Annotated in this window: 41 protein-coding genes (2 of these 41 cut by a window edge); 19 read left to right on the top strand and 22 right to left on the bottom strand. The window is 72.0% G+C overall.

Going from position 1 to position 57,671, the window contains the following annotated elements; genetic code table 11:
* Positions 1-997, top strand: partial view of a galactose/methyl galactoside ABC transporter permease MglC gene (mglC, locus tag WME89_RS35230; RefSeq protein WP_438004027.1) — the 3' portion only. Its footprint begins 47 nt before the window's first position; only the last 997 of its 1,044 coding nucleotides appear in the window; its start codon lies beyond the left edge, outside the window; the stop codon is at positions 995-997.
* 84 nt (positions 998-1,081) lie between these two features.
* Here mglC and WME89_RS35225 read toward each other — a convergent pair whose 3' ends face one another.
* Both WME89_RS35225 and WME89_RS35220 read right to left on the bottom strand, forming a co-directional pair.
* On the bottom strand, positions 1,082-1,579 hold the full coding sequence (locus WME89_RS35225; RefSeq protein WP_438004026.1) for a response regulator: 498 nt from the start codon (positions 1,577-1,579) through the stop codon (positions 1,082-1,084).
* Positions 1,580-1,593: 14 nt separating this feature from the next.
* Positions 1,594-7,005: a trifunctional serine/threonine-protein kinase/ATP-binding protein/sensor histidine kinase gene (locus WME89_RS35220; protein WP_438004025.1), complete on the bottom strand. Its 5,412-nt coding sequence runs from the start codon at positions 7,003-7,005 to the stop codon at positions 1,594-1,596.
* Positions 7,006-7,467: 462 nt separating this feature from the next.
* On the opposite strand from WME89_RS35220, the gene WME89_RS35215 reads away from it, so the two are divergent.
* Complete coding sequence (locus WME89_RS35215; protein WP_438004024.1) at positions 7,468-9,921, top strand: substrate-binding domain-containing protein; 2,454 nt, start codon at positions 7,468-7,470, stop codon at positions 9,919-9,921.
* 192 nt (positions 9,922-10,113) lie between these two features.
* Here WME89_RS35215 and WME89_RS35210 read toward each other — a convergent pair whose 3' ends face one another.
* The 3 genes from WME89_RS35210 to WME89_RS35200 form a co-directional block, all read right to left on the bottom strand.
* Positions 10,114-10,815 carry an STAS domain-containing protein gene (locus WME89_RS35210; RefSeq protein ID WP_438004023.1) on the bottom strand — a complete coding sequence of 234 codons (702 nt, stop codon included), beginning with the start codon at positions 10,813-10,815 and terminating at the stop codon, positions 10,114-10,116.
* A 2-nt stretch (positions 10,816-10,817) separates the two neighbouring features.
* Positions 10,818-11,987: an FIST signal transduction protein gene (locus WME89_RS35205; RefSeq protein WP_438004022.1), complete on the bottom strand. Its 1,170-nt coding sequence runs from the start codon at positions 11,985-11,987 to the stop codon at positions 10,818-10,820.
* Between the two features lie 280 nt (positions 11,988-12,267).
* On the bottom strand, positions 12,268-12,723 hold the full coding sequence (locus WME89_RS35200; RefSeq protein WP_438004021.1) for a DoxX family protein: 456 nt from the start codon (positions 12,721-12,723) through the stop codon (positions 12,268-12,270).
* 192 nt (positions 12,724-12,915) lie between these two features.
* Here WME89_RS35200 and WME89_RS35195 point away from each other — a divergent pair, with 192 nt between their 5' ends.
* From WME89_RS35195 to WME89_RS35165, 7 genes are all read left to right on the top strand, one after another.
* Positions 12,916-13,851: a LysR family transcriptional regulator gene (locus WME89_RS35195; protein WP_438004020.1), complete on the top strand. Its 936-nt coding sequence runs from the start codon at positions 12,916-12,918 to the stop codon at positions 13,849-13,851.
* Between the two features lie 1,307 nt (positions 13,852-15,158).
* Positions 15,159-16,274 carry a fatty acid desaturase gene (locus tag WME89_RS35190; RefSeq protein ID WP_438004019.1) on the top strand — a complete coding sequence of 372 codons (1,116 nt, stop codon included), beginning with the start codon at positions 15,159-15,161 and terminating at the stop codon, positions 16,272-16,274.
* Positions 16,271-16,957, top strand: a complete 687-nt coding sequence (locus WME89_RS35185; RefSeq protein ID WP_438004018.1) for a GNAT family N-acetyltransferase — start codon at positions 16,271-16,273, stop codon at positions 16,955-16,957. Before WME89_RS35190 ends, WME89_RS35185 begins: the two co-directional genes overlap by 4 nt.
* A 62-nt stretch (positions 16,958-17,019) precedes the next feature.
* Positions 17,020-18,867 carry an aspartate aminotransferase family protein gene (locus WME89_RS35180; RefSeq protein WP_438004017.1) on the top strand — a complete coding sequence of 616 codons (1,848 nt, stop codon included), beginning with the start codon at positions 17,020-17,022 and terminating at the stop codon, positions 18,865-18,867.
* Between the two features lie 363 nt (positions 18,868-19,230).
* Positions 19,231-20,283, top strand: a complete 1,053-nt coding sequence (locus WME89_RS35175) for a fatty acid desaturase family protein (RefSeq protein WP_438004016.1) — start codon at positions 19,231-19,233, stop codon at positions 20,281-20,283.
* Between the two features lie 94 nt (positions 20,284-20,377).
* On the top strand, positions 20,378-20,833 hold the full coding sequence (locus tag WME89_RS35170) for a hypothetical protein (protein ID WP_438004015.1): 456 nt from the start codon (positions 20,378-20,380) through the stop codon (positions 20,831-20,833).
* A 105-nt stretch (positions 20,834-20,938) separates the two neighbouring features.
* Positions 20,939-21,436 (top strand): hypothetical protein, encoded by a 498-nt coding sequence (locus WME89_RS35165; RefSeq protein WP_438004014.1) that lies wholly within the window; start codon positions 20,939-20,941, stop codon positions 21,434-21,436.
* Between the two features lie 27 nt (positions 21,437-21,463).
* Here WME89_RS35165 and WME89_RS35160 read toward each other — a convergent pair whose 3' ends face one another.
* The 5 genes from WME89_RS35160 to WME89_RS35140 form a co-directional block, all read right to left on the bottom strand.
* The gene (locus WME89_RS35160) at positions 21,464-23,101 is read right to left on the bottom strand and encodes a M20 family peptidase (RefSeq protein WP_438004013.1); all 1,638 of its coding nucleotides are present in this window, start codon (positions 23,099-23,101) and stop codon (positions 21,464-21,466) included.
* Positions 23,102-23,427: 326 nt separating this feature from the next.
* Positions 23,428-23,937 carry an SRPBCC family protein gene (locus tag WME89_RS35155; protein WP_438004012.1) on the bottom strand — a complete coding sequence of 170 codons (510 nt, stop codon included), beginning with the start codon at positions 23,935-23,937 and terminating at the stop codon, positions 23,428-23,430.
* Positions 23,937-24,281 (bottom strand): ArsR/SmtB family transcription factor, encoded by a 345-nt coding sequence (locus WME89_RS35150; protein ID WP_438004011.1) that lies wholly within the window; start codon positions 24,279-24,281, stop codon positions 23,937-23,939. Before WME89_RS35150 ends, WME89_RS35155 begins: the two co-directional genes overlap by 1 nt.
* Positions 24,282-24,595: 314 nt before the next feature.
* Positions 24,596-25,219: a glutathione S-transferase family protein gene (locus WME89_RS35145; RefSeq protein ID WP_438004010.1), complete on the bottom strand. Its 624-nt coding sequence runs from the start codon at positions 25,217-25,219 to the stop codon at positions 24,596-24,598.
* Positions 25,220-25,424: 205 nt separating this feature from the next.
* Positions 25,425-26,717, bottom strand: a complete 1,293-nt coding sequence (locus WME89_RS35140) for a Gfo/Idh/MocA family protein (RefSeq protein WP_438004009.1) — start codon at positions 26,715-26,717, stop codon at positions 25,425-25,427.
* Positions 26,718-27,086: 369 nt separating this feature from the next.
* Between WME89_RS35140 and WME89_RS35135 the strand changes: the two genes are divergently transcribed.
* Complete coding sequence (locus WME89_RS35135; RefSeq protein WP_438004008.1) at positions 27,087-28,097, top strand: hypothetical protein; 1,011 nt, start codon at positions 27,087-27,089, stop codon at positions 28,095-28,097.
* Between the two features lie 13 nt (positions 28,098-28,110).
* Here the strand turns inward: WME89_RS35135 and WME89_RS35130 are convergent, their stop codons facing one another.
* The 9 genes from WME89_RS35130 to WME89_RS35090 form a co-directional block, all read right to left on the bottom strand.
* Complete coding sequence (locus WME89_RS35130) at positions 28,111-28,485, bottom strand: DUF4406 domain-containing protein (RefSeq protein WP_438004007.1); 375 nt, start codon at positions 28,483-28,485, stop codon at positions 28,111-28,113.
* Between the two features lie 132 nt (positions 28,486-28,617).
* A complete protein-coding gene (locus tag WME89_RS35125; RefSeq protein WP_438004006.1) occupies positions 28,618-29,652 on the bottom strand; it encodes an aspartate-semialdehyde dehydrogenase in 1,035 nt (344 codons plus the stop codon).
* Positions 29,653-29,802: 150 nt separating this feature from the next.
* Entirely contained in the window at positions 29,803-31,065 is a 1,263-nt protein-coding gene (locus WME89_RS35120) for a glucose-1-phosphate adenylyltransferase (RefSeq protein ID WP_438004005.1), read from the bottom strand.
* A gap of 583 nt (positions 31,066-31,648) precedes the next feature.
* Positions 31,649-32,311, bottom strand: a complete 663-nt coding sequence (locus tag WME89_RS35115) for a hypothetical protein (protein WP_438004004.1) — start codon at positions 32,309-32,311, stop codon at positions 31,649-31,651.
* A 248-nt stretch (positions 32,312-32,559) separates the two neighbouring features.
* On the bottom strand, positions 32,560-34,218 hold the full coding sequence (locus WME89_RS35110; protein ID WP_438004003.1) for a serine hydrolase domain-containing protein: 1,659 nt from the start codon (positions 34,216-34,218) through the stop codon (positions 32,560-32,562).
* Positions 34,219-34,584: 366 nt separating this feature from the next.
* Positions 34,585-35,412, bottom strand: a complete 828-nt coding sequence (locus WME89_RS35105) for a TIGR02452 family protein (RefSeq protein ID WP_438004002.1) — start codon at positions 35,410-35,412, stop codon at positions 34,585-34,587.
* 324 nt (positions 35,413-35,736) lie between these two features.
* Positions 35,737-37,050 carry a hypothetical protein gene (locus WME89_RS35100; RefSeq protein ID WP_438004001.1) on the bottom strand — a complete coding sequence of 438 codons (1,314 nt, stop codon included), beginning with the start codon at positions 37,048-37,050 and terminating at the stop codon, positions 35,737-35,739.
* A gap of 19 nt (positions 37,051-37,069) precedes the next feature.
* Entirely contained in the window at positions 37,070-38,083 is a 1,014-nt protein-coding gene (locus WME89_RS35095; RefSeq protein ID WP_438004000.1) for a hypothetical protein, read from the bottom strand.
* A 67-nt stretch (positions 38,084-38,150) separates the two neighbouring features.
* Positions 38,151-39,770, bottom strand: coding sequence for a protein kinase domain-containing protein (locus tag WME89_RS35090; protein WP_438003999.1), 1,620 nt, complete (start codon positions 39,768-39,770; stop codon positions 38,151-38,153).
* Positions 39,771-40,332: 562 nt separating this feature from the next.
* Here WME89_RS35090 and WME89_RS35085 point away from each other — a divergent pair.
* The 5 genes from WME89_RS35085 to WME89_RS35065 all read left to right on the top strand — a co-directional run bounded on the left by WME89_RS35085 (position 40,333) and on the right by WME89_RS35065 (position 44,250).
* Positions 40,333-41,187, top strand: a complete 855-nt coding sequence (locus tag WME89_RS35085) for a hypothetical protein (protein ID WP_438003998.1) — start codon at positions 40,333-40,335, stop codon at positions 41,185-41,187.
* 67 nt (positions 41,188-41,254) lie between these two features.
* Positions 41,255-42,061, top strand: a complete 807-nt coding sequence (locus tag WME89_RS35080; RefSeq protein WP_438003997.1) for a helix-turn-helix domain-containing protein — start codon at positions 41,255-41,257, stop codon at positions 42,059-42,061.
* Positions 42,062-42,165: 104 nt separating this feature from the next.
* A complete protein-coding gene (gene yddG / locus WME89_RS35075; RefSeq protein WP_438003996.1) occupies positions 42,166-43,140 on the top strand; it encodes an aromatic amino acid exporter YddG in 975 nt (324 codons plus the stop codon).
* 26 nt (positions 43,141-43,166) lie between these two features.
* Positions 43,167-43,631 carry a MarR family winged helix-turn-helix transcriptional regulator gene (locus WME89_RS35070; RefSeq protein WP_438003995.1) on the top strand — a complete coding sequence of 155 codons (465 nt, stop codon included), beginning with the start codon at positions 43,167-43,169 and terminating at the stop codon, positions 43,629-43,631.
* Positions 43,632-43,710: 79 nt separating this feature from the next.
* Positions 43,711-44,250 carry a carboxymuconolactone decarboxylase family protein gene (locus tag WME89_RS35065; protein ID WP_438003994.1) on the top strand — a complete coding sequence of 180 codons (540 nt, stop codon included), beginning with the start codon at positions 43,711-43,713 and terminating at the stop codon, positions 44,248-44,250.
* Positions 44,251-44,308: 58 nt separating this feature from the next.
* Here the strand turns inward: WME89_RS35065 and WME89_RS35060 are convergent, their stop codons facing one another.
* Positions 44,309-45,688, bottom strand: coding sequence for a serine/threonine-protein kinase (locus WME89_RS35060; RefSeq protein ID WP_438003993.1), 1,380 nt, complete (start codon positions 45,686-45,688; stop codon positions 44,309-44,311).
* A 167-nt stretch (positions 45,689-45,855) separates the two neighbouring features.
* Between WME89_RS35060 and WME89_RS35055 the strand changes: the two genes are divergently transcribed.
* Positions 45,856-46,737 (top strand): hypothetical protein, encoded by an 882-nt coding sequence (locus WME89_RS35055; protein ID WP_438003992.1) that lies wholly within the window; start codon positions 45,856-45,858, stop codon positions 46,735-46,737.
* An 8-nt stretch (positions 46,738-46,745) separates the two neighbouring features.
* Positions 46,746-50,762, top strand: coding sequence for a serine/threonine-protein kinase (locus WME89_RS35050; RefSeq protein WP_438003991.1), 4,017 nt, complete (start codon positions 46,746-46,748; stop codon positions 50,760-50,762).
* Between the two features lie 249 nt (positions 50,763-51,011).
* Here the strand turns inward: WME89_RS35050 and WME89_RS35045 are convergent, their stop codons facing one another.
* A complete protein-coding gene (locus WME89_RS35045) occupies positions 51,012-53,060 on the bottom strand; it encodes a thrombospondin type 3 repeat-containing protein (RefSeq protein WP_438003990.1) in 2,049 nt (682 codons plus the stop codon).
* A 237-nt stretch (positions 53,061-53,297) separates the two neighbouring features.
* A complete protein-coding gene (locus WME89_RS35040) occupies positions 53,298-55,415 on the bottom strand; it encodes a hypothetical protein (protein ID WP_438003989.1) in 2,118 nt (705 codons plus the stop codon).
* A gap of 457 nt (positions 55,416-55,872) precedes the next feature.
* Between WME89_RS35040 and WME89_RS35035 the strand changes: the two genes are divergently transcribed.
* Positions 55,873-56,571 carry an alpha/beta fold hydrolase gene (locus WME89_RS35035; RefSeq protein ID WP_438003988.1) on the top strand — a complete coding sequence of 233 codons (699 nt, stop codon included), beginning with the start codon at positions 55,873-55,875 and terminating at the stop codon, positions 56,569-56,571.
* A gap of 184 nt (positions 56,572-56,755) precedes the next feature.
* Positions 56,756-57,671 carry the 5' portion of an NfeD family protein gene (locus tag WME89_RS35030; RefSeq protein ID WP_438003987.1) on the top strand. It continues 626 nt past the right edge of the window, so 916 of the gene's 1,542 nt are visible here — the first part of the coding sequence; its start codon is at positions 56,756-56,758; the stop codon falls past the right edge of the window.

Raw genomic sequence — 57,671 nt, 5'->3', positions numbered from 1 at the left:
CATCAAGGAGTTCGCCAGCAGGCAGGCGATCTCCCTGGTCCTCCTCGCGCTGGTCATCGTGATCGGCGTCATGCGGCCGAGCTTCCTCAGCGTGGCCAACCTCATCAACATCCTCATGATTTCGTCGGTCCGCGCGCTCATCGCGCTCGGCGAGGGGGGGATCTTGATCACGCGCGGCACCGACCTCTCGGCCGGCCGCACCGTGGGGCTCGCCGCGGTCATCGCGGCCTCGCTGCTCCAGCGGCCCGACTACGCGAGCCGGATGTACCCGCACCTCGCCAGCCAGCCGGTGCTCCTGTGCGTCGTCGCGGCCGTCAGCGTCGGCGCCGCGGTCGGGCTCATCAACGGGGCGGTCGTGGCGTTCCTCAACGTGCCGCCGTTCATCGCCACCCTGGGCACGATGATCATGGTCTACGGCGCCGCGTCGCTGTACGTCGACCGGCCGCCGCTCGGCGCGCAGCCGATCGGCGGGCTGCGGGACGACTTCACCAGCATCGGCACGGGCGCGATCCGCTTCGGCGGCGACTGGGCGCTGCCCTACCTCGTCATCATCGCGGCGGTGATCACGCTCATCGTCTGGGTGCTCCTCAACCAGACCCGCCTCGGCAAGAACATCTACGCCATCGGGTCGAACCGCGACGCGGCGGTCGTCTCGGGCGTCGACGTGCCGAAGACGCTCCTGCTCGTCTACCTCATGGCCGGCGCCCTCTACGGCCTCGCCGGCGCGCTCCTCGCCGCGCGCACGGGCGGCGCCACCAACAACTACGGCCTGATGTACGAGCTCGACGCCATCGCGGCCTGCGTCATCGGCGGCGTCTCGACCTCGGGCGGCATCGGGACCGTCGGCGGCGTCCTCACCGGGGTGCTCATCTTCGAGGTCCTCAACAACGGCCTCGTCGTCCTCGGGGTGTCGGCTTACTGGCAGCAGATCATCAAGGGCATCATCATCGTGGCGGCCGTCTCCGTCGACATCCGCAAGTACCTGCGCAAGCGCTGAGGCGCAGCGCTCGGTCATCGTGGTGGCGTGGTGGTGGCGCGGTGGTGGGCCGCCGGGAGACGCCGCGCAGGCTGTCCGAGGTGGTCAGTGCTCGTCCGGCGTCCTGATCGCGCGCACGAGCTTCTGCGCGCTCGCCATGCTGGAGACGACGCTGTGGTGCTGGACGGCCTTCTCGACCGCCGCCATGAGCCCCGACACGTCGCCGTTCTTGTCGAAATAGCCGAACGCCTTGTGGGTCGAGAGCAGGTCTTGCTTCTCGAGGATGTCCTGGAACGCGGTATAGAAGATGATCGGCACCTTCGGGTACAGCGCCTTGATCTTCAGGTAGGCCGTGAGCCCGTCGATGCCCGGCATGCGGATGTCCAGGATGACCAGGCTGGTCATCTCCGTCACGCCGGCGATGCCCTCCTGAGCGCTCTCGTACAGGCGCACGTCGTAGTCGCGCCGCAGCGTGAACGCGAGCGCAGACCGCATGCGCGGGTCGTCGTCGATCACGACCACGATCGGCCGCTCCTTCGGGGTCTCCTCCGGCGCCTCGTCCGAGGTCGCGCGAAAGCGCCTGGTGAATTTCGCTGACGTCATCTTGGCGCCTCCTCTCAATTCTCCGCGAGGTTGAGCTCGATGCGGCTGTGGGGGGTGCCGGCCGGCTGCGGCTGTCCGCGCGGCACGGCGCGGGGGAGCCGGACGATGAACGTCGTGCCGCGCTCCGCGTCGCTCTCGACGGCGATCGTCCCGCCGTACATCGCGACGATGCGGGAGACGAAGCTGAGCCCCAGGCCAACGCCGGTCGTCGGCTTCGTCGAGAAGAACGGCTGGAAGACCTTCGAGAGGTTGTCGGGGGAGATCCCGTCCGCATTGTCGCTGACGGTGAGGACCTGGACCTCCCCCTCGTCGACCGTCGCGATCCGCACCCGCCGGCCGCGGGCAGCGTCGACAAGGAGCAGCGCGTCGCGCGCGTTCAGGACGATGTTGTTCACGATGGAGTCGAAGTGCGACTCGTACCCGACGACCGCCGAGCCGCCCCGGAGATCGAGCTCGACCGATACGCCCTGGCGCGCGAACTCGTCGCGGTGCCGCGCCGCGACCGACTCGACGACGCGGCGGAGGCTCACGGCCTCGTTGCCGGCGAGCGCGACGCCGAGCTTCGAGTACTCCAGGATGCTGTTCGTCACGCTCAGCGCGCGCGCCGTGCAGTCGCCCACCATGCAGAGCACGTTGTCCAGCGTCTCCTCGGCCCCCTCGAGGTCGCCCAGCCGGACGAGGACCGCCTCGAGCTTGCCGTCGGGGATGTCGTCCTTGAGCAGGTCGAAGAGCTCACCCAGCCGGGCTGCGTTCTTCGCGCACAGCGTCTCGCCGCCCTGGGCCACGGTCCCGAGCACCATCGCGGCCCCGGAGAGGGCGTTGCGCATCTCGTGCGCGAAGCCGCCCGCCATCTGGTTCTCGACCGCCTCCCGCTCCAGCCGGACGATCGTCGCGTGCGCCGCCTCGAGCTCCGCCGTGCGCTCGCGGACCTTCTGCTCCACGCCCGTGTAGAGCCTCGCGTTCTCGATGGATATCGCCATCTGCGAGGACAGCACCGTGAGCAGCTCGAGCCGCTCCCGGGTGAACGTCCCGGTGGCCGTGTTGTTCTCGAGGTAGATGGCCCCGTAAAGGTCGTTGTGGTGGACGATGGGCGTGCACAGCACCGACCTCGGGCGGCGCTGGGCGACGTAGTCGTCGCGCTGGAACTGCCGGTCCGTCGAGGCGTCGGCGAGGACGACGCTCTGGCCCGTCCGCGCGACATACTGCACGATCCCGGCCGACACGAGCGGGCGCGCCCGCGCCGCGACCTCGTCCAGGGACAGCCCCGGGAACCTCGCGTCGTCGCGGCCGTCCGTCCAGTCGACCTCGACCTCGACCCGCAGGCCGTCGCTGTCGCGGAGCACGAGGCAGCCGCGCTGGGCGCCGGCGTTTTCCATGGCGACCGACATGAGCTTGGTGAGGAGCCGGTCGAGCACGATCTCCCCGGAGATCGCCTGCGCCGCCTTCAAGACGGTCCTCAGGTCCAGGCGGGATGTGCCGAGCGAGGCCGTCGTGACGAACGTCCGCGAGGACGGGACCTCCGGTGATCGCTGCGAGAGCGCCTCGCGCGCCGCGAGCTGCGGATACCGCTCCTCCAGGTCCTGCGCCTTGCGCACGGCGCCCCAGAGGTTGTAATGATAGCACGCGTCCGAGAGGTACACGCGCGCGAGCTTCTCCTTCCCCTGCGCGAGCCAGAACCGCCCCGCCAGCTCGCAGGCCACCGCGGCCTCGTTCACGTAGTCGTGCTCCGACGCGGAGGCGATGGCGCGGTCGTACAGGTCGAGGGCCTCGGCCGACCGTCCGTCGAGCCGCGCGAGCTCGGCCTCCACCAGCAGGTACCTGTGCAGGAAGTTGCTGGCGCACGTCTCGGAGAGCGCCCTGAGCTTCGCCTGGTTCTCCGCCAGCTTGGCGCGATAGCGCTCCTTCTCTTCCGGCGAGGCCGCCGGGTAGAGCGCGGTCATGGCGAGCGAGTAATAGAAGGTGTGCATCGGCGTGAACACCTTGCCCGTGCTGGCGCCGAGGGTCGGCTCCGTCTCGGCAGCGTGCTTGTAGGCGAGCTCGTATTCGCCGAAGACGAAGTAGAGCATGGCCTGCGCCGTATGGATGTAGTTGACGGTGTTGAAGTTCTTCGTCGCGTACAGGCCGGGGAGCACGCGCTCGGCGTCGAAGAACTCCCCCTCGATCTTCGCCGCGTGCTGGGACCTGCCGGTGAGGTTCCGGATGGCCTGCCGCCACACGCTGAGCTGGTTGATGACCTGCTCTTGCTTGAACCGGAAGACCTCCTCGATGTGCCGCTCGAACATCGACTCGAGCTCCAGGAGGTTCTGCCCGGAGACGGCGCCGCAGACGAAGCCGTTGATCAGGCAGTACGCGGCGCTCTCGGCGTCGCCGTTCTCGGCGTAGCTCAGGTACCCCTCGAGGAGCGGCGCCTGGCTCTCGCGCGCCGGACGGTAGAAATGCCGCGAGAGCCCGTAATAGAAGTTGTAGACGCTCGCCTTGTAGAGCGGCTCGTCCCGGCGCCGGTGCGCCTCGATCGCCAGCTCGCCGAACTGGGTCCCCGCCTTGATGTCGCCGACGCCGGCGTTGACGAGGACGCTGAACGCCGCGAACGCGTAGGACGAGAGCGGCGACTCGCCGTGATCCATCGTCAGGCCGAGCGCGCGGCAGATGAAGAGCCCGAGCATCTCCGGCGCGGCGAAGTAGGACGCGTGGATCGCGCGCCGCAGGATCACGAGCGCCGCCTGCTTCGCGGCGTCCGTCATCGGAGGGAGCCGGCCGAGGCGCCCCTGGCCGAGCTCGGCGACCTGCTTCGTCGTCCGCGTGTAAGCGTCGAGGAACTCCTGCGTCCCGGGGCTCGCGGGGAACGTCTCTCCGAGCTGAGCGAGCGCCTCCACGGCGATGTCCACGGCCTTCCGGAACTCCGCCTGGGTGTGGTGATAGAGGATCAGGAGCTCGTAGAGCTTGCTCCTGCTGATGACGTCGTGGATCTCGCACAGGGCCGCGTCCACGAGCTCCTTCATGGCGCCCCAGTCGGCGTTCATGCACGCCGCCTCGGCGGCGCCGACGTGGAGCGCGCTCGTCAGCGCGTGATCGCCCTGCCACGCGCCCTCGGGCAGGAGCGAGAGGCCGCTGGCGAAGTAGCCGCGCGCGGCGTCGAAGGCGGCGGAGAGCAGCGCGCGCCGGCCCGCGAGCAGGTTCAGCTCCGCGAGGCCCCTGCGCTCGGCGGCGTCGCGCAGCAGGTCGGCGCCGCGGTTCAGGTGGTAGACGATGTCGAAGACCTTCTCCTCGGGGTCGCGGCCGCCGAGGCTCCGCAGGAGCAGCCGACCTATATCGGCGTGGAGGCCGCTGCGCTCGTCCTCCTCGATCATGGCGTATGCGGCCTGCTGGACGCGATCGTGCAGGAACCTGTAGTCCGGGAACACGAGCGGCGCGGCGAGATCGTCGGGCGCCGCGGGCTCCATCGGGGACAGCGGGACGATGAGGCCCTCGTGCAGCGCGGGCAGGAGGTGCCGGTAGGTCTCGCCGCGCGTCTCCTCGCGGATGACGGCGAGCCTGCCCAGGTCGAAGCGGTTGCCGAGGCACGACGCCGACATGAGCGCCCGCTGCGTGTCGCCGGGGAGGCCTCGGAGCTTGCCGATCATCAGGTCGACGACGTTGTCGGTGATGTTCCTGGACTCGATGTACGCGACATCCCACGTCCACGCCGCGCTGCCGGCGTCGTACCGCAGGCACCCGGTCTGGTGCAGCGTGCGGAGGAACTCGTTGACGAAGAACGGGTTGCCGCCGGTCTTGCGCGCGACGAGCGCGGCGAGCGGCGTGACCGCCGCGGCCTCGGCGCGCAGGGCGTCCGCGAGCATCCGACAGACCATCTCGGTGCTGAGCGGCCCCGGAGCGATCTCGCGCACGACCGCCCCCTCCCGTCGCAGCGCGGCGAGCGCGGCCGACAGCGGGTGAGCGGCCCCGACCTCGTTGTCTCGGTAGGCGCCGATCACGAGCAGGCCGCGCAGCTCGGCGTCCGTCATCAGGAGCTCGATGACCCGGAGCGACGCCGCGTCGGCCCACTGCAGGTCGTCGAGGAAGACGGCCAGCGGGCGCTCGGCGTCGGCGAACACGCGGACGAAGTTCCGCAGGACGCGCACGAAGCGGTTCTGGGACTCGGCGGGCCCGAGCGCCTGGACGGGCGGCTGCGGGCCCACGACGAGCTCGATCTCCGGGATCACGTCGACGAGGACCTGCCCGTTCACCCCGAGCGCCGCCTCGATCTTCGAGCGCCACAGCGCGAACTGCGGCTCGGGCTCGGCGACGATCTGCCGGACGAGGTCGCGGAAGGCGCTGGTGAGCGCGCTGTACGGCGTGCTCCGCTGGAGCTGGTCGTACTTGCCGGCGACGAAGTACCCGCGCACCTCGGTGATGGGCTTGTACAGCTCGTGCGCCAGCGCCGACTTGCCGACCCCCGAGTACCCGGCGATGAGCATCAGCTCGGTGCCGCCCCGCGCGACGCGGTCGAACGCCTCGAGCAGCGCCTGCACCTCGCGCTGGCGTCCGTAGAGCTGCTGCGGGATCCGGAGCTCGCCGGAGGCGTCGGCGCGCCCCAGCGGGAAGGAGGAGACCTCGCCCGCGGTCCCGAGGCGCCTCTGGCACGCCTCGAGATCGTGGAGGAGGCCGGCCGTGCTCTGGTAACGGTCCTCGGCCGTCTTCGCCATGAGCCTCATCACGAGGTCCGACAGGGCCTCCGGCACGCTCGGGCATTGCGCGCGCGGCGGGGTGGGATCGCGCGCGATATGGCAGTGCACGAGCTCCATGGCGTCCTTCGCGCCGAACGGCGGCACGCCCGTGAGGAGCTCGTAGAAGGTGGCCCCGAGCGAGTAGAGGTCGGTGCGATGGTCGAGAGACCGGTTCATCCGACCGGTCTGCTCGGGAGAGATGTAGGCGAGCGTCCCCTCGATCACCGCGGGGCTCTTGATCGACAGCTCTTCCCGCGAGAGCCGCGTCGAGATGCCGAAGTCGATGATCTTGATCGTTCCCGTCTCGCGGTTGAAAACGATGTTGGACGGATTGATGTCCTTGTGTATAATTCTGCCCTCATGCACATCGTGGAGGGCGCGCGTGGTGCCGATCGCAAGCCGGAGGAAGTCGGCGGCGTCGAACCGGCCGCTTTGCGCGAGGTGGTGCGCCAGCGAGTGGCCGCCGAAGTCCTCGAGGACGAGGAGGAGCCCTCTCTCGTGTCTGCACAGGTCGAGCGCCCGGACGACGCCCGGCGCATCCAGGCCGCGGAGCACCGCGTGCTCATGCCTGTAGCGCGTGAGCTCCGCCTGGCTGGGATAGTCTGAGCGCAATAGCTTGAGGACGACGGAGCGCCCGTCGCCGGCGCTCCGGCCTCGGTAGACGAGCGAGTTGCCGCTCTCGTAGATCTTGGCGGTCGCTTCGTATCCGGAGATCGTCAGCATCACTCCCCTTGACTGACGTGGCCGTGCTCCGGTGCTGCTCGATGCGGTCGAGCCCCGGAGCACGGCGGTGGCCGGCGGTGTGTCCGGGATGATACCACGAAGACACTTCGCCGCTTGATGAGTCTCGCTGCCGGGGGGCGTGATGTGCGCTGGAGACAACCACACCCCGCAGGGGAGGGGCGAAGTGGGTGAACCTGCGCGCCTGGCGCCTTCTGCGACGCCGCTCGAGCGAGGGCCCAGATACAGTCGTTGTGTCACGGCGCTCCGGCGGAGCATCGCCTCCCATGCCTCCCCGGACGCGAGCGCGAAGGGGGATGTGATCGAGCATTCATGCTCATCATGGAACGCTTGCGTTGCAAAGCGTCCGGGAAGTAGCTTGATGCCATGTCGACACGAGCGTGCGAGTCGCACGTTCGGCGTCGTCTCGTCGCGCGTCGTGACGGCCGCTCTGGCAAGCTCTGTATGCACCACGCACCGGATCTCTTCGCGGCATTGCAGCAGATCGTGCGGCGGGCCATGGCGATCGCTCCTCGGTCGCCGCGCGGTAGCCTGCTGCTCTGCGAGGGGCCCCGCCTCGTCTACAGGGCGCTCGAGGGCTTCGACTCGCCCTCTCGACGCACGCTGAGCCTTCCTGTCGATGCGGGGCTCGCCAGCGAGCGAGACCCGTGCGCTCCGAGCGCGGCGCCCGAGGCGGCGCGCGGAATGTGCGTCGTCAGTGCACATGCGTGGTATGGAGAGCACCTGCCTCCCGCGGTCGCGCCCGGGAGCGCCGCGCCCGCCGGCGCTGGTGTGCTTGTCGCGCCCATCCAGCTACGCGGGGCGCCGGTCGGCTACCTCGCCCTGGAGCAGGCCACCCTGGAGCCGCCGAGCGACGAGCGCCGCGCGATGATCGAGGTGTTCCTGGAGACCGCCGGCGCGGCGCTCGAGCGGAACAGGCTCTATGACGAGAAGGCGAGATCCGCGCAGGAGATCCGCCTGCTCGAGCAGGTGCTGAGCGTGGTGGGCACGACGGTCAGGCCGCACAACCTCATCGAGACGCTCGCCCAGGGCATCAAGAGCGTGCAGATCGACCCGCAGTGGTCCTCGGTGGAGCTGTGGCTGCTCGAGGAGGCGAGCCGCGAGGGCGACGCGGCCCCCGCCGCCCTCGCCGCCACGGCCCGAGACGCGCTGGAGGCGCGCATGTACCGGGCGCCGGCGGCGACCCCCACGACGTACTTCCACAGCCTGCGCGACGGCGCCGTCGACGCCGCGAGCAGCCTGGGGATCATCATCGACTTCCGGGTCGGCCCCGGTCACGGCGAGGGCTGCCAGCGGGAGATCCTCGACGACGGCATCCGTCGGGGCGTCGACGGCATCATCATCGCTCCCGGCGCGCCCGAGGCCGCCGAGGACGCGTTCCGGCGGGCGGCGGCGGCGGGGATCCCCGTGATCGTGGTCGACACGCCGCCGGTCCCGGGCAGCCGCGCGCCGCTCTACATCGGCACGGACAACGTGGCGGCGGGCAGGCTGGCGGGCGAGATGATGAGGCGGCTGCTCCCCGGCGGCGGGCTCGTCGCGCCGCAGCGGCCCACGCAGGACGCGATCAACACCCGCGAGCGCGTCGAGGGCTTCTGCGCGGCGCTCTCGGGGTCGAACATCGCCGTGCTGCCGCCCGACGAGGGCTGCGGCTACGATCAGGCGCGCGCGACGGAGTACGCCCGGCGGGCGCTCGGGGAGCGGCCGGACCTCGCCGGCGCCTTCGGGGTCGCGGGCGTGAACGGGCCGGCCTGGGGCCGCGCCGCGCGGGAGCTCGGCAGGGCGGGAGATCTCAAGATCGTCGGGTTCGATCTCGCCGACGCCACGGTCGCCCTGCTCCGGCGGGGCGTGATCCACGCGACGGTCGTCCAGCGCGAGTACGACATGGGCCGTCGCGCCACCGAGATCATCCACGGGATGATCACCCGGGGCGTCGAGCCCACGCTCGCGGAGCTGCCGGCCTCGCGGATCCTCCACACGGGCGTCGACTGCGTCACCCTCGAGCACACGCCGTGGTCCACGACGCTGAGCGATCATCTGGCGCTCGACACGGCCCGCCGGGTCGCGAGCCGGCGGGTCGACCGGGCCCCGGCCGGCGCCCGGCCGGTCGAGGTGCTGCTGATCGGCGTCTCGGCGCGCGAGGAGGCCGTCGTCGAGGAGCGCGCCTCGCTGTCGCCGCGCTCGCTGCTCGCCCGGGTGATCGCCGCGGACCGCCCGCTGGTGATCGACCCGGCCGAGCACGGCGGGCCCGAGGACGCCGCCCTGTCCCGCGGCCACGCCGGCGCGCGCACGCTGGTCGGCGTGCCCTTGCGAGCCCGGGGCAGCGTCGTCGGCGCCATCGTCCTGAGCAGCCAGCGCAGCGGCGCCTGCGTGGGCGAGGACCTGTGCTTCCTCGAGCGCGTCGCCGGCACCGCGGCGGTCGCCATCGAGAACGCCCGTCTGTTCGGCCGGATCTCGGAGCGGACCGACGCGCTGGAGCGGGCCAACCGGCAGCAGGAGTCGATGCTCCGCACGATCAACGAGCTGTCGAGCCCCGTGGTGCCGATCGCCGACGGCATCCTCGTGATGCCCGTGGTGGGCACCATGGACGCCCAGCGCTCCAGCCGCTTCATCGAGTCGCTGCTGAGGGAGATCGACGAGCACGACGCGCGGGTCGTGCTGATCGACGTCACCGGGATGGCGGTGATGGACGCCGAGGCGGCGAACCAGCTCGTCCGCGCGGCGCAGGCGGCGGCGCTGCTCGGCGCCGAGGCGGTGCTCGTCGGCGTGACCGGGAGCGCGGCGCGGATGATGGTCGCGGAGGGCGTGGACGTCGGCGCGATGACCACGCACGTCGACCTGGCGCGCGGCGTCCGCTACGCGCTGGCGAAGACCGGGGGCCGCATCGTGTACCAGGGCTGAGCGCGCCGGCGGCGTGCGGGCGCGGGGCGGGCGCGCCGGCGGCGCACCCGCGGCGGGACGCGCCGATCGCGCGAGCGGCGGTCCGCCCGGCGCCGCTCTCCCTCGCTCGACGCGGCCGATCCCGGCTCATCGGCTCGGCGTTCCTGCCTCGTCGCGCGCCGGGCCCGGCGCGACGCGTGAGCCGGGCCGCCGTCACACGATCCGGCGGAGCGCTTCCTTCACGGTGCCCAGCGTCGTCACCGCGGTGAGCTCGCCCGACGTCGCCAGGGCGTGGGCTACCCCGCGCTGGATCCCGGTGAAGATCACCCGGGCGCCGAGGAGCCGCACCGCGCTGCTCATCCGGACGAGGTGGTTCACCGTCGCCGCGTCGGCGGTGGCGAGCCCGGTGAGATCGACGATGGCATAGGCCGGCCCCGACGAGGCGACCTCCTCGAGGAGGCGCTCCATCATGCTGGCCGCGCGCGCGCTGTCGACCGAGCCGATGATCGGGAGCACCAGCACCCCCTCCCAGACCCGGATGATCGGCGTGGACATGGCCTGCATCTCCGCGCCTTGCTGCCGCACGAGCTCGAGCTGCGCGCGCAGCTCCTCCTCGACCTCCTGCGAGCTCCGCTTCTGGAAGTGCTCCAGCGTCGCGAGCCGCCCCTCGTACTCCTCGGCCGCGGACGCCGCCTCCTTGAGCTCCCGCTTCAGCTTGCGGACCTCGTTCTCGAGCCCGCGGATGGCGCGCGCCGCCTCCCTGTGCCTGTCGGCGAGCAGGCGCACGAGCGGCGTCGCCTCCTCCGCGGCGAGCCGGGGGCAGCCGTCGCACGTCGTGAGCCTGTCCAGGAAGGTGGCGAGCGGTACCGGCGGCGCGCCCTCGGCGCGCTCGAGCGGGCAGTGTTCACAGGGCATGATCAGGCTCGCAGCAGCGCGACGGTGAACGTCACCTCGTGGTAAAGCGACAGCCCGTCGACGGGGCAGATCTCGCCGTAGGTGAAGAAGCCTATCTTGGGCACGGCCGGCCCGAGCCGGCGGAAGAGCGCCTGGACGTCTTGCCGGTACCGCCAGCCGAGCACCTGCTTCCTCGCCGCGCAGTTGAAGAAGAGCGCGAGGGAGGGGTCGGGCATCGCGTCGCACGCGAGCCCGCCCGCGGCGCTGCTCGCGTTGATGACGTCCTCCTTGGTGGCCCGCATCATGCGCACCTGGGCTCCTTCGGCGACCTCCGCCCCGAGGAACAGCGCCCCGCGCTCCCGGTCCACTCCCCGGATGGTGCGGCAGACGACGATCTGGTCCTCCCGCATCGCGTCGGCGCCGCGCGCCGACCCGCTGATGACGCCGAGGGGGAACTCGATGCTCACGCCGGGCATCTCCCTGGCGCGCTCGCCGAGGTACTCCTCGTACAGGCCGAGCGCGGGCCGCCCGTCGAGCTCCAGGACGGTGGTGCCGTTCTCGACCCGGGTGCAGGTGCGCGGCGTGCCCGCCGGCGTCCAGCCGCTGCGGGCGCGGGTCACGAGCTCGACCCGGCCTCTCAGCCCGATCCCGACCGCGGCGCCCGAGAGCGCCTCCCGGTCGTGGAACTGGATCGTGCTTGTCGTGTCATCGCTCGCGGCGGCCAGCCCGCCGATGACCGGGAAGCCCTGGCCCAGGATCGACAGGACCCCCTGGAGGAGCTGCGTCGCGTTGGTCTGGAGCCCGTCCGGGAAGAGGAGCAGCAGCGCCGGGTCGAACGCCCGCACCTGCGCCCCGAGCGCCCTGCCGGCCTCGAGGCTGTCCGCGCCGACGCCCTCGACCTTGAAGGTCCTGAACTCCACGTCTTGCGAGCAGAGCCCCATCGCGGTGATCGAGCCGCTCAGCACCTCTTCGCTGTTGATCTCGCCGGCGGCCGAGCACCCGGCGAGCTGGGTGCCCGCCGGGAGCCGGCTCCACAGCCCCTCGAGCACCTGCTTGCCGTCGAGGCCGGCGGGGACGAAGAGGATGACCAGATCGGGAGAGCGCCGCAGCCGATCGAGGAGCTCCAGGGCGGCCAGCCTGCCTGCCTCCCGGGCGTCATCGTGTACGATGGATACGGTGGTCGCTTCGATCATGCCTGTTCCGCCTCGGAGCCGACCACGGTAGCGCTCCTCGCGAATCCGACGCAAGCGACATCGCATGACGCAAGAGGTGTATCGTGGGTAGCAGGCGAGCCCACGATCGCCGCTGATCACGCAAAGCGAGATGGGCTGTGGGGAACGCGGCCACGGGCGCGTCGCCTCGTCTCGTATCGTCTGCTCTGCGTGCTCTGCGTGCTCTGCGTGCTCTGCGTGCGCGCGCTCCGGTGCGGCGCGCGCGCCGCCCTGGCGCGCGCCGCCGCGCCGCGGAGGCGGCTCAGGCGGCGCCCTCGGCCGGCCTGAGCTTGCCCTGCGCGTCGCTGGCGCCCTGCGCGGCGCCCGCATCGACGCGGGCGCGGAGCATCGGGCGGAACGCCGCGCGGTAGACGAAGGCGAGGTAGATCTCGAGGGCGAGGATGAGCCACGCGACCGGGTTGCCCGGCGCGAGGAAGGTGTGGAAGGCAACGATGTTCACGATGATGGGCGCGAGGAGCGCCAGCGCGAGCGGGACATAGCGGTTCGAGAGCAGGAGCGCGCCGGCGACGACCTCGGTCCCCTTGATCAGCGGGAACATGTACCCGGTCGCGGCGAGCGCGCCCGCGAAGCTGGCGGCGGCCTCCGGCGCCGGCGGGTGCGGCAGGAAGTTCAGGAACCCGTTGAGCCCGAAGACGAAGAACACGAGCCCTTGAAGCGTGCGGGCGGCGGCGGGGGCAATACGTTTGACGTTGATCATGACAGCCTCGCTGGGTGAGGCGGGCTCGCGCGGCCCTCTTCGCCGCCGCGCCCGCCACCTCTGTATGGGCGCGGGCGAGCGTCGGTGCTATTGTGCAACGGTTCAACGCAGCGTTGCGCGCTGGCAACCTGACCGGCGCAGCCTGGCGCGATCGACCGACCCCAGCCACCCCCAGCCCCGTCGAGGTCCCGCATGCCCGTCCCCCGCGCGGCAGCCCGAGCGCAATCCCCCCGGGCGCCCCAGCTCGACGAGATCGCCGCGTTCGCCAAGGTGGCGGAGCTCGGCTCGTTCACGGCCGCGGCCGCGCAGCTCGGGGTCCCGAAGTCGACGGTGAGCCGCGCGGTGACGCGCCTGGAGGAGGGCCTCAAGGTGCGGCTGCTCCAGCGTTCCCCGCGCGCCGTCGCGCTGACCGACGCGGGACGTCGGTTCTTCGGCGACGTGGCGCCGCACATCGCGGGGCTCCGGGACGCCGCGCAGGCGCTCGACGCCTACCAGGGCCAGCCTCAGGGGATGATCCGGCTCAGCGCGCCGCCGGACGGCGGCGAGTCGTTCCTGGGGGAGATGCTGGTCGAGTTCGCGGCGCGGTATCCGCTGCTGACCCTCGAGGTGGACCTCTCCTCTCGCCATGTGGATCTGCTGCGCGAGGGCTTCGACATGGCGATCCGGGCGACGCGCGGGCCCCTGGACTCGTCGCTCGTCGCGCGCAAGCTGTTCGACTCCGACGTGCAGCTCTTCGCCGCGCCCTCGTACCTCGCGCGCCGCGGCACGCCCCGCGCGCTGGAGGAGCTGGCCGACCACGAGCGCGTCGTGTTCCTCCCCAGCACCCGTCGCGGCCAGTGGCCTGTCGACGACGCGCGATCGGTGCGCGACGCGATGGCGACGGGGCGCATCGCGACGGACAACTTCCAGCTCATCCGCGCGACGCTCCGCGCGGGGGGAGGCATCGGCCCGCTCCCGCGCGTCCTCGCCGCGCCCGACCTCGCGAGCGGGCGCCTCGTCCACGTGCTTCCCGAATGGTCGCAGCGCGCCGGGACGGCGTACCTCGTCTACCCGAGCGCGCGGCACGTGCCGCGGAACGTGGCCGTGTTTCGCGACTTCATCATCGCCTGGGTCAAGCGACTGGCGTGATCGGGGCGCTGGTAGGCCAGCCGCGGGGCCCATGCGAGTCGGATAGCTCAACTGGCGCTCACGGCGGTCCGCCGTAACTCACACGATACGAGCTCGAAACGATGTCGCAACATTGCGATGCCGCCGCAATGATCTCGTGATTCGCCTGTCTGCCTGATCGATCACCCGCCGGCGCCCCACGCTCCGACAATGCGCGACAGCGGAGCGCTCGAAAGCGCCCTGCTCACCTGCCGCGGTCGCTCCGGGATAGGGCCCCGGCACGCACCTTTACACGCACCTTTACGCGCACCTTTACACGCACCTTTAGCCAAAGCCGTGCCTCCGGCGCGACGGCGTACCTGTTCACACACCCCGACCGAGCCATTCAGGGGCTGATCTCCTGGAAACCCCGGCGGCCGAGGCGCCGCGCGGCGCTGTGGAGCACGGCGGGCCGAAGCGAGCAGATTCATCGATTTACACGAGCCGGGTAGCTCCAGATGAGCACCGGATCAGCACCGGATCAGCACCGGATCAGCACCGGATCAGCACCGGAACAGTAATCAGTAGTAGAGGAGAGGTCCCCGCCTTTGGCACGACCTCGCCACTCTTCAGCCACGCAGCACGCCCATCCGAGCAAATCAGGCTCAGCCGCGCAACACACGGTACGATTCGAGCCAGACTGCACTCACACCGCCCCTCAAACGCACACGGCGTCGGCGCAGGGGTAGAACATTCGCATCCCGCTGAAAACGAACAGAACTTAACACTGCTTAACATCGCTGGATCGGTTCACCACATACTATGCTCTGGTGGGCCGATATTCCAATACGCGTCGACGATTCCTCGATTCGCCCATCGACACGCGCGGCGACGATTTGATCCTTGTTATTATCTCAAAGTGATCTAGATTGCGGCCCTCGTGAGCGCTGCGGCGCGGCATGTCGTTCGAAGCTGGGGCTATGTCCCTCGTCAGTCTTCGCAACAGACGCCTTGAGACTGGGATCCGGGGGAGCGGCGGGGTAACTGGCACATGCGTTGCTGACGTGACGCGCGACGCGCGACGGTACAGCCAGCAGGACATCGGAAGAGAGAGGGCCGTGGCGTCGTTCCTGGCCGAGCTCGACGACCGATGTGGGGCTCCGTGAGAGAGGGCCACACGAGCGAGGACCGCCGTGATGCCGGCTCGCCGCGGCGGTCGCCCGGGTGCGGTTCAACCAAACGACGTAAAGGCGGTTTTACGAGATGAAACTTGCGAAGTCGCATGAGCGATTCATTGCTCGCAGGGGATGGCTGCCCGGGCGCGCCCTCCTGGCGGTGGGCCAGGGCCTATGAGCGCGACGGAGCTCGTGGCATCGGCGCGGCTGGCGTCCGTCGAGCGTCCGTCGGACGCGCCGGCGGAGGTCCAGGCGGCCTCGGTTCCTGGCGCGGCGAGCACGGCGTCGAGGTCCTACAAGGCTCTGATCCCCGCGCGGCTGAACCTGCTGCTCGCGGCGATCTTCGGCGTCTCCCAGGCGTACTTCCTGGTGCTCTATCCCCTGGGCCTCATCCGCGAGCCCTCGGCGGCGATCGCCGCGCTGGTCGTCTCGGTGGCCCTCGCCTACCCCTCCTGGGTGCTCATTCACGAGGGGATCCACAACATGCTCTACCCCGCCCGCGACGCCAACGACCGGGTGTCGCGGCTGCTCAGCATCCTGCACGGGTCGCCGTTCGCGGTCCTCAAGCTCGTCCACCTCCTGCACCACAAGTACAATCGCGTGGAGGACTACGCAGAGGCCTACGACCCGGCGCGTACAACGTGGTCGAGGGCGGCGATCCACCACTACTACACCGTGCTGGCAGGGCGGTACTGGAGCGAGGTCCTCGCGTGCATCATCGTCTGGCTGCCGCAGGGCCGGCGCGACCGGGTCATCAAGGACCTGATCGGCGACGGCGAGATGGGCAAGCGGATCAAGTCCAATCTCTCGAAGCAGGGCACCCTCGGGGAAGCGCGCACCGACGCCGCGCTGTGCCTCGCCCTGCTCGGCGCGTCGTTCTATCTTTACCGGCACGACGTGTGGGTGCTGCTCGCGGCGCTGTCGGGTCGAGCGCTCCTCGTGTCCTTCTTCGACGACGCCTACCACTACGGCACGGCGCGCAACCTCCCGGAGGCGCCGCAGCCCGCCCGCAACCACGAGCTCGGCCCGTCCTGGATCGTGCTCCACTTCAACCACCACGGGCTGCACCATCGCTATCCCAGCCTGCCCTGGAGCGCCTTGCCGGCGAAGGCCCGCGAAGAGGGGCTCGTCTATGATGGCGGCTTCGTGGCGTCGGCGCTTCGCCAGCTGCGCGGGCCCATCGCCATCTCTGACCTGCCAGCGCCGGCTCTCACGGGAGGGAACCGGGCTCGCAACGGGAGCAGCTCGAAGGTCTTGAACGGTTCAGCGGTAACAGAGGAGAGATCATGAATTCTGCGCGTCTCACGGGCAAAGAAATCACAGTGCGCGAGATCAACACCGAAGCGGGCATGCGCGACGTGATCACGCTGCGCGACCGCGTGTACGTCGACGATCAGGGGCGCCTGAACTCGGTCGACGACACGAAGGACACGTTCGACAAGTACGACCAGTACGGCACCTACTTCGTCGCCTACAACGACGCCGACCCCATCGGGGCGGTGAAGATCATCCGCGACTCGGAGATCGGGCTGCCGTGCGAGTCGACCGCGAAGCTGACCGTGAACCTGAACGATTACCGCGCCAAGGGGGCTCGCCTGGTCGAATTCGGCCACCTCGTGAGCGCGCCGGAGGTCCGCTCGCAAGGGGTGGGCATGCAGCTCATGCGCCACGGGCTCATCTTCAGCATCACCACGCTCAAGGCGACACACATCCTGGGCGACTTCTTCGCCGACGCGAACGGGAACTTCCAGCACTTCTATACCCAGGCGGGCTTCGAGCCGATCTGCGAGCCCTACCAGGACGTGCGGTTCGCGGGCAGCCCGCTGAGCGTCGTGGGGATGGTGGCGATCGAGACCGCGTTCAAGCTCTGGCGCGAGGGCTCGGAGAGCCAGCGGAAGCTGCTGCAGTTCTTCTTCGCCGAGCTCGATACGCGCCGGGCGCCGCCTTCGACGCTCAGCGCCGACGCGCGGTGACCCGCCTGTCGCTTCGAGGGGGCACGCTGGTTGGGTAGCATCATCGGGAAGGTCCAATGAACATGAACGACTCCAGTGACTCCTTGGCGTACAGGCAGCTCGTCAAACCGCGGCTGGCGGAGAGCCTCGCGACGATGGGCCTGGACGTGATCTACCACCGGGCGAAGGGGGATCACGTCTACATGCGCGATCAGTCCGGCAAGGAGGTCGAGGTCCTGGACATGGTCGGAGGCAACGGCTCGTTGCTCTTCGGGCACAACCATCCGCGGGTGATCGCCGATCTGCGGGAGGCCCTCGCGGACGGGATGGTCGTGCATGCGCAGCTCTCGATCCGGCGAGAGGCGGGGCTCCTCGCCGAGACGCTGGTGAAGGTCGCTCGTCGAGACTCCGGGATCGACGAGGGCTTCGTCGTGCACTTCGCCAACAGCGGGGCCGAGGCCATCGAGTGCGCGATGAAGCACGCAGAGGTGACCCGGATGTCGAAGCTCCTCGCCGCGTGGGACGCGCTGCGCCCGGAGCTCGAGGAGATGCAGCGCGCGGCGCGGGCGGGGGAGGTCTCCATGCCCGAGGGCCAGCTCGAGCACGCGTCGATCGCGTCGAAGTTCGGCCGCGTGAGGAGCCTCGAGGAGCTCGTGGGCCGCGTGCTCGCGCACAACCAGGCACAGCTGACGAGGCGCCCGATCTTCGTCGGCCTGGAGCACGCGTTCCACGGCAGGCTGGTGGCGAGCGTCCAGCTCACGTACGCGGCCCGTCCGCCCTACCGCAACCTCGGCCTGAACGTGAGGTTCCTTCCCCTGAACGACCTCGAGGCCCTCGAGGCGCTGAAGGCCGAGCTCTCGCGCGAGGAGAGCCTGGACCTCTACGGGCTCAAGGTCGAGGACGGGGCGGTGCGCCTCTACAAGCGCAGCCTGTCCGCCGTCGCCGGGGTCCTGGTCGAGCCCATCCAGGGCGAGGCGGGGGTGCTCGAGGTGTCGTCCGAGTTCGGCGCGGCCCTGCGGCGGTTCTGCGACGACCAGGGGTGCCCGCTCATCCTCGACGAGATCCAGAGCGGCATGGGCCGCACCGGCCGCTTCTTCGCGGCCAGCTGCATCGGCCTCAAGGGGGACTACTACGTCCTCGGGAAGTCGCTCGGCGGCGGCGTCGCGAAGATCACCGCGGTCATGTTCCGCGCGTCGCTGTACCAGCACGACTTCGCCCTGCACCACAGCTCGACGTTCGCTGAGGACGACCTGTCGTGTCGCGCTGCGCGCACCGCCCTGGAGATCCTGGAAGAGAACAGCGGCGCGACCTACAAGCAGATCGAGGCCACGGGGCGGCGGCTGCGGGCGGCGCTCGAGAGGGTCCACGCGTCGTATCCCGATCTCACGAAGGAGGTCCGCGGGCGAGGGTTGTTTCTCGCGCTGGAGTTCTTTCCGCCGCTCACGTCGGGCTCGCCGCTCTTGCGAACCCTGGCCCAGTTCAAGCTCTTCGGTTACCTGCTCTCGGGCTACCTGCTGAAGGCCCATCAGATCCGGATCGCGCCCACGGGGAGCGCGACCAACCTCCTCCGGTTCCATCCGTCGATCAACCTGGACGACCGGGCCATCGAGTCCATCGAGGTCGCGCTGCGGCGGCTTTGTGACATACTGCGGCACGAGGATATCTTTCACCTGATCTTCCCGCTGACAAACTCCACACGTCCAGTCCCGCGCGCCGAGGTCAGAGACTTCCGGCCTGCGCGAGGTGATTCTCCGAAGGACGGCCCGCCGGGAGCGTCGCCCGGCCTGATGGACAGTCGAATGAGCATGGAGGGCTTCAGGAAGGCAGAGCCCTCTCTCGCAGATCTCACGGACGGAGAGGTGGGGGCGTTCCTGTCGCGCCTGATGGAGATCGGGCGCAGGGTCGGCTCGCTCCAGCATCGACAGGTCTGACGCGGGAGCTGCGACGAGCGCCGGGGGCGGCCCCCCGCGCCTCGGTGTGGGCCGGGCGCGCGTCGACACGACGCGCGCTCCGGGTGATGGAGGGCGCCGCTCCGGCGCCCTGGTCGCGGCGGTCCATCCGCCGTGGCTCGAGAGGTACATAAGTCCGGTTGGCCGTGGGCTGAACGGGTGATCCAGAGCTGACTTCCTCTCTCGAGGATGTTGGGACAGCCCTGCCATCCGACCGCCTCGAGCGGCGCTCGCCGGGCAGGTTGGACGGTCGCTTTTTGCAGACGGCCGCGGCCCGGAGCAGGTGCTGGCGAAGACCTGAAGAGTGGGCCGTGGCGCAACAGATTTTCAATAACGGAGACTCCCTTGATCATCGAAAATGACATCGATTCTTCGAGCCTGGATGAAGCCCCCAAGCAAGCTGGGGTCGCCTCACGGGGCCACGCGAGGCCCATCGACAAGGAGCTGCTCCGCGTCGATCCATGGGTGATGGCGACGAAGCTGGCGGTCTTCCTGCTGCTCCTTTCGGCCGGCTACGCCGGGATCCTCTCGGGGCACATCGCCGGGAGCGTCCTCGGAACGCTGCTCGTCGGCGCGATGTTCGCGCACGGGGTGGAGCTCACGCACCAGTTCCTCCACGGCACCGGCTTCCGGAATCGCACCGCCAACCGCGTGGCGGGCTTCCTGTGCGCCCTGCCCATGCTCGTATCACACTCGCACTACAAATCTCTGCACCTAGCGCATCATCGGAATCTGGGGACGCCGGCCAACAAGGAGTTCTTCAACTACGGCAATGTCAAGGGCAAGCACCCCCTCGTGGTGCTCGCCCGGTCCTTCTCGCTGGGTCGGTACCTGAACGTCGGGAGGAACATCCTCGGCGCGCTGGCGGGCAAGACGCCGGACGGCGCGGCGAACAGCCAGGAGAGCCGGGCGATCCGCCTCGAGTATCTCGCGATGCTCGCGGTCATCGTCGGCGCGATCGCGTTCACCGCCGTCACCCGCAGCGATCTCGCCCTCCGCCTCTGGGTCCTCCCGCTGCTCCTGGTCGCCGAGCCGGTCCACTTCTGGGTCGAGCTGCCGGAGCACTTCGGCTGCGACCTGAGCAAGCGGAGCGTGCTCGTCAACACGCGGACCATCCAGGGCAGCTGGCTGTCGTTCTGGTTCACGAACGGGAACAACTTCCACGTCGAGCACCATCTCTATCCGCGCGTCGCCATCGACAAGCTCCCGCGCGTGCACACGACGCTCAGGCACGACATCCAGTTCTTCAACCGGAGCTACTGGTCGTTCCTGCGGACGGTCTTCTCCCGGGAGGTCCTCCCCTCGGACCCCATCGACGCGGGCGGCCTCGAGGCGTCGACGCCGCCGTCGAGCGCGCCGGCGCCCAGCTTCAGCGCGAAGCGGCCGACGTGCGCGTAGGCGCGCCCGGCGGCCGCTCGGACGAGCCGGCGGCGGGCTCGTCGCGCGGGCGCGGACACCCTCTTCGAGATCAAGACATCGGAAGGATCGTGACATGAGCCTGAAGAGACACCGAACGCCCTTCTTCATGGGCGTCCTGGCGGGCACGGTATACGGGCTCTGGGCGGTGTATGCCAACTGGGGCCACCCTCTCCCTCATGTGGCTCGAGCGGCCTCTGCGCAGTTCGCGCTGAGCTTCTGCTCCACGTCGTTCCTCACACTGGCGATCGAGCTCGTGCTGAGGAGGAGCAGGAGCACCCCGAACCTGGTGTTCGCGGCGACCGGTCCGCACGCCGCGATGGTCGCGCTGTTCATGACGGTGCACTGGCTGTCCGGCACGCCCAACATCCTGAAGACGATCACCCCGTCGGCCTCGATAGGCCTGCTCTTCTGCATCGCCTACGTGCTCAAGAGGAGCCGTGGGCCGCAGGAGGCGCCCGCGCCCGCGCCTGCCGTCGACGCTCGGGGGTTTGTGGAGCCGCCCGCTCACAAGGTGGCGCCCGGGTCCTGAGGCGGGTAAAGGAGCGCGATGACGAGCCGATCTCTTGCCCGGGTCATGGCGTTCGGGGTAGCGCTGATGCCGCTATCCTGCGGATCGACACGAACGGAGAGTGCGATGACGCTTCCGAATCAGCGCGCCGAGAGCACCGCGGCGCACCCCGAGCAGCATCCCGAATTCGAACGGATGGTAAGCGACTTCTTCCGGAGCGTCTCCTTCGAGGAAGGAGCGAAGCCGAACTACAAGAGCATCCACGAGCTGTTCATCGAGGAGGGGAAGCTCATCAAGAACAGCTCTGACTCGCCCGAGATCTCCGGCGTCAGCGCGTTCATCGAGTCCCGCCAGAAGCTCGTGGATGCGGGGGACTTGACCTCCTTCCGAGAGGTCGAGCGCGCCGCGATCACCGAGGTGTTCGGGAACATCGCGCACCGGCTCTCGACGTACGAGAAGCGCGGGAAGCTGAAGGGGAAGGCGTTCGAGGGGAGGGGCGTCATCTCGACCCAGTTCATCAGGACGCCGGCCGGCTGGAGGATGAGCTCCATGGCCTGGGACGATGAACGGCCCGGGCTGACCCTCCCCGACCGCTACAGCTACGGCGAGGCCGGCGCGCCCTGAGGCGCGCGACGGCGGGGCGCACCGCGCTCAGGGCGCGTCGGCGTTCTTGATGAGCTGCGCGTAGAAGCGCGCGACCTCGGCGAAGTTCTTGACGGAGATCCGCTCGTTGGTCCCGTGGAAGCGCGCGCGGTCCTCGTCCAGCAGGCGCGTCGGGCAGAACCGGTACACGCCGTCGGCGACGCGCTGGTAGTGGGCGGAGTCGGTGCCGCCGAGCACGAGCGATGGCGCGACGATGGCGTCGGGGAAGACCTGGCGGATGGTCCTCTCGATGGACCTGTAACCGAAGCCCGTGACGCTGCTGACGGGCGAGGGCTCCTTGCCCTTGCCCCCGCCGAGGATCTGCACCTTGACGCGCGGGTCGTCCACGGTGCGCGCGACGTGGTCGAGGACGGCCTCCACGCTGTCGCCGGGGCGAATGCGGAAGTTGACGACGGCCCGGACGCGCTTCGGCAAGACGTTGTCCTTGATCCCGCCGTCCAGCATGGTCGGGGCCGTGGTCGTGCGGATCATGGCCGCGGTGGCAGGGTTTCCGGCCAGCGAGAGCGTCGCGAGGGGCTCGAGGAGCCAGAGATTGGAGAGGATGAGGCGGTTCGGGAGGAGCGGCATCTCGGGGGCGAGGGTCTCGAAGAGGAGCCGCGCCGGGCCATCGAGGCTGGCGGGGATCGGGTTGCTCTCGAGGCGGTCGATGGCCCTGGCGAGGATGCCCACGCCGGTCGGGCGCGGGGGGACCGAGGAGTGGCCTCCCTCGGTCTCGACGACGAGCTCGACGCTGACATAGCCTTTCTCCGCGAGCCCGACGAGGCCCACGGGCCTCGCGACGCCCTTGATGATGCCCTGGGTCAGGAACATGCCCTCATCGAGGGCGTACTCGAGGCGGATGTTGCGCGACGCGAGGAGATCGACGATGGCGGAAGCCCCCTTCTGGCCGCCCAGCTCCTCGTCGTGACCGAAGGCGAGGTACACGGTGCGGGAGGGCGAATGCCCCTGATTCAGCAGGGCCTCGACCGCTTCCAGGATGCCGACGACCCCGTTCTTGAAATCGATGCTTCCCCGGCCCCACACATAGCCACCGTCGATCGTGCCCTCGAACGGGGGCTTCTGCCAGCCGCCCTCGGTGCCGGGCTCGACGGGGACGACGTCCTGATGTGCCATGAGGAGGATCGGGGGCTTGCCGGCGTCCTTGCCCTTCCAGGTGTAGAGCAGGCTGAGCCCGCCGACGACCTCGCGCGTGAGCGTCTGGTGGGTCTTCGGGAACATCTCCTCCAGCGCCCTGTGCAGGCCGAGGAACGCGTCGACGCTGGTCGATTCCCCGCCGGCCGGAGGCGCCGTCTGCACATCGAGCGTGGTCACGGGCTGCTCGGAGATGGTCTTGAAGGTGATGGCGCGCGCGAGGTGCTCGGCCGCCTTCGCCTCGTCGATCGGTACGCCTTCGGCCGTCTCGGCGCCGATCTGGCGGCTCTTGGTCGTGAGGGCCTTCACGACAAGGATGAGCAGCAGCGCGACGACGCCGAGGCCGACGAACCGGAGCACACGGCGCACGAGGCCGCGGAGCTTCGGCGGCCTCTCGGCCCTCGCCTCGATGGACGGCGCGCTCTTGCGAGCGCCCGCTCCGCCCGCGGAGCTGGCCTCATCCGGTGCTCCGCCGCCACTCTGATGCTTGTTCACCGCCTCGCTCATGCGGCGCATCGTCGCCGATCCGAGGGCCCAAATGCGAGCGAGTTATGTGGGGACGAAGACAGCAGCCGGCCATCTCGTCGCCCGAGGGCCTCGGGTCGGGCCGAGCACGAGCGGCGTCGGATTCACGAGCCGGAGCCTCGGGCCTCCGAGAGGGGGACACGGGCGGCGTCCTCGTTCGCCGCGGCGGGGCCGGCGCGGTCATCGCGCCGCAGCCGGGCACGACCCGGCCCCATGGGAGCGGAGCCGCTCCACCGGCCGCGCGTGCTCGAAGAGCGCGTCCCGGGCCGGGTACGGGCTCACGAACCCGAGGAGGCTCAGGACCGCTGCAGCTGCGCGACGAGCTCTTCGAGGCGGTCGTAGCTGAGGCCCGCGCCTCCGGCCATCCCGGTCCCCATGACGATGTCGCGCACCTCCAGCGACGGATAGCGCACCGTGGCTGTCATTCGCGTCTTGCCGCCCTCGTCGCTGAGGACCGTCGTCACCACGGAGACGGTGTCCGGATAGTCCTCGAAGATCTCGGTGAACACGAGCCGGCTCGGCGGCGTGATCTCCTTGTATTCGCCGTGGAAGGCGGCCTCGCCCTGCGGGTGGCGGTTCACGAAGCGCCATTGGCCGCCCGGGCGGAGGTCGATCTCGCAGACGGGCACCGAGTAGCCCTCGCCCAGGCAGCCCCACCACCGCTTCACGTGCTCTGGCTTCGTCATCACGTCGAACACGAGCTGCCTCGGCGCGTTGAACAAGCGCGTCATGCAGATCTCCTTCTCCGAGGGGGTCGTGACCTTGAAGCTGTCCCTGTTCGCCGCGCTGCCTACGACCATGTTCATCACTCCTTTGTTGTCGTTTCGTTCGCTGTCAGTTCTTGCAGGTACTTGTCCAGCCGGTCGAGCCGCCCTTCCCAGAGGTGCCGGTAGTGCTCGGCCCAGTCGGCCACTTCCTTCAACGGTCCCGCTTCGAGCCGGCACCGCCGCCACTGCGCGTCTCGCCTCCGCTCGATCAGCCCCGCGCGCTCGAGCACCCGCAGGTGCTTCGACACGGCGGGCATGCTCATGTCGAACGGCTCGGCGAGCTCGGTGACCGAGCATTCCCTCGTGGCGAGGCGCGCCAGGATCGCCCGGCGGGTCGGGTCCGCCAGGGCGGCAAACGTGGTGCTCAGCTGATCGGTCGGCATATGAACTTAACCGATTGGTTAATTAACCTGTTGGTTAAATACGGCGCGGCCCCCTGGTTGTCAAGGAAGAACCCGCCGGCGGCGCGGGGCGCGGCGGCGCGACCCGGGGCCGGGCTCGCTCCGGGGGAAGGGGGCGGGGGCGGGGGCGCGCACGTGGGCCCACGGCGGCGCAGGGGCCGGGGATCGGCCGGGTCAGTGGAGGGGCGATGAGCAGAAGGTGCCGTCGGCGACCGTCGGCGACCGTCGGCGTCGTCGCCTCGACGGTCGGCGCGCGCCGGCGGCCGTCACCGTGGCGGCGACGCCGCGCGCTGCCCTCAGGCCTTGAGGCTGGCGAACGCCTGGGCGATGCGCGGGGCCGCGTGCGGGCGGGTGTACATCCGCTCCATGTAGGCCACGAGCTGCGGGAAGCCGTCGAGCAGCCGGGCCTCCTTGGCCCAGTCGAGCGTGTAGGCCATCACGATGTCGGCCACCGTCAGGCCATCGCCCACGACGAACTGCCGCTGTTGCATGTGCTTCTCCAGCACCTCGGCCATCGCCTTGAAGTCCTTGCCGGCGAGGGCGACCTCGGCGGGCAGGCGCTGGTCCTCCGGATACAGGAACGTGTGACGGGCGATACGCCACAGCGGCTGCTCCAGCTCGGTCGCCGCGAACAGGAGCCACCGGTAGACCTGTGCTCGCTGCTGGAGATCCGCGGGGAGCAGGCCCTTGTCGGGGTACTTCTCGGCCAGGTAGAGGACGATCGCGACAGACTCGGTGAGCACGAGGTCGCCGTCGACGAGCGCGGGCACCTTGCCGGCAGGGTTGACCTCGAGGAACTCGGGGCTGCGGTGTCCGCCGACCGCGAGGTTGACGATGACGGATTCGAACTCCACGCCAAGCTCCTGGAGCACCCAGCGAACGCGGATCGAACGGGTAGGGGCGAACTCGTATAGCTTCATCCATTCCTCCATCGGCGGCCGCGTGGTGCGGCCGCTCGCGAGCCTTCAACCAATAGATCTCGAAGCTATCACGCCTGGCTAGAGCAACAAACGGGTTGAGCCCGCCTGAAACGACGCCGAGGAGAAGACAACATCCTGGCGTCCTTGGCGTCCTTGCCGCCTCGGCGGTTCATTTCTCGCTCGGTCAACGTGATCGATCGGTGTTCTAGCTCCCTTCCGGCGCCGGCCCCCGGAAGGCGTCGAGCCCCGCGACAGGCTCCAGCTTCACCGGGCGCCCCTCGCGCGCCGAGGTGTAGATGGCCTCCATGAGGCGCATGTCCTGGAGCCCCTCCTCCCCCGGCGTGTGCGCCTGTTGGTCCTTCCGCACGCACTGCGCGAAGTGGTCCATCTCCAGGGCGAAATGGTTCTTCTCGTCGAGCTTCCACTCGCTCGTGTCCTCGATCGGGCGGTCGGGCGTCTTGCGCGACACGCGGATGCGGAGGCCTCGATACGGGAACGCTGGGTCCATCTCCGCCCAGCCCTCGGGCCCCATGACGCGGAAGCGCTTCGACACGTGGCAGCTGTAGCTCGTGGAGCAAACGGCGCGCGCCCCGCTCGGGAACCGCAGGAAGAAGTCGACCGTCTCGTCGACCTCGCGGAAGCGCGGGTCGTCGGGCGTGCTGTAGACGGACCCGAGCACCTCGATCGGCTCCTCTCCCGTGAGGTAGCGCGTCGCGTTCAGGCAGTAGATCCCGATGTCCGGGAGCGCCCCGCCCCCGGCCAGGGCCTTCTTCAGCCGCCACTGGTTCGGGTCGCCCTGGTGCTGGGCGTTCACCGCCATGATCGTCTTGATCGGGCCCAGCGCCTTCGACCGGCAGAGGCGGATCATCTCGCGGTGGTGCGGCTCGTACTGGAGGCGGTAGGCGACCATCAGCTTGCGGCCCGCCTTCTTGCACGCGTCGATCATCTCCACGCACTCGGCCGATGTGTTGGCCATCGGCTTCTCGCAGAGCACGTGCTTGCCCGCCTGGGCCGCGCGGATCGTGTACTCGTGGTGCATGCTGTTCGGCAGCACGATGTAGACGACATCGACGGCCTTGTTGTCCTTCAGGCGGTCGAACGTCTCGTAGCTGTAGACGCTCTTCGGGTCGATCCCGTACTGCCCGGCCACCTGCGCGGCCTTCTGCGCGTCTCCGCTCACGAGCGCCGTGGGCCGCGCGTACTTGCACTGGCCGAACGCGGGGAGGATCTCCTCGAGCGAGAGCCGCCCGAGGCCCACGATGGCGTACCCGACGCGCTTGTCCGGGGCGAGCGGGGCGGGCATCTCCTCGGACTCGCGCTCGGTCGGCGCCATCAGCCGAGGCAGCTTGACGGGCGCGGGCGAGTCCGGCGACGCGCCCGCGTTGCTCTCGGCCCTGGCGCACGCGGCGCCCAGCTGGGCGATCGCGCCCGCGACGGCGACCCCGCCGGCCGTCCGCAAGAGGCCGCGCCGGGAAACCTTGTCCGCCAATTCAACCATCGAGTCGCTCCTTTCATGGGAAGGGCGCTCGGACCCCTCCGATGGCCGGAGGCTCGCACGGCATGACACCGGCCGAGCGTCGGGCACGGCCGGATTATCGCCCTCGGGCCGCGATGTAGCCGGCCAGGTCGCCACGGGCATTCGGCCCCGGTGCGTGAAGCGCTGGCCGCGCGTCACGGCGGCGCGCATCCCTGCTCGCGTCACCGCGCGCTGGCCACGCGAAATTGACGTGGATCGCCGTGATCGGCGGGAGCGACGCATCGCCGTGTTCCGCGCGGGCCGCGGCTTGGATACGCTGTTTCACGAGCTCGCTCGTCTCGCGCATGGATCCGGGGCCGAGCTTGCTACCTTCGAGGCTCCGCACCCGCCATGTACCGCATCGCCGCATCCCGCCCGCCCGAGTCACCCCGCGAGTGGCAGCTCATCGTCGAGGCCTACCTGTACGAGCACCTCGGCGTACCCGAGGCCTGGCTCGCGCGCGTCGGCGGCACCGTCGCGCTGCTCCTCGGCGCGCGGGTGCTCGTGCCCGAGGACCACGGCGAGCAGCGCGCGCGCCTCTTCGACGACCTGCGGCGGGTCGCGGGGCAGCCGCCGCCGCTCCTCGCGCCGAGCTCGTTCGGCCTGGAGCGCGTGGTTGCGCCGGGCGACACGGAGGCCGCCCCGCGGCACGTCGCTGTCTGCCCCTGGCCCGACGCGGCGGGCATGACGCTGGGGGGCATCGCGCGCCACCTCCCGGGCTCCCGCTTCGACATCGGCGCCGCGGTCGAGGTCGCCGCGCAGCTCGCGCGCGTGCGGCTCGCCGTGCCTCACGCCGACTTCACGCACGCGGGCGTCGTCGTCTTCGAGAGCGGCGAGGTGCGCGTCGCGCCGCCCCTGCCCGAGACGGAGCGCTCGGCCAGGCTGAGCTACACGGGGCTCGAGTACCTCGACACCCTCGGGATGAGCGCCTCGTCGTTCGCGGCCGCCGAGCCCGGCTTCGGCGTCGCGTCGGCGCTCTTCGAGCTCGTCACCGGCCTCGGCGAGGCGGGCGCCGAGGCGAAGCGCCGGTTCATGCTCGGCATGGGCGCGGCGCAGCAGCCAGCGCTCCCGCGCCACCCGCTGCCGGCGGACCTCGGGGTGCATGACCGCGAGGTCGACGCGCTCGTCGCGCGGGGCACGTCGGGCGAGTCCCCGCTGCCCGAGCTCGCGCAGGCGCTCGCCTCCCTCAGCCAGGCGCTCGACGGCGCGGCAGCGCTCGGGCGCGCCGTGCGCGCGAGCGTCGCCGCGGCCACGGCCGCGCCGCCGCACGAGCGGACCCACGAGGGGCGGAGTCTCTACATGCTCTTCCCCGACGTGCAGGCGCTCCCTGATGGGGCCGGCTGGCCGGGGGCGGCGCCGTGACGGCGCCTCGGCGCTAACCGCAGCTCGGGATCTCGTCCAGGCTGAAGAAGACCTGCTTCCCCAGCGAACGGGAGAGCTCGACCATCTCGTCGGCTCCCTTCGACGGGCCGCCGATCCGCAGGCAGGCGTCGCAGCGAGCCACGAGCCGGCGGGAGACGGGGTGGAAGATCTCGTTGAAGATCTCGTCCCCGATCTGCCGCGACCCGGCGTGCTCGATGAGGGGCAGCGCGAACCACTCGCCGAGGACGGGGAGGTGGCCGGCGCGGAACAGGCGCACGGCCATGTCGTTCATGGCGCGCACGTTGGCCGCGATCAGGGCGGGGTCGTCGTTGGTGCCGGAGCGATAGGGGCCGGCGACGAGGATCATGAGGGGATGGGCGGTCGTCATCGTCTTGAGTCCTTCCAGGCCCGCGCGCGGGGCCAGCGGGGGCGCGGCGGCTCGAGTCCTCACGTCCGCGCGCGGGGGTCAGCGGGGGCGCGGCGGCCGGGGCGGCGGCTCACGCCCCGGCGGCCGTGCTGTTCACGGGGCCTGCAGGTCCTGATCGGCGCTCTGGAACCAGCGCGTCGCGACGCGGACCGCGTTGGTGGCCGCGCCGAGCCGGAGGTTGTCCCCGACGACCGTGAGGCAGACGGTCTTCCTGTCGCGGTCGCGGGCGTCGGGGCGGACGCGCCCGACGAGCGCGAGGTCGCGGTCCTGGACGCAGTGCAGGGCGCTCAGGCCCTCGCCCGCGGCGCCGGGGAGGTACTTCACGTAGGGCGCCTGCGCCGGATTGCTCAGGATGCTCGCCACCCGCTCGAGGTCGACCGGGCGCTCGAACGTGACCCACGCGTTCTCGTAGTGGCCCACGGCGACGGCGACGCGGCAGCACTGCGCGGAGATGCCGAGCTCGGGCATGCCGAGGATCTTGCGGCTCTCGAAGGTGAGCTTCCGCTCCTCCGAGGAGAACCCGCTGTCGTCCGTGCCGCCGTTGTGCGGGACGGTGTTGCCGGCGTAGCCCGCCAGCTTGAACGGGAGGCCGAGCCGATCGAGGGCCTGGTATCCGTCGCGCGCGTCCGCGAGGAACGCGTCGAGGGCGGCGATGCCGGCGCCGCTGACCGCCTGGTAGGTGCTCACCGTGACCGCGCTCAGCCCGAACTCCCGGCGCAGGGGCGAGAGCGCGAGGGTCAGCGGGATGGTCGTACAGTTCGGATTGGCCACGAGGCGGACCGACTCGTCGACGATGCTCGAGTTCACGCCGGCGGCGACGAGCGGCACCTTCGGGTCGGTGCGGTACGTGTTGCTCTTGTCGATCACGCGGTACCCGAGGTCGAGGAGCCGCGGGACGAACCGCTTGCTGTGCTCGTCATCCAGGGCCACGAACGCGAGGTCCCCGCGGGGGGCGTCCTGCGCCTCGAGGCGCGACGCGCCGAGCACCTCGTACGACTTGCCGTCGAGGGTGAGCTCCTGGTCCCGGCTCGCGTACAGGGCGAGGGTTGCGCCGGGCCACGCCCGCGCGATGAGGGTGATGGTTTCGCGACCGACGAGGCCCGTAGCGCCGAGGATGCAGATTCGCATAGGGGGGCTCTTTACCAGACCAGAGCCCAGCCGACGAGGGGCCAGTGCCGGGCGCCGCCGGGACGCCGCAGGGCGCCATGCTCGCGGCGCCGCGGCCGCCCGGACGGGGACGCCGCGGGCGGCGCCGGCGATGGCGCCGGGGGCTCGCGCTCAGATCACCGTGCCCGGGGGGACGACGGCGTTCTTCGGGACGACCACGACGCCCTCGCGCGCCGCGTAGTACTCCGCGTCGGTGTCCTCCCGGTCGGGGAGGTTGCGGATCACCACCCCTTCGCCGATGCGCGCGTTCTTGTCGATGATCGCGCCCTCGATCTTGCACCCTCGGCCGATCCCGATTGGGGGGAGCCCCCTCGTGCTCTCGGGGGGCTGGCCGTGGAACAGCGACTCGTAGTCCGCGCCCATCATGACCGTGTTGGACATGGTGACGTGGGGCCCGATCGACGAGAGCTGCCCCACGACCGACCGGCAGATCTTCGACTCGATGATCCGGCTCCCCTCCGCGAGGAGCACCTGATCGAGGACCGAGCCGGCCGTGACGTGGGCCGGGGGGAAGAACTGCGGGCGGGTGTAGATCGGCCGCTGCGGGTCGTAGAACGAGAACGGAGGGTTGGTGTCGGTGAGCGCGAGGCTCGCCTCGTAGTAGCTCCGGATCGTGCCGATATCCTCCCAGTACCCGTCGAACGTGTAGGTCACCATCCGGTGGGTGTCGAGCGACTGAGGCAGGATGTGCGTGCCGAAGTCGGACGAGTTGTCGCGATCGAGCATCTCGTAGAGCGCCTTCGCGCGGAAGATGTAGACGCCCATGGAGGCGAGCCACGGGTTCTTCGGGTCGGGCGTCTGCCGCACGTTGTCGAGCAGCTTCATGTCCTTCGGCTTCTCGACGAACTTCACCACCCGCCCGGAATCGTCGGTGGCCACGATGCCGAGGCGAGACACCTCGGCGGTCGGGACGGGGCGCACGGCGAGCGTGACGTCGGCCCGGGTCTCGCGGTGGTGCGCGAGGAAGGGCTCGTAGTCCATGCGGTAGAGGTGGTCGCCCGAGAGGATCATGACGTCGCGCGGGTCCGGCGACTTGACCTCGCCCAGCTGCTTGCGGACCGCGTCGGCGGTGCCCTGATACCAGTCGCTGTGGTCCGGCGTCTGCTCGGCGGCGAGGATCTGCACGGCGCCCGCCGAGAACACGTCGAACCGGTACGTCTGCGTGATGTGGTTGTGGAGAGAGACCGAGTTGTACTGCGTGAGGATGTGGATGCGATTGAAGCCCGAGTTGAGGCAGTTGCTGATCGGGATGTCGACCAGGCGGTACTTGCCCCCGGTCGGGACGGCTGGCTTCGAGCGCAGCTTGGTGAGCGGGTAGAGGCGGCTTCCGACGCCTCCGCCGAGGATCAAAACCACCACGTCGTTGTGCTTCAAGCGGACCTCCGCGAGGTGAGAGGGGACGGTGCGACGCCCGGAGCGATGGGCGCCGCTAGACTAGCCGATGATCGCGACCGGTCGAGCCGAATACCGGCGCGAGAGGGGCGCGGCAGCGCTGCGGCCCTCGCGATGGCCGGTGCGATCGCGGGTGCGCTGGCGCCGGAGGCGCGGATCTCCGGCGCCGCCGCGGGTTCCATGAGGGGGGAGCCGGCCTCGGCGCTCGCGAGGAGCCGGCGGCGCGGCCGCGTCCTCGCGAGCGCTCGGCCGTGATCGCTGGTACCGCCTCCCCCGATGCTCGTCCCTGCGTCGGTGACGGGGAGAAAGGCAACCGCAGAGGCACAGAGGACACAGAGGTTCTTTGCTCTCCTCTGTGTCCTCCGTGCCTCTGGGGTTCCTTCTCTCATGAAACCGGGGAAGAGCTCCGGAGACGTGACACCCGTCCCGCCGCCCGCCGGGGCGCCTCGTCGTCGGGTTGCCCGGCCCTGCTTGTCGCTCGTCGCGCCGCTCTCCGCGACGGCGATGACCCTTCACGGGCGGGCGCGCGAGCTGTCAGGCGAGGGGGAAGCAGCTCCGTGGAGGATCAGCGGGTGGTCCCGGAGCCCTGGGTCCCCGTGGTGCCGCTGCCCTGGCCCGGGCTCTGGCTGCCGGTGCCGGTGCCCGCGCCCGTGGTGCCGCCCTTCTTGTTCTGCTGGTTGCCCTGCTGCGTGCCCGTGGCCGGCGACTGCTGGCCGCTGCTCGTATCCCCCCGGAAACCACCCGGAACCCCCGCGCCCGAGCCGGTCGCGCCGGTGCCGGTGCCCGAGCCGGTCGCGCTGCTGCCCGAGCCGGTCGCGCCGGTGCCCGTGGCGCCCGCGCCCGTGGTCCCGGTGCCCGAGCCGGTCGCGCCGGTGCCGGTGCCGGTGCCGGTGCCCGTCACACCGGTGCTCCCGGTGCCGCTGCCCGTTGCACCGCTGCCCAGGCCCGTCCCGGAGGTCCCCTGTCCGGCGCCGACATCGCTCGTACCGGAGCCGAGACCGCCCGTCGAGGGCTGACCCGTGCTGCTGCCGGTGCTCGTCCCGGCGGCCGAGCCCGCGTTGGTCCCACTGCCGCTCGCGTCCGAGCCCCAAGGCGCTTGCGTTCCCGTGGTGCCCTGCGAGCCGCTGGCCCCGGGCGGGCTCTGCGCAGGCTGCGAGTTGCTCGAGCAGCCAAGTCCGCCGAGAGCGATCAACGTCGAAAACGCAACAGAGTGAACGAGATATCGCATGGATCGATCTCCTCGCTGCCGCCCGAGACGGGCGACCAGCGTTGATGCGAGCTCCCATCGCTCAGGGAGCTCGCTGGAAGAACGGAAGTCCGTTGGTGAGCGGTGGCGGCCCCATGCACGAGGTGAGCCAACCAGTCGACAACGCCAGCAAACCGACTGTTTCCTCACCGCGTTTTCGCGAGCTCAGCCGTCAGTTTGTGTGGCGGCGCTCTGCCACAGGTGTGGCGTGATGGCCGAGGTCGACGAGCTCAGCGGCAGCGCGCCGGTCGTCTGGCGTTCGGGCGCGCGCCGTCCCAGGCGATCGCCCCCGTCTGCTCCTCCACGCTGAGCGACGTGATCAGCGGGTCTGGCGAGGTGTCCACGCGCACGGCCACCGAGAGCGCGCCGTGCTGGCAGCGGAGGCCGAAGCGCGCCGACGTCGCGCTCTCCACCATGGTCGAGCCGTCGAGCGAGCACGCGCCCACCCGCGCGCCCACGTCGCGGAGCTCCTGCCGCAGCGCCGTGAGGTGATCTTCGGGGAACCAGCCGGGGCGGAGCCGGCGATCGAGCTGGTCCGTCCGGGGGCGACCGATGACCGAGGCCACGGCCTGGGCCGCGCGGCGCACGGACGGGGAGGGCGGGACCACGCGCGCGAGCATGGCGCCGGTCGCCTCGAGCTTGCCGAGCACCTTCTCGTTGAGCGACTCGAGATCGGCGCCGGCGACGTTGGCGAGCGCGACGACGCCGACGCCGCGCTCCGGGAGGAGCATCACCGAGGCGGAGAACCCGTCGATCAGGCCGTTGTGGAAGACCACGTGGCCGAGGCTGCAGTCGTCGCGCACGTGCCAGCCGAGGCCGGGGCCGTCGTCGCCGCCGGCGGCGGGGAACGCCGAGCCGTTGCGCGCCATCATGTGCGACTCGCGCACGGTGCTGCGCCGCAGGGCGCCTGTCTCGGGCGCGTCGCGCGCGGGCCAGGCGGCGAGCTGAAACCCGATGAAGCGGCCCATGTCGGAGAGGCTCGCGTAGAGGCCCGCCGTGGACTCCGAGGCCCCGAGCCGCCACGGCTGGATCGGCGTCATCGCGCCGCCCGCGCGCACGTGCGGCGTGGCGAGCGCGTCGGGCGGCACCTGCGCGGCGTCCCACGCGGCGTCGCGCATGCCGAGCGGCGCGAGCAGCGCGTCGCTCACGTAGCGCCGGTAGGGGACGCCCGCGGCGCGCCCGACGAGCAGCCCGAGGAGCGAGTAGCCCAGGTTCGAGTAGGACGTCTCGGTGCCCGGCGCGCTCTCGAGCCCGAAGCCGTCGAGCGTGGCCAGGATCTCGCGCTCGGTGACGTCGCGCGCCGTCGACGCCGGGGAGAACACGCCGAGCCGGGGCAGGCCGGAGCTGTGCGTGAGCAGGTCGCGCACCGTCATCGGACGCGAGTCGCGCGTCGGGTAGACGACGCCCGCGAGCGCGGGCAGGTAGCGCGCTGCCGGGGCGTCGATCGACAGCCGCCCTTCGTCGCGGAGCCGCAGTATCGCCGCGGCGGTCAGCGCCTTCGTGATGGAGCCGACGCGGAAGCGCGTGTGCTCGTCGACCGCTCCGCCCAGCGCGACGTCCCGCACGCCGGTGATCTTCTGGATCGCGAGATCGCCGTCGATGACGACGCCGAGCGCGAGGGCGGGCAGCCGCTCCCGCTCCGCGGTGCGCTGCGCCAGCCCCTGCACCTCGGCCGTCGCCGCGCGGAGCTTCCGCCCGCGCTCCGGGTCGAGGAAGCGCGGCGCCGGCGCGGGCTCGCTGGCGAAGCGCTGGAGGAGCGGCGCCGGGGCCGCGGGCCTCGCGACCGGCGGCGCGGGCGCGTTCGACGCGCACCCGCTCACGAGCGGGAGCGACGCGGAGAAGACGGCCGTCGCGAAGAGCACGGCGAGCTTGCTGTCAATCGTACTCAATGCGGAAGCATGAGTATCGCTCTTCAATCACGATTCGACAATTCGAAAGGAGCCGGCGCAGGCTTTTCGCTTTCGATTTTTTTCCTCTGGAGGCACACGGAAAGGTGCCCTCGACGTAGGCCCTCGACGCAGCAGAGGGCGCGTCGTTACATACAGGTTTACATACAGGCTTACATACAGGGTTACAGGGTGTGGTCCGGGCGCGGATCGGCGTGCCGCGCCGAGCGCGGAACGGCATGCCGATCCTCGCTCGGCGCGGCGATGCCCACGACGGTGCGCCACCTCCTGCGACTCCACACGTCACCCCACAGCGCTGCGGGCCTGATGTGCCTCGGTCGCGTGTCGCGGGGCTCGATCCGGGCGCGCCTACATCCTCGCGAACCGCTCCTGGAAAGCCCGGTAATTCGGCTGATCTTGGCCCCGGTCGTACACGGCGAACACGACGCGCGAGAACACCCCCTGGAAGCGCGGGTGCTCGAGCCACCGGGCGAAGACGTCGGCGACCTCGCGCGGGTCGTTGCGGAAGACGCCGCACCCCCAGGCGCCGAGGACCAGGCACCGGTGCCCGTGCGCGCCCGCCGCCGCGAGCACCATGGCCGCGCGGCGCTCCAGGGCAGCGTGGATGTCCTGATCCACCGAGTCGTCGCGCTGGAGCGCCTCACCGGCGTTCGGCGCCGGCACGGTGATGATCGACAGCGCGAACGGCCGCTCCAGCAGCGCGTGCTGCTCGTCGCGGAAGAACGGCACGTCCGGCGAGTAGATGAGGTGGTCGGTATAGAGGAAGCTCCCCGAGGCGCGGTTCTGCTCGTAGTAAGCGCGCTGCTCGACGAGGCACGCATACAGCGCGGAGCAGCGGGCGAGGTCCTCTTCCTGCGCCTTGGCCCCGCGCAGGAACCCGCCCCCTGGGTTCTTGCCCGACGCGAAGTTGAGGATCGCGACGCGGGCCTCGCCCTCCTGCTCGACGAGCCGCCGCCCCGCGGCCCCCGTGGTCTCCTCGGTGACCTCGATCGCCGCCGGCCGGTCGAGGCGCTCGTGCGGCTCCCATGGTTCGAGTGACCCGGGCCGGTAAAGCACGGTGCCCTTCACCGCGGCGAGCACGCGGTCCCGGAGGCGAACCGCTGCGCCCGAGGGCGCGGTGTACTCTCCCCGACTCGCGATCTGCACGGTGTCGGCGGCGACGCTGGTGAGCTTCATGCTTCAACCATTGGCGAGCCGCGGCCGAGCGTCCAGCGAAACGCGCTCGGCAGCGGGGCGCGCGGCGCGCAGGCGGGCTGGCGACGCGCCGGCGCGCCGGCGGTGTCGTCCGCGCAATCGGCGCGGCAGCGCGCCGGCGAGCAGGGCGACAGCGAGCGCGTGGCCGGCGCCGAGGCCGGGCGACGGCCGGTCGAGCCAGCGCGCCGCGACGGCGCGCCCCCGGGCACAGCCGCGCCGGCCTCCTCGCGCGGACGGCTCCGCGTGGCCGCGCGGGCGCTCTTCGAACGGAGCGCGCCGGCCGCGCTCGCGCCGGCGCTCGCGGGCCTACTTGGCGCGCTTCATCACGCTGCCTGGACTCGTGTTGTTCGTCCAGTAAACGCTCGTCTCGTCGACCGCGATCTCCCAGGGCGTCTCCTGCCCTTCGGCGAACGTCTCCACGATGCCCCCCTCGAGCGGGGTGCGCCTCACCGCGCCTTCGTCGGGGTCGGTCCAGTAGACGTGCGTCGCGTCGATCGCGATGCCGCGCCCCCGCAGCCCCTCCTGGGTGAGCGTGATGTCGCTACCGCCGCCCTCGCGCTGGGTCTTGTGGACATCGCCCTCCGCGTTCACCCAGTAGACGTGCGTCGCGTCGACCGCGATGCCCTGCGGGCCGCGCTGGTCCGTGGCGAGCGGCTCCGCCGGGCCTCCGGCGATCGGCGCCCTCATCACCATGTCTTCTGCCAGGTTCTCCGCGTCGAGCGTCCAGTAGACGTGCGTCGCGTCGATCGCGATATCCACTGGCTCGTTCTGCTCGGTGACGAGCAGCTCCGGCTCGGCGCCTCCGGGCTGGCCGGCGGCCGAGAGCGGCATCTTGTTGAGGGTGTACCTCACGGCGTCGGCCCAGTAGAGGTTGGTCGCGTCGAGCGCGATAGCGATCGGCTTGGACTGCTGCGCGACCTCCTCGATGCCGGGCCTGTCGATCGGCGATCGCCTCAGATAGCCGAGGTCGTAGCTCGACCAGTACACGTACCCTCCGCCCACCGCGATCGCCCACGGGTTGCGCTCGTCCGTGGCCAGCGCCGCTGGCGCGCCCCCGCCCTTGGGGACCGCCATCACTGAGCCGTCGTCGCCCTGGTTGGTCCAGTACACGCGGTCCGCGTCGAGCGCGATGCCGGTCGGGTGCCGGAGCCCCTCCACGAGCGCGAGCGGCTGGCACGCCGACGCCTCGCAGCTGCCACCCTGGCAGCTGTGGTCGCAGCTGCCGCAGTGGCGCCGGTCGTTCGCCGTATCGACGCAGGTGCCGGCGCAGTACGCCTCGCCGGGCGGGCACGCGCACTCGCCCCCTTCGCAGGACCCGCTCCCGCCGCAGGAGGTCCCCGCGTCCGCCGGCGCGAACCCGCAGACGCCCTCGTCGCACGCGCGGACCTGGCAGTCGTCCCCCGGAGGGCACTCGTCCGCCGAGGTGCACGTCGCTGGCGGTCCGCCCCCCGTGCCCCCGCCGCCGCCGGCGTCTCCGCCGCCGCCGGCGTCTCCGCCGCCAGCCGCGCCTCCGCCGCCCGCGCCGCCGTCGTCGACGACCTCGTAGTAGTCCTTGTCCCCTCCGAGCAGGGCTGTGCAGGCGGGCGAGAACGCAAGGCCCGCGGCGATCATCCAGCGCATGCGCACTCTTTCCATCAGGTCACCATGCCCCTCGCACATCGAGCGCCGCGCCGCCGGAGCCGACCGGCGCCACGCCCGCGGCGACCCACGCCCCGCTGGACGCGCCCGCGCTCGTGGCCTTCGGCTCGGTCAACAGCAGCACCGCGGCGCCGCCGACCCCCGCGACGCCGACGCCGAAGGCGATCGTGCTGGCGAGCCCGAGCGCCTTCATGGCGTCTGCCGCCGTCTTGCCCTCGTGATTGCACGCCGTGCCGGCGCAGTTCTCGTCGACGACGCCCTTCCTCTCCATCGCGAGCGCGCCGGTGACGCCGCCGACCGCGAGCCCCACGAGGCCCAGCCCGCCCGCGAGGTAGACCGCGACGCGGCGCCCGCCGGCGCCGGTGTCGGGCGCTGGCCCCGCGTGCGCGCGCGCGGGCGGCGGTGGTGGCGGCGGCGGCGGTGGCCGCGGGACGGCCAGCGTGAGCGCCACGCGCTTCTTCTCCCCCTTGCCGAGGCGCTCGATCCGCTCGGAGACGGGACCTCCAGGCACCTGCAGCGCGATGCTGTGCGTGCCCGGGTCGACCGGGATCAGGGTCCCTAGCGCCGTGGGCGCGAGGACCCGACCGTCCAGCTTCACCACCGCGGCCGGCGGAGCGTCCGGCGGCAGGCTCAGCGAGATCGCGGGCGCGTCGCGCGCGAGCGTCTCCCGCTGCTCGCGCGCGATCTTCTCGCGGTCGGCCTGGTTCTGCTGCTGCTTCGGCGTGAGGGTGGGGTAGAGCGCGAGGTACTCGTCGAACCTGGCGAGCGCCGTCGCGAGCCGTCCCCGCAGCGCCTCGCACTCGGCGAGGGTGAACAGGGTGCCGGGCCGTGGATCGAGCTTCTGGCTCTCCTCGATGGCGGGGCAGCCCTCGTCGAAGCGCCCGGCCTCCATGTGCGCGACCCCCTGATCGAACGCGGCCTGGGCGGGATCCGGGGCGGCTGCCGAGGCGGCGCTCGCGGCGGCGAGCGCGGTCGAGAGGCATGCGGCAGAGAGGGCGAATCGCGCGGTGTTCATCGGGCGCTCGTGCGGGCGGTCGTGACGTTGTCTCGGTCTGGTCGGACCGGCGCGCGGCGAGCTCATCTCAGTCGCGCGTCCATCTCTTCTTCGCGTTCGCGGTCGAGCTGCCCGCGGGCGGCTGCGCTCCTTGCGCGCCGGAGCTGGCGCCCGGCGGGAGCGCGCCGGGGCCGCCCGGCGAGGGCGCGGCGGCAGCGGCGCCCGGCGCACGTACGGCGGCGCCCGGCGGGAGCGCGGCCGCGGCGCCCGGCGAGCGCGCGGTCGAGGCGGCGCTCGGCGGGGGCGCGGTGGCGGTGGCGACCGGCGAGCGCTCGGTCGCGGCGGGGGCGGCGCCGACCGGCTCGACGCCGGGCGTGGCGGCGGCCGAGCCGAGCGGCGCGATGCCGGGCGTCACGGCGGGCGATGTCCTCGGCTCCGCGGCCGGCGCGGCGCCCGCGCTCGCCGGCATCCCTGCCGCGTCCGTTCCCGCCGGCGCGGGGCCTGGCGCCGGCGTGCGATCGATCTGCGTCGCGTAGACGACGGCGCCGAGGAGCGCGCCGACGCCGAGCGCGATCGCGATGGCGGCGACCCGCCCGACCCGCGACGGCGCGCCGGCGCCCCCGGGCGCCGCGCGCGAGGCGCCCTCGGACGCCGCGCGCGCGGACCTTGGCGCCTCGCGCGCGGCGTCCGAGGGCGCCGGCGTCTCGTCCAGCTCATCCCGCGGGGCCGACGCCACCTGGAGCGGCGTGCCGGCGGGCACGGACGCGACCGTGGGACGCGTCGCGAGCTCGGCCATCCAGTCCGGCGGCCTGGCGGCGCTCGGCGGGGGCGCGACCTCCAGCGCCTCCGCGAGCGCGCGCACCGCGTGCGTGGCGACCTGGAACCGCGCGTCGGGCCGCATCGCCGTGGCCCTGTCGAACCACGCGTCGAACGCCGGCGCGAGCGCCACGCCGCTCGCGGCCGCGCGCGCGCTCGCCGGCTCGGGCTTCCCGCGCGAGGCGGCGGCGAGGATCGCGAGGAGGTTGCCGGTCTTCTCCTCCTTGACCCAGTAAGAGGCCCCGACGAGGAGCGTGTACGCCACCATGCCGAGCGCATACACGTCCGTCGCGCTGCTGAGCGCCGCCCCGTCGAACTGCTCGGGCGCCATGTAGATCGGCGTGCCCACCCCGTGGGTCGCGCGCCCCGCGCTCGAGGTCTCGGCGACGAGCTTGGCGATGCCGAAATCCAGGATCTTCACGCGGGGCTGCCCGTCCTCGCGCTGCGTGAGGAAGATGTTCTCCGGCTTGAGGTCGCGGTGGACGATCGCGGCCTTGTGGGTCCGGTCGAGCGCCAGCGCGGCCTGGTGGAGGTACGTCACGACCTCGAGGGCCGACAGCCTGCCGAGGCGCTCGATGCGATGGTCGAGGTCCTCGCCGCGCAGCAGCTCCATCACGAGGAACGGCATGCGCGTCTGCTCGTCGATGCCCGCGTCGAAGACCTCGACGATGAACTCGCTCTCGACGTCCGCTGCAATTTTCGCTTCTCGCTGGAAACGCTCGCGCAGGTTCGGGCTCTCGAAGAGCGTCGGGTGCATGAGCTTGAGGGCGCGCCGCCGGTTGGTCTCGAGGTGTACGGCCTCGTACACGGCGCCCATGCCCCCGACGCCGATGACGCGGCCGAGGCGGTAGCGTCCGGCGAACACGGCGCCCTCCGCGAGCGCGAACGACATCAGCGACCGCCTCGTGCGTCGTGCCCGGGCCGCGCGCGCGGCCACGTCCCTTTCCCCGGCATGCGCCACAATTTTCTGTTCGCGGCGGGCCGTCAAGCCCTCGATTGCACACCGTCGCGCCGGACCCGTCGCGCCGCGCGCGGCCCCGGCCGCGCCGAGCGCACGATCGCGACGCGCGACGCTGCTCGCGCCCGCCCTCGCGACAGCCCTGAGCTCCTCGGCTGCGCGGTACGGCGCGGCCCTGTGCGCGCGCCCTCTCTCTCCGCGCAACTCCTTGCACAGACCCGCAATGTTCCGCTTCCGCCGTCCGGACTCCATCGCTGCGCGAGGAGCCATTGCACGGTCGATTCGCGCTGTCGTCTCGGCGGCACGTCGCTTGCCAAATACGAATTACCAGACGCCGGAAGCCAGACGACCTGTGAAAGGCGCCAGGCGCGTCAGGGGCAGCCATGGAGTCGGCCGGACCGGCCGCGCAGACCGCGCCGCGCGGCCCGGCGGCGCTCACTGCATCACGGAACACCCTCGCCTCCCGGAAGGGAAGGCACGAAGGAGAGGCATCTGTATGTTGAATCACCTGTCCTCGAAGTCTCGTCGTCTCGTCCTCATGGGCTCTCTCTCTCTCGGGGTCATGTCGCTCGCGTCGGTCGGCTGCGCCGTGGGCGCGCCTGCCGGCGACGACATCTCCGAGGACACCGGCGACACGGAGGTGACCTTCGAGGACTTCGTCGCGCGCACCTATCAGGAGCCAGAGACGGGTATCTACATCGTCGATGGCGACATTCCCGTCGACGGCCTCGATGGGCTCGAGCGGTTCTACGAGCGCCACGTCCGGCGCGGCGCGCTCATCGTCCACCAGGACCACGGCAAGGACGTGAAATGGAGCGACCGGAAGAAGCTGAACCTCAGCTACTGCGTGAGCTCGGCGTTCGGCGTCCACCACGGCACCGTGGTCTCCGCGATGGAGAGCGCCGCCGCGGCGTGGGAGGGGGCGGCGCACATCGACTTCGTTCACGTCGCGGCCCAGGACGACGCGTGCGACGCGCGCAACAAGAAGGTCGTCTTCGACGTGAGCCCCGTCAAGGATCAGCCGTACTACGCGCGCGCGTTCTTCCCGGACAGCAAGCGCCGCGATCGCAATCTCCTCATCGACGCGGCCGCCCTCGGCCCGATGGACCTCTGGACGCTCGCGGGCGTCCTGCGGCACGAGCTCGGCCACGCGCTCGGCTTCCGGCACGAGCACACGCGGCCCGAGGCGGGCGCGTGCTTCGAGGACGACGGCTGGCGCGCGCTGACGCCCTATGACGCGGGCTCGGTGATGCACTACCCGTGGTGCAACGGCACGAACTGGGGGGACCTCGAGCTGACGGCGGACGACGCCCGCGGCGCCGCCGCCCTCTACGGCCCTCCCTGCTGGTGAGCCCCGTTCCGCGGCGCGCGCCGCGGCGAGTGGCGCGCGGGTGCCGCGCGTGAGATCATGGCGCGCCGTGGCCGAGGTCGAGCTCAACATCCAGCGTTTCTCGGCCGAGGTGGTCGCGCACCGGCACGCGCACCACCAGCTGGTCTTGCCCGTGGAAGGCGCGCTCTCGCTCTCGATGGACGGGCGGGAGCTCAGGGCGGGGGGGCTCTCGGGCATGCTCGTGCCGAGCGACGTGCGCCACGCCTTCGCGGCGCCGGACCGCAACCGCTTCCTCGTCATCGACGTGCCGCGCGCCGCGGCGGAGCAGCTCGGCGCCGCGCCGTGGTTCGAGCGGGCCGCCGGCGAGCCGATCGCCCTCGACGCCGCGGCCGCGCTCCTGGTGCGCGCCGCGGCGGACGAGCTCGACGACGGCGGCGGCTCCGTCGCGCTGCGCCGGCAGTGGGCGGGGCTGCTCGTGCTCACGCTGGCCGAGCGCGGCGAGCGCGGACCACGCCGCGCGCCCGAGAAGCTGCGCCGCGCGCTCCGCTTCATCGACGAACACGCGCACGAGCCGCTCACGGTCGCGGACGTGGCGGCGCACGCGGAGCTGAGCCCCGGCCACCTCCACCACCTGTTCCGCACCGTCCTCGGCGCGACGGTGCAGGATCGCATCGCGGCGCTGCGCCTCGCGCGCGCGACCGAGCTGCTGTCCCGCACCGACCTCGGGATCGCCGAGATCGCGCTCCGCTGCGGCTACGCCGACCAGAGCTGCCTGACCCGTAGCCTGCGGCGCCGCCACGGCGTGACCCCGGCCGCCCTGCGCCGCGCAGCCCGGTCCGGACGGCCGGCCGAGCCGCGGCGCGGGCGCGCGCTGCCGCGGGACGAAGGCGCGTAGCGCCGGCAGGTCGCGGCAGGTCGCGCGGGAAGCCCGGAGCCCCGGCACAGGGCGGCGGAGCCCAGGCCAAGACGGCGGCGGACCGGCGCAGCATGCTCGGCGCCATGTCGGACACGACGTCTGCGACGCGACCCTCGCGGCGAGCCGCCACCCTGGCGGGCGTCGCGGCCATCGGCCTCTGGGGCAGCTTCGCGCTGCTCTCGACCTCGGTGAGCGGCCTGCCGCCGCTCCAGGTGCTCGCGTCGACGTTCGCGATCGCCGCGCTCTTCGGCCTCTCGCGCCTCTCGCGCCTCTCGCGCCTCTCGCGCCTCTCCCGGGTCGCCCGGCGCGGCAGCGGCGGCCTCGGCGCGCTGCGCCAGCCGCCGGGCAGCTGGCTCGTCGGCGTCGGCGGCCTGTTCGGGTACCACGCCCTCTACTTCTACGCGCTGTCCGCGGCGCCGCCCGTGCAGGTGAGCGTCATCTCGTACCTCTGGCCGCTGCTCATCGTCCTGCTCTCGGCGGCGCTCCCCGGCGGTCGCCTGCGCCGCCGGCACGTGGCCGGGGCGCTGCTCGGGCTCGCGGGCGTGTGGACCGTCCTCGCCGCCGGGGGCGACCTCGGCCTGCGCGCCGCGTACGCGCCCGGCTACCTCGCCGCGCTCGGCTGCGCGCTCATCTGGTCGACGTACTCCGTGCTCCAGCGCCGCTTCGCCGATGTCCCCGCCGACGCTGTCGTGGGCTCCTGCGCCGCGACGGCCGCCCTGGGCCTCGCCGGGCACCTCGCGCTCGAGCGCACGGTGCTGCCCACCGCCGGTCAAGCGCTCGGCCTGCTCGCGCTCGGGCTCGGCCCCGTGGGCATCGCGTTCTTCGCCTGGGACCACGCGACGAAGCACGGCGACCTGCCGCAGCTCGGCGTGCTGTCCTACGGCGCGCCGGTCCTCTCGACGCTGCTCCTCTGCCTCGCCGGCCACGCCGAGGCGAGCCCCCGGCTGCTCGCGGCCTGCGCGCTCGTGGCCGCCGGCGGCCTCGTGGCGACCGCGCGCGCGGACGCGCCCTCGACGCCCCGCGCCGCGCGCGAGCCAACAACTTGCATTGACAAGTAAATGCCCCGTGGTACGTTCGGTCCACCATGCGCGACCAGTTCACGGCCGACGGGGGGATCGTCCTCGACAACGCGCTCGGCTACTGGGTGGCGCGCGTGTACCTCGCGTCCCGCGCCGCGATGTACCGGCGCTTCCGCGCGCACGGCGTCGAGATCACGCCCGAGCAATGGATGGTGCTCGTCCGGCTGTGGGAGCAGGAGGGCGTCACGCAGACGCACCTCGCCGAGCGCACCTTCCGGGACGTGCCCACGATGAGCCGCATCGTGGCGCTCATGGAGCGCGACGGGCTGATCGAGCGCCGCCAGGACCCGACGGACCGGCGCGCCCGGCTCGTCTACCTCACGGCGCGCGGGCGCCAGCTGCGCAAGGCCCTGTCCGGCGAGGCCATGGCCATGGTCGACGCGCTGCGCGCCGGCATCCCGGAGGACGATCTCCTCACGACCCGGCGCACGCTCCAGCGCATCCTCGCGAACCTCGAGCCCGAGGGCTGAGCGCGGCGCCCGCCTCGGCCCTGCTCCCTGACACCCAATTGGTTGCATTGACAAGTAGATGCCTCAAGGAGAGACCCGCATGAGCCAGCCCGCCGCTTCCCCTCATTTCCCTGCTCACACGACCGGCTCCGCGCCCGCGGCGGTCCGCCCTGCGCTGGAGCGGACCGCGCGGAAGTTCGGCTTCCTGCCGCTGCCCGTGGCCCGCTTCGCGACCTCGCCGCTCCTGGTCCGCGCCTTCGACGATCTCCTGGCCCTCTTCGAGGAGGCGACGCTCTCGCCGGTCGAGCGCGAGGTCGTGGTGATGGTCGTCGCGAGCGAGAACGGGTGCGATCTCTGCCGGACGATGCACCGGGGGCTGCTGCTCCGCGCGGGGGCTCCGCCGGCGGTGGCCGCGGCGCTGTTCGAGCGGACGCCGGTGCCCGACGCGCGCCTCCAGGCGCTCGCGGCGTTCACCGAGGCGACGCTGCGGGAGCGGGGTCAGGTGTCGGACGCGGAGCTCGACACGTTCATCAGGGCGGGCTTCACCGCCGAGCAGGCGCTCGAGGTGATCGTCGGCGTCGGCACCTTCACCCTGTCGACGTTCGCGAACCGGATGACCCGCACCCACGCGCTCCGCTGACGCGCCGGGCTCGCGGGCCCCGCCGTCCCGGCGCGCCCCCTCGCGGGCCCCGCGGCGCCTAGCGCTCCGCGAGGCCCTCGGTCGCGCTCGGCGTCGCGAAGACGCCCTGCGCGTCGTCTGCCGGCGCCCACAGCCCCGCGCACATCAGCGGGCCGCCGGTGATCTCGGGCTGCGGCCCCGGGCGCGCCTGCACCTCGTCCGCGTGCACGCACACATTGACGTGCACGCGCGCGTCCGCCCCGTCGCGCCGGGCCAGCTCCTCGTGCAGCGCCCCCGCGAAATCGAGCGCCGCGCGCCGCTCGCCCCGCTGCTCGACCGTCCCTGCTGGCAAAAGGCGCACGCCGAGCACCTCGTTGCCCGTCGTCGAGGCCAGGATGAACCCCGCGTGCGCGAGCTGCGACTCGGCCATATCGAGCACCTGCCCGATATCGGCCGCGAGCGCCTCGTCGAGATCGTCGGAGCCGCCGCGCGTCCTGACCTCCAGGTACACAGCCACTGCCGGCAGCGTCGGGTCAGGTCCGCTGTGCGCGCCCGACGCGGGCTCGCCGATCGCCTCCCTGAGCGCCCGCACCAGCTCCTCCACCGAGCTGAACCGCCGCTCGCGCCGCTTCTCCATGCAACGCAGCACCACCGCGTCGAGCTCGAGAGGGAGCGGGACCCGCAGGCTCGGGGGCATTGGCGGCTCCTCGAGGTGCTTCCGGACCATCTCATCCATATCGTGTGTATGGAATGGTAATCTCCCCACGAGCATTCGGTGGAGCAGCACGCCGAGCGCATAGACATCCACCCGCGCATCGATCGGGCCGCCCAGGATCTGCTCCGGCGCCATGATCGAGGGTGTCCCGGGCATTCTTCCGGCGGTGGTCAGCCAGGTCGAGCCCTCCTCCGGCCCCATCATCTTCGCGATCCCGAAATCGAGCAGCTTCACGGTGCGCGGCTTCCCGGAGCAGATGAAGATGTTGCTGGCCTTGACGTCGCGGTGGATGATCCCGGCGGCGTGCGCGGCCCCGAGCGCCGCGCAGATGGGCTCGAACAGATCGAGCGCCTCCCGGGGCGCGAGCCGCGTCTCGGCCTTGATCAGCGCGTCGAGCGTCTGCCCCTCGAGGCGCTCCATCGCGTAGAAGGGCTGATTGTCATTCAGCTCACCGACCTCGTAGATTTCTACAATGTTGGGATGGGAGATGAGCTGGAGCGCCTCGACCTCCCGGGCGAACCGCTCGACCACTCGGCGAGAGTGGGCTACCGCCTCGCTCAGCACCTTGACCGCTGCGGGCCTCCCTGAACGGGCGTGCCTCGCCCCATAGACGACCCCGCAGCCGCCGCGGGCGATGAATCCCTCGAGGATGTAGTCGCCGGCCACGGTGCCCGGCGCCAGCTCGCCCCGCGCGCTGGCCCTCTCGAACTCCGAAAACGGCCTCGTCTCGTCCTCTTTCGTCATCTCGCCTCACCGTGCGGCGCGTCACGGGGCCGCCGCGCGCGCCGCTGCCCACTCGGGCAAGATATTCGATGAACCGGTATACGCAGGAGCGTTTCCAAATGGTAACTTAAACTTGGCCGCCACTCGACACTGAAACGCCGGACCCGTCGCTGAAAGGGGGAACCAAGATGTTCCTATGCTGTACGCGGACTGTTGCGCTCCTCGCAATACCTCTGGTTACTACCGCCTGCATCGGGGCTGAGCTCGACGACGAGTTCGATGAGCCAATCGGGGAGGCCGAAGGGGCTGTCATCAGCAGCAACAGCATCCTCCCCAATGCGCTCAACCAGAATTCCCTCCACTCGACCGCGCTCTCCCCCAGTGCGTTCAGCCCGACCGCGCTCACCTGGGCCTCGCTCAGCTCGACCGCGCGCGGGGCCCTCCAGGATCCGGGAACGAACGGCAACCTGTCAAGGGAGCTCTTGCGGTACGTCGTCAGCTGCGCGCTGAGGCCGAACCAGTCGTTCTCGTTCTCGTGGACCGACTCGAGCGGCGCCGTCCGGTCGGAGACGTACCACGGCGACCTCGCGATCGCGGACTGGTGGGTGTACGGCCCGCTCAACGATCCCTTCTACCAGCGCCATATGACGGCGTGCCTCGCCGCGAGGACGAACTGGTACGGCGTCTCGGTGCTGATCTCGCTGCGCTCCAATCAGCCGTTCATGGCCGCGGCCGCCACGGAGCGCTCCAGCTACACGGTGAGGGAGGGGGCGTTCTGGGGGAACCTGTTCAGCTCGACGCCCTACGTGCGCTCCTGCTACTCGCCCGCCGGCGTCACCCGCGCGCGGGCGCTCAAGCGTGACTGTGCGGCCGGCCACCTGAACGTCGACCCCGGGTCCGGGGCCACCGCCACCCAGGCGTGTGGCCCTATCGCGATCGCGGGCTCGTGCGATACCGTCTGCAGCGTCGTGAACGCCGACGGTGGGTACTACTCCCAATGCCTCGACAACCCCGCGATCTCGACCACAGCGCGCACGGACATGGTGGTCACGTCGTTCCTGCCGCCGTAGGGAAGGGCATGCGCCCGGACGCGCCGCGAGGTGAGGGGCAGGAAGGCGCGCCCCTCGAAGGCCGGCGCTGCCCGTCGTGCGGGCGGCGGAACCAGGGCGCCTGCGCCGAGTGCCCGGCGCAGGATCTGCCGCTGCCGTTCGACGTGACGGTGCCCGACATCACCGAGGTCGTCCCTGTCGCGCTGCCCCACTTCCCCGGCTACCGGACCCTCGGCATCCTGGGGCAGGGGGGGTTCGGCATCGTGTTCGAGGCCGAGCCCGAGGGCGGCGGCGCGACGGTGGCCGTCAAGCTCGCGCGCGCCGAGCGCCTCGGCGCAGGCGGGCGCCTCCGGCGCGAGGTCGAGGCGCTGCTGGCCGTGGGCACGCCCCACGTGCCGGCCGTGCACGCGTGGGGCACGCTCGACGACGGCTCGCCGTACGCCGTGCTCGAGCGCGTCGCCGCGCCGACGCTCGCCGCCCGCCTCGCCCGTCGCCCCGCGCCGCGCACGGAGGAGGCCGCCAGGCTCGGCCTCGCGGTGCTCGCGTCCCTCGAGGGCGTCCACGCGCGCGGCTACGTGCACTGCGACCTCAAGCCCGAGAACATCTTCGTCGACGGCGCGGGGAAGGCGACCCTCATCGACCTCGGCATCGCCCGGGTCGTGGGGCGGCGCGGCGGCGTGCAGGACGACGACCAGGCGCTCGGGACGGCGGAGTACATGGCCCCGGAGCAGTCCGCCGGGCGCGCGGAGCTCGACGCGCGCGCCGACATCTACGCGATGGGCGTGATCCTTTACGAGCTCTTCGCGGGCCGGCCGCCGTTCTGGGGGCCGCGCGCGTCGGTGCTGGAGGACCACAGGAGCCGCAGGCCCCCGCGCCTCGCGGCGCGCATCGCCGTGCCGCGGGCCATCGAGGAGGTGGTGCACCGGTGCCTGGCGAAGGACCGGAACGAGCGGTTCGGCAGCGCGACCGAGCTCCGCTCCGCGCTGGAGCGCGCGCTCGGGGACGAGCTCGCCGGGAGCGAGCGCGACGCGGCGCGGGCCGGGACCGGCGCCCCGCGCCGCGCGGTGGGGCTCCTGTTCTTCGAGGGCGCGGACGACCGGGTGGCCGTGCAGCGCCGGATCCGGGCGCTCGGCGGCGAGCTCGCGCACGCCTCCGGCTCGCGGTACGCGGCGGTCTTCGGCCACGAGGGGGACGCGAACCCCGTGCGCCACGCGCAGCGCGCGGCCGACGAGCTCCTGCGCGGGGGGCTGTGCGCGCGGGTCCTCATCGATCTCGCGCCCGTCTCGGTCCAGGTCCGGCCGGGCGGGGCGACGCGCTTCCTGAGCCCGCTCTTCTCGCGCGCCGAGCGGTGGCCGGCGGCGTCCGGCCCGCCGGGGCCGTTCCTCACGCCCGCGGCCGCGGCCGCGCTGCCCGAGGCGTCCGCCGCGGCGGGGGGCGAGCCCTCCCACGAGCCGACGCTCGGCTCCGTCGGCTCGGCGCGCGACGCGACGGATCCCGGCACGTTCGTCGGTCGCAGCGAAGTCCTCGAGCCTCTGCTGCAGAGCGCGGAGGAGGCGCTCCGCCTGCGGCTGCCCACGGTCGTGTCCGTGATCGGGGAGCCCGGCTACGGCAAGACCCGCCTCTTCGCCGAGGTCGGTGAGCAGCTCCGGGCGCGCCTGCCGCACGCGCAGCTCATCGATCTGCGCGGGCAGGAGCCGACGAGCGGCGCCCCGGACGCGACGCTCCAGGAGCTCGTGCGCGAGGCGCTCGACGTACCCGACGCGCCCCCGCAGAGCGGGGTTCGCGCGGCGCTCGCCGAGCGGCTCGGGCCCGCGCTCGGCGAGGAGCTCGGCTCGGGGCTGGCGATGGCGCTCGGCTGGGTGGACGAGCAGACGGGCGGCGAGGTGTTCCCCGAGATCGAGGCGCTCAAGGCAGCGCCCGGCGCGCTGCGCTCGGCGCGCGTGCGGGCGACGGGGGAGTTCCTGCGCCGGCGCGCGGCCGTCGCGCCGCTCCTCATCATCCTCGACGACGCGCAGTTCGCTCACGACGTGACGCTCGCGGCGCTCGAGTACGCGGCGCTCGCGGACGGCGCCGCGCCGCTGTGGATCTGCGCGATGGGGCGCCCGGCGTTCGCGGAGGCGCACCCGTCCTGGGGCGAGCGGGCGGCGCGCCGCGAGGCCGTGCGGCTCGGCCCGCTCGATCCGGAGAGCGCGCGGGCGCTGTGCCGGCGGCTGCTCCGGCCCGCGCGCGACGTGCCGGAGCCCGCGATCGATCGCCTGCTCGAGCGCTCGCAGCGGGTGCCGTTCCTGCTCGTGGAGCTCGTGCACGGGCTCAAGCGCGAGGGGATCCTGCGGCGGCACCCGCGGGGCGACGCGTGGTACCTGGCGACCGATGAGCTCGATCGCTTGCCCGTGCTGCCGCTCATCGATCCGCTGGCGCAGGGCGAGATCGCGGCGCTCGGGCCGGCGCTCGGGGCGCACGCGCGGCTCGTCTCGCTGCTCGGCGCGGAGGTGTCGCTCGACGAGATCGAGGGCGTGCTGCACCACCTCGACCAGCGCGGCGAGGGCGCGGCCTTCCCGCTCGACGCGCGCGTCGGGACCGAGCGGCTGGTCGAGGCGGGCGTGCTGGTGGCTGGCCGGAAGGGCCGGTTCGCCTTCCGTCACGCGCTCGTGCGGGAGGCGATCGCGCACGGGTGCGCCGAGGGGGAGCGGCGGCGGATCCACCTGGCCGCGTACGAGCACCACCGCGCGGCGGCCCACGAGGGCCAGGAGCAGCGGCGGTTCAAGATCGCGTTCCACGCGGCCGAGGCGGGGCTCGCGACGATCGCGGAGGAGGGCTACCTGGAGCTGGCCGAGCGGGCGGGGGCGCGGCACGCCTACGTCGAGGCGGAGCTCTACTACAGCCGCGCGCTGGCGCAGCCCGTCGAGGAGCGCGGCGCGCGGCGGCGGGCGGCGTACCGGGGCCGGGGGCTGATGCGCTACCGGCTGGGGCGCTACCACGACTCGCTCGGCGACCTGGCCCGCGCGCGCGCGATGGCGGTGGAGGAGGGCGACGCGATCGAGCAGATCGACATCCTGCTCGACGAGGCCACGGCGCTCGACTGGATGAACGACTACGGCCGGTCGAAGGAGCGGGTGGAGCAGGCGAGGGCGCTCGCGCCCGGAGAGCTGCCGCTCGCGCTCTCGGCGCGCCTCTCGATGGGGGTCGCGCGCACGCTGCAGCGTGAGAGCCGCTGGAAAGAGGCGGCGCCGCAGCTCGAGCTCGCGGCGGCGCAGGCCGAGTCGCTGGGCGACGAGGGCTACGAGACGCTGGTCGTGTCGCTGCTGATCCTGACCTTCATCTACCCGGGGCTGGGCAAGCTGGACGAGGCAGGGGCGGCGCTGGATCGGACGATCCGGATGTGCGAGTCGCGCGGCGACCTCCTGCACCTCGGCCCCGCGATCAGCAATCGCGCGCTCCTGCGCGCGTGCCTCGGGGACAACGAGGGGATGATCCTGGATCTGTGCCGCGTCCTGGCCATCTCGCGCGAGCTGGGCCTCGGGACGATGGAGCTCGTCGGGGAGTTCAACCTGGGCGAGTACCTCTACCTGATGGGCAACCTGGAGATGGCGATGCCGCACGTGGAGCGGGCGGTCGCGCTGGAGCGCCAGCAGCGGGGGGAGGAGGCGCGGCCGGTGGTGCCGCTCCTTCTGGCGCGGCTGCTCCTGTACAAGGGCGAAGAGAGCAAGGCGCGGGAGATCATCGAGGGGCTCCGGGCTCAGCAGGGGAAGGCGGCCGCGGAGGGGCGCGAGGGCACGGAGATGGAGCCCGCGGAAGAGGTGCAGTGGTCGATGATCGACCTGGCGACGCGGGACGCGACCGACCAGGCGTGGGACGAGCTCGAGGAGCGATCCGCCCGCTTCTTCGTGGGGCAGGAGCAGATCGAGGTCATCGAGGCGCGGGCGCGCGCCCTCTCCCGGCGCGGCCGCCACGAAGAGGCGCGCGCGGCGCTCGCGCGGGCGATCGAGGCGGCCGGGAGGATCCCCAACGTGATGCGCGACCGCCTGGAACGCCAACTCCCAAGCTGAGCGGCGGTCGCCCGCTTCGGAGACGGGCCCATCTCGACGTTTTCGGTGCTCGGCGTACTGGAGTACGCCTCCGCGCCGAAAACGCCGATCTGGGCCCGTCTCCTGTGCGGGCGACCGCCGCTCTGCGCGGCTGGGACGGAGGTCGGATCGAGAAGGCAGTCAGACGCGAAGGACGTCAGGAGGGGCCCGGAACATCGTATCCTGGCGGATCACTCCTTCTCGTCTGAACACCAGGGGGGCGCGCTTGGTTCAGGGGCGCTGGCGACTGCGCGCGAACAGCAGCGCGCCGCCGAGGAGCGCGAGCCATGGGGCCAGGGCGCCGCGCACCGGCGGGACGCCCGCGGCGCGACAGTCGCAGCCGTCATCGCCGCCGGTGAACCCGCCGCCGCCCGACGACGACGCGGCCTCGCTCGATGAGCTCACGACGCTCGACGCCGCGCCACCGCCGCCTTCTCCGCCCGGACAACCCCGGTTCGCGACCGCGCCGGCCTCGGTCGGGCAGTCGTCATTCATGTCGTTTATGAAATCGTTGTCGTCGTCCGCGTCGCAGTCGTCTCCAGCGCCGTCGCCGTCCGCGTCTCCCTGATCCGGATTGGCCGTCCGGGGGCAGTTGTCCGCGTCGTTGGAGACACCGTCCCCGTCGTCGTCGCGATCGCAGGCGTCGCCGACGCCGTTCGCGTTCGCGTCCGCCTGATCGGGATTAGGCGTCCAGGGGCAGTTGTCGCCCAGGAGCACGCCGTCGCCGTCGAAGTCGATGGCGCCGGGCGTCTGGACCTCGCACGCGGCCCAGGTCGACGACAAGGCCTCGCTGGTCTCCACCGCGCCGGTCACCCCGTTTCCCCCGCTCGCCGCCTGGGCGCCCTCGGTGAAGTCCTGCCGGCAGCTCCCGCCGGCGGCGGACAGCGGCGCGTGCAGCGCGACGTCATCTGCCCTGTCGTCCAGGTAGGTGCTCCGCGCGGTCCCGGGGTCCGGCCCGTCGAGCGATTTCCCGGTCTTGTCGACAGGGGCGTTCAGCCCCGTCGTGCCATAGAAGACGTAATCGACGTCCTTCACGAGATCGCTCACGCCGTCCCAGTAAAAGAGGATGAGACACTCATGATCGTTCGTCAGCCCGCGTGTCTCTCCCACCGATCCCGGGAGCGGCAGCCGCATGTCAGGCACCGCGGCGGCCGACCTGCTCTCCCCCGCGCCGAACGTGCCTGCGCTGTAGAACTCGTAGGTAGGGTGCGAGCCCCAGCCCTCGAACGCCCTCGTCTCGGCGCACCCCATGCGGTAGCACTCGGCCCCTCCGAGCGACACGGTCTGGATCTCGCCGGGCCCGATCTCGGCGCCGGCCGGGAAGCGCACCAGGAAGTCGTTCGTGTTCGGGAGCGTCGCGCTCGTCGCCACGAGCTCGTAATAGAAGCGGTAATCGGCGAGGTAATAGTCGGACAGGTCCACCGGGGCGCGGCCCGGGTTATAGATCTCCACGAACTCCGCGGCCGCGGGGTGGACGCGGAGCTCCGTGAGGAGGAGCTTCGAGGGGCTCGACACCTCGGCGCGCATCCGGCCGTGGAGCGCGTCGAGCTCCAGCGTGACGACCTGCCCCGCCGCGGCGCTGAACGCGGCGCTCGAGGAGTCCTGCGGGGCGTAGCTCCAGCCGTTCGCGCCGAGCCTCGTGGTCCAGGGGCCCTGCGCCGCGAACTTGAAGAGCGCGCCGGAGAGCGCCGCCCGGGCCACGAAGCGGTATGTGTGGACATGATCGCCCGCGACGCGATCGCCGAGGAGGCCATCGTCGCGCGCGACCGTGAGGGTCGAGGACGAGTTCCAGTCCGTATCGCCCACGGAGCGCTGCCAGTCTCCGACGGCGACCCACACCTGCCGCGCGCCGTCCGCGGCGAGCGAGGCGCTGCGTGAGTCCGAGGCCGACTCGGTCGCTGGCAAGAACCCCTGTGCGGTCAGGTCGCGTGTGTCGTAATAAAAGGTGACATCGTAGGGCGCTGTCCCGCCGGCCAGCGTGAAGCGCAGGTTGTCCCCGGTGGCCGCACCCGCACCGCCATCGCCGAGATCCTCCCCGTTCCGCGAGACCTTGTACTCGATCTCACCCTGCCCCGCGAACGAGACGGTCGCCGTGAAGACGCCGTCCCCGGCCTCCGCGTCCGGGGCGACACCATCGTCGTGGAGGGGGGCGCCCTGGCGCGCGTCCCACGCTCCGAGCTCCGGCGCGGAGCCGGTCACCGTCGGCAAGGCGAGCACAGCCCTGGGCAGGAGCAAGAGCAAAGCGAAGTTGATGCCGACGAAGGAACGGTGTCGTCGCACAGGGGCCACCTCGGTGCCGGGGCGAGTATCCGGACGAGTGAACCCTAGCGCAGGACGGACGAACAACGAAGTCACAAAGCAGGAATAGCGCCAGCGCTCGTGTGGCACCCTCATGCGTCATCCATCGATGAGCGCTGAATCCGACGTTCGTCCGTCTCCTGGAGCGACGGAGGCATCGATATCGCGGGATCGTCGCTCGGCGCGGGCAGCTCGGCGGGCCCGGGCCGAGCCTCGCCGTCACCGCGGGACAGCCGCCGGGACGGGCCGAGGCGGGTCCTCGCGATGGGAGACGCCCGCGGGGACACCCCTCGCGCCCGCCTGGCCAGCGGGGTCGCGCGCCGCGTGCGAGGCGTGCGAGGCGTGGGAGGAGTCGAAGAGCGCATGTGCCCTGGTGTAGTCGAGCGCCGCGCCAGCGGTGTCGCCCTGCTCGCAGCGCAGGTCGGCGCGCGCGTGGAGCACGGCAGCCTGACCGGCGCCGTCGCCGAGCGCCTCGAAGAGGTGCAGCGCCTCCTCGTAGTCGCGCTGCGCGCCCGGGAGCGCGCCCCGCTGGCGGCGCAGATCGCCGCGGGCCTTGAGCGCGGCGGCCTCTCCGCGGCGATCCCCGCTCTCCCGGTACAGGAGGATCGCATTGCCGTAGTCGCGCGCCGCGAGCGCTGTCTGCCCCTCTCGCAGGCGCAGGTCGCCGCGGGCCTGCCACGTGCGCGCGTGCGTCTGCTCGTACCCGAGCGCCCGGAGGAGCTCGGGCCGCGGGAGGACGTCGCGCGGGGCTCGGGCGCTCGCCCCGCGGCGCTCGTCGGCGCTGCTCGGCGGCGAGCGGAGCTGGCTGAGGACGCGCTCCTCCACGCCCTCGAGGATGTAGAGCGCCCGATCATAGTCGCGCGCCGCGCCTGTGAGGTCGCCCTCCCTGAAGAGCAGATCGCCGCGCGCCTTCAGCACGTTGGCCTCGCCGAGCCGGTCGCGGCAGGCCCTGAGCAGCGTGAGCGCGCAGCCGTAGTCGCCCGCCGCGCCTTGCGCGTCGCCCTGGTCGAGCCGGAGGTCGCCGCGCGCGAGCAGCCCCATCGCCTCTCCGGCCCGGTCGGCCGCCGCCCTGAAGAGCGGCAGCGCCCGCTCGTGATCGCGCGAGGCGGCCGCGAGATCCCCCTGCCGCCGGCGCAGATCGCCGCGGAGCAGGAGCGCGGTCGCCTGGCCCCGCCCCTCGCCGGCCGCCTCGAGCGCGGCGAGCGCCTCGTCGTAGTCCGCCGCGGCGGCCTCGAGCGCTCCCTCGCGGGCCCGCAGCCCGCCGCGCGCGAGCAGCTCCTTCGCGCTGCGGATGCGGTCGTCCTCGGGCAGCGAGGAGATCCGCGCCGCCGCGCGCTGCGCGCTGGCGCGCACGGCCTTGCGGAGGACGTCGCGGTGACCCGGGCGGCCGCGGTCGCGGGCGGCCGGCGTGGCCCGGAGCGTCCCGAAGGTGCCCCGCCGCTTGCCCGCGAGCTCCGCGCGCCGCGCGCCCTCGAGCGCCGCCAGCGCGCGTGCGCGCAGCTCGGGCAGCGCCTCTCCGGCGAGGCGCGCTGCCTCGTCGAGCAGGCGCTGCTGGACCTCGACCGGGAGCCCGAGGTCCAGCACCGTGCAGGCATCGACGAGCACCCGCGCCAGCACGTCCACGCCGCGCCCGCTCTCCCGGAACGGGGCCGTGTCGAGGGCGGCCATGAGATCGCCGGCGACGCGCCGGCGCATCGCCGCCTCCGGCCGCCCCTCGACCGCGGCCGTCCAGAAGAGGAGCGCCTGCATCGCGTCCACGGCGCCGCGCTGCAGCGCGGCCAGGCGCTCCGCGTCGTCAGCGACGTCCTTGAGGGCCACCGCGCGCATGAGCGGCGCCAGCCGGTAGGTCTGCGAGCCCTGGTCGAACGAGACCAGCCGGCCGTGCACGAGCAGCTGCAGCGGCCGCGCCGCCGAGGGGGCAGGCTTGCCCGCCGCGGCGGCGACCACCTCCAGGGGAACGCCGGCGGCCGGCAGCGCGGCGAGCGCGTGGACCACGGCGCGCGCATCCTCCCCGAGCGACTCCAGCGCGTCGCCGAAGACGACGCCCACGATCTCGTCCTCGGGACCCTCCGGATCCAGGTACATCGCATTTTTTCGCACGTACGCTTCGGCCGACATCCCGGTCCGCCGCAGCGTGGCGGCGGCGACCTCGATCGCGGTGGGCAGGTACCCGAGCGCGGCGATGAGCGCATAAGCCCACTGGACCTCGGCAGCCGGCGGTGCGTCCGTCCCCCATGCACCCTGGGAGAGGACGGACAGCGCAGCGGAGATCGAGAGCGCCGAGACCTTGAGCTCAGCTGTCTTCCGATCTCCCGACGTGGAGCGGAACCTCGACATTTCGCCTCTGTTCATTCCAGAAGAGCTGGTTATCCGAGCAGGCGGCGCCGGGCTCTCGGCCTTTGACGACACGCCTGCTGGCTCCCCATGAGCCTGGAGATCGCTGCTGTTCGAGGAGCTTAGCGCGGCGCAGGACGGGCTCAACACACTTCCAGAGTTTCGTGCGGCGCCGTGCGCGCCACGCGCCACGCGCCACGCGCCACGCGAGCGCCCCGCTGCGGCGCCGCGCCGCTGGCACACGCCCGGCATCGGCCTGGCGCTCATGCAGAAGCGCCATCGACGACGTGGAGTGGTGGAAACCTGCGCTGGACGCGCGTCCTTCGCGGCCGGCCTGTCTGTCCCGCGGCCGGGTCGAAGCGAGAAGAGCCTGCCCACCTCCGCGAGGGCTGCGGTGAGGCGAGCGGCGCGGGAGCAAGGCCGTGGGCGGGAGATCCGGGCCGGAGGCGAGGTCGTTTATGTGACCGAGACGGGCACCGGGGCGCCGGTGGTGCTTCTGCCCAGCATGCTGATCAGCGGGATGACCTACCGGCCCACGGTCGAGGCGATGGCGCGGCGGGCCCGGGTGCTCGTCGCGGAGCTGCCCGGCTCGGGCCGCGGGTCGCGCCTCCGCGCGCCGTGGACGCTGGAGCAGTACGCGCGCTGCGTCGACGAGGTGCTGCAGGCTTTGCAGCTCGAGGGGGTCACGCTGATCGGTCACTCGATGTCTGGCGCGGCGGCGCTCGTCGCCGGCGCCCTGTACCCCGCGCGGCTGGCGGGGCTCGTGCTCGCCGATGCCGTCGGCGTCAACCCGCCGCGCTCGCTCCTGGCGCTGCTCCTCGGGCGCCTGGCCGACGTGTCGCTCGAGCCGCGGTTCTTCGTGCGCGTGACGCCCGCGCTCCTCCACAACCTGCTCTTCCACACGCGCAGCGCGCTGAGCCTCGTGCGGCTCGCCGCGACGGCGGAGCTGAGCGGCCACGCCGCGCGCGTGCGCGTGCGGACGCTGCTGGCGTGGGGCGCGCGCGATCACACGGTGCCGCTCGGCTCGGCCTTCGCCCTGCAGCGCTTGATCCCGGGCTCGACCCTCGCTGTCTCGCCGGAGGGAAGCCACGACTGGATCGTGGAGCGACCAGCGGAGTTCGCGGACGTCGTGGCGAAGTTCATGGAGCGCGGCGGCTGAGCAGCGGCGGCTGAGCAGGCGCAGGCGCCGCTCGGCCGGGCGCAATGTCTCGACGGGCGTATCCCCGATGGGGGGTATCGTGGAGCGCCGGCGTGCGCTACGCTCGGCTCGTCGCGGCGTTTCCGGCGTGAACCTCGGGAGCGCGGCGCGCGGCGCGGGCCGCCGACGCGCCAGGGAGTGGGGCTTGACTGGTTGGTGGCGCCTGCTGGAACAGGCCGCGCGGCGGGCGCGGCTCGCGATGCCGCTCCTCGCGCTGCTGGCGACGATGGTCGTGTGCCGCCCCGCGCGCGGCGAGGCGGCGCCCGCGGCTCTCGCGAGCAGCGCGGGCGCCGCGGCCAGCGCCCCCGCGCCGCCGGGCCCGCGGCCGCTCCCGCCGATCCCCGCCGCGGGGAAGGTCACCGTGGTCGCGATCGCCGGCGCGATCGACCTCGGCCTCTCGCCCTTCCTGGAGCGCGTCATCGCCGCTCAGGGCGAGGGCGACCTCCTCGTCCTCGACATCAGCACGCTCGGCGGGCGGGTCGACGCGGCGCTCGCGATCCGGGACGCGCTGCTCCGGGCCCGCGTCCGCACGGTGTGCTGGGTCAACCCGCGCGCGATCTCGGCGGGCGCGCTCATCTCGCTCGCCTGCGACGTCATCGCGGTCGCCCCCGGCGCGACGCTCGGGGCGGCGACGCCGGTGCAGGTCGGCGAGGGCGGCGAGATGAAGCCCGTCGCCGAGAAGGTCGTCTCGTACATGCGCAAGGAGATGCGCGCGACCGCCGAGGCGAAGGGGCGGCGCGGCGACATCGCCGAGGCGATGGTCGACGCCGACGCGGAGGTCCCCGGGCTCGACGAGAAGGGCAAGCTGCTCACGCTCGACGGCGCGCAGGCGCTCGCGTGGGGCGTCGCCGAGGTGCAGGCCGGCACCGAGGCGGAGCTCTTCAGCGCCCTGGGCCGCCCCGCGCCCGCCGAGATCGCGCGCCCGCGCCCCAGCTCGGCCGAGGAGCTCGCGCGCTTCCTCTCCGATCCGACGCTCTCCGGGCTCCTCATGACCCTCGGGATGCTCGGCATCCTCCTCGAGCTCTACGCGCCAGGCCACGGCGTCTCGCTCGCCGTCGGGC

The sequence above is a fragment of the Sorangium sp. So ce321 genome (assembly GCF_051530195.1).
Taxonomy (GTDB): Bacteria; Myxococcota_A; Polyangia; order Polyangiales; family Polyangiaceae; genus Sorangium.
The sequence above is the reverse complement of the archived record's forward strand: the minus strand, read 5'-3'. Positions and strand labels throughout refer to the sequence as shown.

What these genes read in the sequence shown, in the direction of transcription:
- WME89_RS35130 (WP_438004007.1), bottom strand. Translation starts at nt 28,485, where the DNA reads ATGACGACCGCCCATCCCCTCATGATCCTCGTCGCCGGCCCCTATCGC.
- WME89_RS35150 (WP_438004011.1), bottom strand. Translation starts at nt 24,281, where the DNA reads ATGCCGACCGATCAGCTGAGCACCACGTTTGCCGCCCTGGCGGACCCG.
- WME89_RS35165 (WP_438004014.1), top strand. Translation starts at nt 20,939, where the DNA reads ATGACGCTTCCGAATCAGCGCGCCGAGAGCACCGCGGCGCACCCCGAG.
- WME89_RS35125 (WP_438004006.1), bottom strand. Translation starts at nt 29,652, where the DNA reads ATGCGAATCTGCATCCTCGGCGCTACGGGCCTCGTCGGTCGCGAAACC.
- WME89_RS35225 (WP_438004026.1), bottom strand. Translation starts at nt 1,579, where the DNA reads ATGACGTCAGCGAAATTCACCAGGCGCTTTCGCGCGACCTCGGACGAG.
- WME89_RS35115 (WP_438004004.1), bottom strand. Translation starts at nt 32,311, where the DNA reads ATGCGATATCTCGTTCACTCTGTTGCGTTTTCGACGTTGATCGCTCTC.
- WME89_RS35055 (WP_438003992.1), top strand. Translation starts at nt 45,856, where the DNA reads ATGTTCCTATGCTGTACGCGGACTGTTGCGCTCCTCGCAATACCTCTG.
- WME89_RS35210 (WP_438004023.1), bottom strand. Translation starts at nt 10,815, where the DNA reads ATGCCCTGTGAACACTGCCCGCTCGAGCGCGCCGAGGGCGCGCCGCCG.
- WME89_RS35155 (WP_438004012.1), bottom strand. Translation starts at nt 23,937, where the DNA reads ATGAACATGGTCGTAGGCAGCGCGGCGAACAGGGACAGCTTCAAGGTC.
- WME89_RS35220 (WP_438004025.1), bottom strand. Translation starts at nt 7,005, where the DNA reads ATGCTGACGATCTCCGGATACGAAGCGACCGCCAAGATCTACGAGAGC.
- WME89_RS35100 (WP_438004001.1), bottom strand. Translation starts at nt 37,050, where the DNA reads ATGCGCTGGATGATCGCCGCGGGCCTTGCGTTCTCGCCCGCCTGCACA.
- WME89_RS35190 (WP_438004019.1), top strand. Translation starts at nt 15,159, where the DNA reads ATGAGCGCGACGGAGCTCGTGGCATCGGCGCGGCTGGCGTCCGTCGAG.
- WME89_RS35215 (WP_438004024.1), top strand. Translation starts at nt 7,468, where the DNA reads ATGCACCACGCACCGGATCTCTTCGCGGCATTGCAGCAGATCGTGCGG.
- WME89_RS35040 (WP_438003989.1), bottom strand. Translation starts at nt 55,415, where the DNA reads ATGTCGAGGTTCCGCTCCACGTCGGGAGATCGGAAGACAGCTGAGCTC.
- WME89_RS35105 (WP_438004002.1), bottom strand. Translation starts at nt 35,412, where the DNA reads ATGAAGCTCACCAGCGTCGCCGCCGACACCGTGCAGATCGCGAGTCGG.
- WME89_RS35145 (WP_438004010.1), bottom strand. Translation starts at nt 25,219, where the DNA reads ATGAAGCTATACGAGTTCGCCCCTACCCGTTCGATCCGCGTTCGCTGG.
- WME89_RS35170 (WP_438004015.1), top strand. Translation starts at nt 20,378, where the DNA reads ATGAGCCTGAAGAGACACCGAACGCCCTTCTTCATGGGCGTCCTGGCG.
- WME89_RS35060 (WP_438003993.1), bottom strand. Translation starts at nt 45,688, where the DNA reads ATGACGAAAGAGGACGAGACGAGGCCGTTTTCGGAGTTCGAGAGGGCC.
- WME89_RS35050 (WP_438003991.1), top strand. Translation starts at nt 46,746, where the DNA reads ATGCGCCCGGACGCGCCGCGAGGTGAGGGGCAGGAAGGCGCGCCCCTC.
- WME89_RS35195 (WP_438004020.1), top strand. Translation starts at nt 12,916, where the DNA reads ATGCCCGTCCCCCGCGCGGCAGCCCGAGCGCAATCCCCCCGGGCGCCC.
- WME89_RS35180 (WP_438004017.1), top strand. Translation starts at nt 17,020, where the DNA reads ATGAACGACTCCAGTGACTCCTTGGCGTACAGGCAGCTCGTCAAACCG.
- WME89_RS35200 (WP_438004021.1), bottom strand. Translation starts at nt 12,723, where the DNA reads ATGATCAACGTCAAACGTATTGCCCCCGCCGCCGCCCGCACGCTTCAA.
- WME89_RS35085 (WP_438003998.1), top strand. Translation starts at nt 40,333, where the DNA reads ATGTTGAATCACCTGTCCTCGAAGTCTCGTCGTCTCGTCCTCATGGGC.
- WME89_RS35135 (WP_438004008.1), top strand. Translation starts at nt 27,087, where the DNA reads ATGTACCGCATCGCCGCATCCCGCCCGCCCGAGTCACCCCGCGAGTGG.
- WME89_RS35090 (WP_438003999.1), bottom strand. Translation starts at nt 39,770, where the DNA reads ATGTCGTTCGCGCTCGCGGAGGGCGCCGTGTTCGCCGGACGCTACCGC.
- WME89_RS35185 (WP_438004018.1), top strand. Translation starts at nt 16,271, where the DNA reads ATGAATTCTGCGCGTCTCACGGGCAAAGAAATCACAGTGCGCGAGATC.
- WME89_RS35065 (WP_438003994.1), top strand. Translation starts at nt 43,711, where the DNA reads ATGAGCCAGCCCGCCGCTTCCCCTCATTTCCCTGCTCACACGACCGGC.
- WME89_RS35205 (WP_438004022.1), bottom strand. Translation starts at nt 11,987, where the DNA reads ATGATCGAAGCGACCACCGTATCCATCGTACACGATGACGCCCGGGAG.
- yddG (WP_438003996.1), top strand. Translation starts at nt 42,166, where the DNA reads ATGTCGGACACGACGTCTGCGACGCGACCCTCGCGGCGAGCCGCCACC.
- WME89_RS35095 (WP_438004000.1), bottom strand. Translation starts at nt 38,083, where the DNA reads ATGAACACCGCGCGATTCGCCCTCTCTGCCGCATGCCTCTCGACCGCG.
- WME89_RS35070 (WP_438003995.1), top strand. Translation starts at nt 43,167, where the DNA reads ATGCGCGACCAGTTCACGGCCGACGGGGGGATCGTCCTCGACAACGCG.
- WME89_RS35140 (WP_438004009.1), bottom strand. Translation starts at nt 26,717, where the DNA reads ATGGTTGAATTGGCGGACAAGGTTTCCCGGCGCGGCCTCTTGCGGACG.